Source organism: Polyangiaceae bacterium (assembly GCA_020633235.1).
Taxonomy (GTDB): Bacteria; Myxococcota_A; Polyangia; order Polyangiales; family Polyangiaceae; genus JACKEA01.
Window position 1 is genome coordinate 2287960 of sequence record JACKEA010000001.1, and the last position, 57671, is coordinate 2345630.

The 57671-nt window shown below is 67.3% G+C and carries 47 protein-coding genes, 2 tRNA genes and 1 pseudogene (1 of these 50 running past the window's edge); 23 read left to right on the forward strand and 27 right to left on the reverse strand.

Annotated features, from left to right (window positions below):
• Positions 1–38 precede the first annotated feature (38 nt).
• The 3 genes from H6717_10140 (at position 39) to bioB (ending at position 2799) form a co-directional block, all read left to right on the forward strand.
• Positions 39–578 carry a hypothetical protein gene (locus H6717_10140; GenBank protein MCB9577371.1) on the forward strand — a complete coding sequence of 180 codons (540 nt, stop codon included), beginning with the start codon at positions 39–41 and terminating at the stop codon, positions 576–578.
• Between the two features lie 43 nt (positions 579–621).
• Complete coding sequence (locus H6717_10145; GenBank protein MCB9577372.1) at positions 622–1692, forward strand: PilT/PilU family type 4a pilus ATPase; 1071 nt, start codon at positions 622–624, stop codon at positions 1690–1692.
• 141 nt (positions 1693–1833) lie between these two features.
• Complete coding sequence (bioB, locus tag H6717_10150; GenBank protein ID MCB9577373.1) at positions 1834–2799, forward strand: biotin synthase BioB; 966 nt, start codon at positions 1834–1836, stop codon at positions 2797–2799.
• On the opposite strand, the gene H6717_10155 is transcribed toward bioB, so the two are convergent.
• From H6717_10155 to H6717_10170, 4 genes are read right to left on the reverse strand one after another with little or no spacing between them, the layout of a single operon-like run.
• The gene (locus tag H6717_10155) at positions 2697–4271 is read right to left on the reverse strand and encodes a glycosyltransferase family 39 protein (protein ID MCB9577374.1); all 1575 of its coding nucleotides are present in this window, start codon (positions 4269–4271) and stop codon (positions 2697–2699) included. The genes bioB and H6717_10155 overlap by 103 nt on opposite strands.
• On the reverse strand, positions 4259–5335 hold the full coding sequence (lpxB, locus tag H6717_10160) for a lipid-A-disaccharide synthase (protein ID MCB9577375.1): 1077 nt from the start codon (positions 5333–5335) through the stop codon (positions 4259–4261). The genes H6717_10155 and lpxB overlap by 13 nt, the downstream gene beginning before the upstream one ends.
• 58 nt (positions 5336–5393) lie before the next feature.
• Complete coding sequence (locus H6717_10165) at positions 5394–6272, reverse strand: matrixin family metalloprotease (GenBank protein MCB9577376.1); 879 nt, start codon at positions 6270–6272, stop codon at positions 5394–5396.
• Positions 6262–6807, reverse strand: a complete 546-nt coding sequence (locus H6717_10170) for a hypothetical protein (protein ID MCB9577377.1) — start codon at positions 6805–6807, stop codon at positions 6262–6264. Before H6717_10170 ends, H6717_10165 begins: the two co-directional genes overlap by 11 nt.
• Positions 6808–6920: 113 nt before the next feature.
• Between H6717_10170 and glnD the strand changes: the two genes are divergently transcribed.
• Both glnD and H6717_10180 read left to right on the forward strand, forming a co-directional pair.
• Entirely contained in the window at positions 6921–9611 is a 2691-nt protein-coding gene (glnD, locus tag H6717_10175) for a [protein-PII] uridylyltransferase (GenBank protein MCB9577378.1), read from the forward strand.
• Positions 9608–10603 (forward strand): tetratricopeptide repeat protein, encoded by a 996-nt coding sequence (locus tag H6717_10180; protein ID MCB9577379.1) that lies wholly within the window; start codon positions 9608–9610, stop codon positions 10601–10603. Before glnD ends, H6717_10180 begins: the two co-directional genes overlap by 4 nt.
• A gap of 1 nt (position 10604) precedes the next feature.
• Here H6717_10180 and H6717_10185 read toward each other — a convergent pair whose 3' ends face one another.
• Positions 10605–11489, reverse strand: coding sequence for a ParB/RepB/Spo0J family partition protein (locus tag H6717_10185; protein MCB9577380.1), 885 nt, complete (start codon positions 11487–11489; stop codon positions 10605–10607).
• On the reverse strand, positions 11486–12253 hold the full coding sequence (locus H6717_10190) for a ParA family protein (GenBank protein ID MCB9577381.1): 768 nt from the start codon (positions 12251–12253) through the stop codon (positions 11486–11488). Before H6717_10190 ends, H6717_10185 begins: the two co-directional genes overlap by 4 nt.
• Before the next feature lie 372 nt (positions 12254–12625).
• Here H6717_10190 and H6717_10195 point away from each other — a divergent pair, with 372 nt between their 5' ends.
• From H6717_10195 to lon, 5 genes are all read left to right on the forward strand, one after another.
• Positions 12626–12820 (forward strand): transcriptional regulator, encoded by a 195-nt coding sequence (locus H6717_10195; GenBank protein ID MCB9577382.1) that lies wholly within the window; start codon positions 12626–12628, stop codon positions 12818–12820.
• 224 nt (positions 12821–13044) lie between these two features.
• The gene (tig, locus tag H6717_10200) at positions 13045–14319 is read left to right on the forward strand and encodes a trigger factor (GenBank protein ID MCB9577383.1); all 1275 of its coding nucleotides are present in this window, start codon (positions 13045–13047) and stop codon (positions 14317–14319) included.
• Between the two features lie 100 nt (positions 14320–14419).
• Complete coding sequence (gene clpP / locus H6717_10205; GenBank protein ID MCB9577384.1) at positions 14420–15079, forward strand: ATP-dependent Clp endopeptidase proteolytic subunit ClpP; 660 nt, start codon at positions 14420–14422, stop codon at positions 15077–15079.
• Positions 15080–15267: 188 nt separating this feature from the next.
• Positions 15268–16527 carry an ATP-dependent Clp protease ATP-binding subunit ClpX gene (gene clpX, locus H6717_10210; protein MCB9577385.1) on the forward strand — a complete coding sequence of 420 codons (1260 nt, stop codon included), beginning with the start codon at positions 15268–15270 and terminating at the stop codon, positions 16525–16527.
• Between the two features lie 34 nt (positions 16528–16561).
• Positions 16562–19075, forward strand: a complete 2514-nt coding sequence (gene lon / locus H6717_10215) for an endopeptidase La (GenBank protein MCB9577386.1) — start codon at positions 16562–16564, stop codon at positions 19073–19075.
• 1 nt (position 19076) lies between these two features.
• Here lon and H6717_10220 read toward each other — a convergent pair whose 3' ends face one another.
• The 4 genes from H6717_10220 to H6717_10235 all read right to left on the reverse strand — a co-directional run bounded on the left by H6717_10220 (position 19077) and on the right by H6717_10235 (position 24891).
• Positions 19077–20747, reverse strand: coding sequence for a hypothetical protein (locus H6717_10220; GenBank protein ID MCB9577387.1), 1671 nt, complete (start codon positions 20745–20747; stop codon positions 19077–19079).
• Complete coding sequence (locus H6717_10225) at positions 20747–21064, reverse strand: YtxH domain-containing protein (protein MCB9577388.1); 318 nt, start codon at positions 21062–21064, stop codon at positions 20747–20749. The genes H6717_10220 and H6717_10225 overlap by 1 nt, the downstream gene beginning before the upstream one ends.
• Before the next feature lie 120 nt (positions 21065–21184).
• Entirely contained in the window at positions 21185–22822 is a 1638-nt protein-coding gene (locus tag H6717_10230) for a DUF4114 domain-containing protein (GenBank protein ID MCB9577389.1), read from the reverse strand.
• 11 nt (positions 22823–22833) lie between these two features.
• On the reverse strand, positions 22834–24891 hold the full coding sequence (locus tag H6717_10235; protein MCB9577390.1) for a S9 family peptidase: 2058 nt from the start codon (positions 24889–24891) through the stop codon (positions 22834–22836).
• 63 nt (positions 24892–24954) lie between these two features.
• Between H6717_10235 and H6717_10240 the strand changes: the two genes are divergently transcribed.
• Positions 24955–26208: a metal-dependent hydrolase gene (locus H6717_10240; GenBank protein ID MCB9577391.1), complete on the forward strand. Its 1254-nt coding sequence runs from the start codon at positions 24955–24957 to the stop codon at positions 26206–26208.
• Between the two features lie 183 nt (positions 26209–26391).
• Here H6717_10240 and H6717_10245 read toward each other — a convergent pair whose 3' ends face one another.
• The 4 genes from H6717_10245 to H6717_10260 form a co-directional block, all read right to left on the reverse strand.
• Positions 26392–27450, reverse strand: coding sequence for a hypothetical protein (locus H6717_10245; GenBank protein ID MCB9577392.1), 1059 nt, complete (start codon positions 27448–27450; stop codon positions 26392–26394).
• A complete protein-coding gene (locus H6717_10250; GenBank protein ID MCB9577393.1) occupies positions 27447–28421 on the reverse strand; it encodes a hypothetical protein in 975 nt (324 codons plus the stop codon). The genes H6717_10245 and H6717_10250 overlap by 4 nt, the downstream gene beginning before the upstream one ends.
• Before the next feature lie 192 nt (positions 28422–28613).
• Complete coding sequence (locus H6717_10255; protein ID MCB9577394.1) at positions 28614–29753, reverse strand: C40 family peptidase; 1140 nt, start codon at positions 29751–29753, stop codon at positions 28614–28616.
• The gene (locus tag H6717_10260) at positions 29750–30721 is read right to left on the reverse strand and encodes a hypothetical protein (protein ID MCB9577395.1); all 972 of its coding nucleotides are present in this window, start codon (positions 30719–30721) and stop codon (positions 29750–29752) included. Before H6717_10260 ends, H6717_10255 begins: the two co-directional genes overlap by 4 nt.
• Before the next feature lie 195 nt (positions 30722–30916).
• Between H6717_10260 and H6717_10265 the strand changes: the two genes are divergently transcribed.
• A tRNA-Val gene (locus H6717_10265) sits at positions 30917–30988 on the forward strand.
• Between the two features lie 1447 nt (positions 30989–32435).
• On the opposite strand, the gene H6717_10270 is transcribed toward H6717_10265, so the two are convergent.
• On the reverse strand, positions 32436–32696 hold the full coding sequence (locus tag H6717_10270) for a hypothetical protein (protein MCB9577396.1): 261 nt from the start codon (positions 32694–32696) through the stop codon (positions 32436–32438).
• Positions 32697–33567: 871 nt separating this feature from the next.
• Positions 33568–33912, reverse strand: a complete 345-nt coding sequence (locus H6717_10275; protein MCB9577397.1) for a hypothetical protein — start codon at positions 33910–33912, stop codon at positions 33568–33570.
• Positions 33913–34318: 406 nt separating this feature from the next.
• Between H6717_10275 and H6717_10280 the strand changes: the two genes are divergently transcribed.
• Genes H6717_10280 through ald form a run of 3 tightly spaced genes read left to right on the forward strand, consistent with a single transcriptional unit; the run spans position 34319 to position 37458 of the window.
• Positions 34319–35695, forward strand: a complete 1377-nt coding sequence (locus H6717_10280; GenBank protein MCB9577398.1) for a wax ester/triacylglycerol synthase family O-acyltransferase — start codon at positions 34319–34321, stop codon at positions 35693–35695.
• Complete coding sequence (locus H6717_10285) at positions 35682–36335, forward strand: phosphatase PAP2 family protein (GenBank protein MCB9577399.1); 654 nt, start codon at positions 35682–35684, stop codon at positions 36333–36335. Before H6717_10280 ends, H6717_10285 begins: the two co-directional genes overlap by 14 nt.
• 13 nt (positions 36336–36348) lie before the next feature.
• A complete protein-coding gene (gene ald, locus H6717_10290; GenBank protein ID MCB9577400.1) occupies positions 36349–37458 on the forward strand; it encodes an alanine dehydrogenase in 1110 nt (369 codons plus the stop codon).
• On the opposite strand, the gene H6717_10295 is transcribed toward ald, so the two are convergent.
• From H6717_10295 to H6717_10320, 6 genes are all read right to left on the reverse strand, one after another.
• Positions 37440–38114 (reverse strand): TIGR04283 family arsenosugar biosynthesis glycosyltransferase, encoded by a 675-nt coding sequence (locus H6717_10295; protein ID MCB9577401.1) that lies wholly within the window; start codon positions 38112–38114, stop codon positions 37440–37442. The genes ald and H6717_10295 overlap by 19 nt on opposite strands.
• Positions 38111–38722, reverse strand: a complete 612-nt coding sequence (locus tag H6717_10300) for a TIGR04282 family arsenosugar biosynthesis glycosyltransferase (GenBank protein MCB9577402.1) — start codon at positions 38720–38722, stop codon at positions 38111–38113. Before H6717_10300 ends, H6717_10295 begins: the two co-directional genes overlap by 4 nt.
• Positions 38719–39420, reverse strand: a complete 702-nt coding sequence (locus H6717_10305) for a TVP38/TMEM64 family protein (GenBank protein MCB9577403.1) — start codon at positions 39418–39420, stop codon at positions 38719–38721. The genes H6717_10300 and H6717_10305 overlap by 4 nt, the downstream gene beginning before the upstream one ends.
• 36 nt (positions 39421–39456) lie before the next feature.
• The gene (locus tag H6717_10310) at positions 39457–40860 is read right to left on the reverse strand and encodes an MBL fold metallo-hydrolase (GenBank protein ID MCB9577404.1); all 1404 of its coding nucleotides are present in this window, start codon (positions 40858–40860) and stop codon (positions 39457–39459) included.
• Positions 40861–40948: 88 nt separating this feature from the next.
• A complete protein-coding gene (locus H6717_10315; protein MCB9577405.1) occupies positions 40949–41494 on the reverse strand; it encodes a DUF3592 domain-containing protein in 546 nt (181 codons plus the stop codon).
• A gap of 42 nt (positions 41495–41536) precedes the next feature.
• The gene (locus H6717_10320) at positions 41537–42256 is read right to left on the reverse strand and encodes a hypothetical protein (GenBank protein MCB9577406.1); all 720 of its coding nucleotides are present in this window, start codon (positions 42254–42256) and stop codon (positions 41537–41539) included.
• 83 nt (positions 42257–42339) lie between these two features.
• On the opposite strand from H6717_10320, the gene H6717_10325 reads away from it, so the two are divergent.
• Positions 42340–43491: a hypothetical protein gene (locus tag H6717_10325; GenBank protein ID MCB9577407.1), complete on the forward strand. Its 1152-nt coding sequence runs from the start codon at positions 42340–42342 to the stop codon at positions 43489–43491.
• Positions 43488–44081, forward strand: a complete 594-nt coding sequence (locus H6717_10330) for a hypothetical protein (GenBank protein MCB9577408.1) — start codon at positions 43488–43490, stop codon at positions 44079–44081. The genes H6717_10325 and H6717_10330 overlap by 4 nt, the downstream gene beginning before the upstream one ends.
• A gap of 1 nt (position 44082) precedes the next feature.
• Here H6717_10330 and H6717_10335 read toward each other — a convergent pair whose 3' ends face one another.
• Positions 44083–44715, reverse strand: a complete 633-nt coding sequence (locus H6717_10335) for a hypothetical protein (protein ID MCB9577409.1) — start codon at positions 44713–44715, stop codon at positions 44083–44085.
• A gap of 15 nt (positions 44716–44730) precedes the next feature.
• Complete coding sequence (locus tag H6717_10340) at positions 44731–45186, reverse strand: hypothetical protein (GenBank protein ID MCB9577410.1); 456 nt, start codon at positions 45184–45186, stop codon at positions 44731–44733.
• Positions 45187–45329: 143 nt separating this feature from the next.
• On the opposite strand from H6717_10340, the gene H6717_10345 reads away from it, so the two are divergent.
• Positions 45330–45403, forward strand: a tRNA-Asp gene (locus tag H6717_10345).
• Positions 45404–45585: 182 nt separating this feature from the next.
• Here H6717_10345 and H6717_10350 read toward each other — a convergent pair.
• The 3 genes and pseudogenes from H6717_10350 to H6717_10360 all read right to left on the reverse strand — a co-directional run bounded on the left by H6717_10350 (position 45586) and on the right by H6717_10360 (position 48166).
• Positions 45586–46947: pseudogene (locus H6717_10350) on the reverse strand (tyrosine-type recombinase/integrase).
• A gap of 96 nt (positions 46948–47043) precedes the next feature.
• A complete protein-coding gene (locus H6717_10355; protein ID MCB9577411.1) occupies positions 47044–47937 on the reverse strand; it encodes a hypothetical protein in 894 nt (297 codons plus the stop codon).
• Positions 47870–48166 carry a hypothetical protein gene (locus tag H6717_10360; protein ID MCB9577412.1) on the reverse strand — a complete coding sequence of 99 codons (297 nt, stop codon included), beginning with the start codon at positions 48164–48166 and terminating at the stop codon, positions 47870–47872. The genes H6717_10355 and H6717_10360 overlap by 68 nt, the downstream gene beginning before the upstream one ends.
• 265 nt (positions 48167–48431) lie before the next feature.
• Here H6717_10360 and H6717_10365 point away from each other — a divergent pair, with 265 nt between their 5' ends.
• From H6717_10365 to pglX, 5 genes are all read left to right on the forward strand, one after another.
• Positions 48432–48776: a hypothetical protein gene (locus H6717_10365; GenBank protein MCB9577413.1), complete on the forward strand. Its 345-nt coding sequence runs from the start codon at positions 48432–48434 to the stop codon at positions 48774–48776.
• Positions 48777–48839: 63 nt separating this feature from the next.
• On the forward strand, positions 48840–50423 hold the full coding sequence (locus tag H6717_10370; protein MCB9577414.1) for a hypothetical protein: 1584 nt from the start codon (positions 48840–48842) through the stop codon (positions 50421–50423).
• Between the two features lie 422 nt (positions 50424–50845).
• Positions 50846–51418 (forward strand): hypothetical protein, encoded by a 573-nt coding sequence (locus tag H6717_10375; GenBank protein ID MCB9577415.1) that lies wholly within the window; start codon positions 50846–50848, stop codon positions 51416–51418.
• A gap of 16 nt (positions 51419–51434) precedes the next feature.
• Positions 51435–55547 (forward strand): protein kinase, encoded by a 4113-nt coding sequence (locus H6717_10380; protein ID MCB9577416.1) that lies wholly within the window; start codon positions 51435–51437, stop codon positions 55545–55547.
• Positions 55548–57671, forward strand: partial view of a BREX-2 system adenine-specific DNA-methyltransferase PglX gene (gene pglX, locus H6717_10385; protein ID MCB9577417.1) — the 5' portion only. Its footprint extends 1524 nt past the window's final position; only the first 2124 of its 3648 coding nucleotides appear in the window; the start codon lies at positions 55548–55550; its stop codon lies off the right edge, out of view. It abuts the gene before it with no gap.

Consider the following 57671-nt stretch of genomic DNA (forward strand, 5'->3'; position numbering starts at 1 on the left):
ATGGCCAGCGCCGTGGGGCTTTGCTACTGGGCTCGACGATGCGACGCCTCTTGCTCGCGCTCTGGCTATCGTCGTGTGCGGTCTCGCCACCGCCTCCGGAGGTCCGTGCAGCGCCTGCGTCGCCCATGGCAGCACAAACGCCCGCCCCCAACTTCACGGACGACTCCCCCGGGCCGCCGGACGATCCGCTTTGGCAGCGCGCGGGCCGCGCGGACGCCATCGATCTGGCGGCGTTGGCGGAGCGTGAGGGCGCGACCGGCCTCGAGGCCCAGCTCGGGCGCGGTGGGAGTGCCGGGCGCACGGCCCTCTTGGCGTTGCCCTTTGCACCGGACGCCGAGCTCGCGGCCGGCCGGCTGTGCCGGCTGGCCTCGGAGGTGGACTCGCCCTCGCGACCGCTGGTGCTTTTGGCGCTCCACGGGGTGCTCTCCCGACCGCCGCCCGGAGAGCGGCTGGACGCCGCGGGGCTCCGCAGGTGCCAAGAGTTGCTCCGCGATCTCGCCGCGCGGCCGGCGCTGCCGCCGAGCGATCGCGACCACGTCGCTGCCGCCCGCGCGCTCCTCGAGCAGCAGCTCCAGTGACGGAAAGCGGCGGACTTCGGTATGCTCCGGAGTCGTGGTCAGCATGCAGCCCGGCTCGGGCACCAATCCGTACTCTTCGGAGGCGTACCTTCACCAGCTCCTGAGCAAGGCCATCAACGCCGGAGCCCGGGACGTGCATCTCAAAGTGGGTCAGCCGCCGGGGGCTCGAGTGCGCGGCTCCATCGTGTACTTCCGCGTGGACAAGCTCCGCCCCGAGGACACCGAGGCGGTCGCTCGGCATCTGATCAAGGAGCAGGAGCTCCGGAACAACCTCAGCGGCTTCAACGAGTACGACACTTCTTACGCCGCGCCCGGCATCGGTCGCTTCCGCGTGAACGTGTATCACCAGCGCGGGACCCTCGCGATCGTGATGCGCGCCATCCCCTTCGACGTGCCGCGGCTCGACGACCTGGGCGTGCCGGGTGCAGTGCGAGAGCTGGCGGAGCGGGACCGGGGCCTGGTGCTGTGCGTGGGCGCTGCCGGCAACGGCAAGAGCACCACGCTGGCCGCGATGATCGCGCACATGAACGAGAACATGTCGCGTCACGTGGTCACCATCGAAGACCCCATCGAGTACCTGCACAAGGACGGCCGTTGTTCCATCAGCCAGCGCGAGATCGGGATCGACACGGCGAGCTTCGCGGACGCGCTGCGGGCTTCCCTGCGACAAGATCCGGACGTGATCCAGGTGGGTGAGATCCGCGACTCCGAGACCATGGAGATTGCCCTCAAGGCCGCCGAGACGGGCCACTTGGTGCTGTCCACGCTGCACACTCCGGACGTCGCTCGTACGGTGAATCGCGTGGTGGCGCTCACCCGCGGGGATCCCGAGGACGTGCGCGAGCGCCTGGGGGACGCGCTGCAGGGCGTGATTGCCCAGCGGCTTTTGCCCCGGGCGGATGGTCAGGGCATGGTGCTCGCAGCGGAGCTGCTCAGCATCACCGGCTCCGTGCGCGAGTCGGTCAAGCGCCCTCTCGGCAACCCGCCGCTCAAGGAGCTGATGGAGGCGGGGCAGGGCATGTACGGCATGCAGACCTTCGAGATGAGCGTGAAGGCGCTGCTCCGCGAAGGGCTGATCGAGCGCGAAACCGCGCGCGCGGCCATCGGCTTTTGACGCGTCGCTGCGCGAGTCCGCCACGCGTGGTTCCGCGCCGGGCCAACATCCATGGCATCAGGGGGTTGGTCCGCCGCGGAACCACGCGGAAGTCCGGTACGGCAGTTCCATCCCGCGGGGGAATGCTCTAGATACCTCCGCATGTCTGCACCGATTCGCCACGATTGGACTCGCGCCGAGGTGCGCGCCCTTCACGACCTGCCGCTGTTCGAGCTGATCGACAAGGCGCGCGCCGTGCACCTGGCGATGCATCCCGAGGGCGAGGTGCAGCTGTGCACGCTGCTCAGCGTGAAGACCGGTGGCTGCCCGGAAGACTGCGCCTACTGTCCGCAGTCCGCCCACTACAAGACCGACGTGGAGCGCGAGTCGCTGATGAGCGTGGACGAGGTGGTGGCGGCCGCGGAGCGCGCGGTGTCGGTGGGTGCCACGCGCTTCTGCATGGGCGCGGCCTGGCGCGAGGTGAAGGAGGGGGAGGCCTTCGAGCAGGTGCTGGAGATGGTGCGGCGGGTCAAGGGCATGGGCCTCGAGACGTGCGTCACTCTCGGCATGCTCAGCGCGGAGCAGGCGGCGCGGCTCAAGGAAGCGGGGCTCGACGCCTACAACCACAACATCGATACCTCCCGCGAGCACTACAAGTCGATCATCTCGACCCGCGGCTTCGAGGACCGCTTGGCCACGCTGCGGAACGTGCGCAGCGCGGGCATCACCGTGTGCACCGGCGGCATCATCGGCATGGGCGAGGGGATCGACGACCGCTGCGCCATGCTGGTGGAGCTGGCGCGGCTCTCGCCGCATCCCGAGAGCGTCCCCATCAACGCGCTGGTTCGCGTGCCGGGCACGCCGCTCGAGAGCCTGCCGCCGGTGGAGCCGCTGGAGCTCGTGCGCATGATCGCGACGGCGCGCATCATGATGCCGAGCTCTCGCGTGCGGCTGAGCGCGGGGCGCTCGGAGCTGCCCAAGGAGGCGCAGCTCTTGTGTCTGTACGCGGGGGCGAACAGCATTTTCTACGGCGACACGTTGCTCACCACGCCGAACCCGGATCCCTCCGCGGACGACGATCTGGTGCGCACCGCGGGGCTTCGCCCCCAGGTGTCGGCGCCGAGCTGACCGACGCCTTCGGTCTTGTCCAGCCGCGTGACCCAGATGGTGCGCACCACGCGGCCGCCGCGGCGCACCTCCACCTTGCTGCGGCTCTTCACCGTGCGGCCGGGCAGCTCGAGCTTCGGATCGAGGGGGAAGCGGCTGTCGTAGACGAGCAGCACCACGGGTGCGTCGAGCCAACGGCTGCGCGGGTACCAGCGGTCGAAGTCGTCCCGCTGGGGCGTGTTGCAGCCCACCGGCGCGCGGTTGCCGAGGGCGGCTTGGGCTTGGGCGCACACCACCCAGTGCGGCCCCACGACGACCGGCAGGCGATGGGTCTCGAGGGCGGTGCGCGTCACGGCGTCGTCGAGCAGTCGACCGCCCGGTCCCCAGGCGACCAAGTCGTTCGCCAGATCGTACTTCGGTTGATACAGACCTCCGAGCAGCCGCGGCGGCAGCTCGGTGGCGACCCACAGCCACGTGAGCAGCGTGAGCGCCGCACCCGTGACCAGGGAGGCGACCGCGAGCTTCGGGCCCACGCGCTCGGAGCGTGCGGCGTGGATCGCGAGGGGCAAGTACGCCGGTGCGAGCCAGTGCGGCTCGGCGACCTTGGACCACAGACACAAGGCCGCCAGCACCACGCCGGGGACCACCGTGCACAGCCACAGCAGGCGGCTTGCGGCGTCTTCGGCGCGGCGGCGATACAGATCCACGGCGACGAAGCCGCTGGCGACGAGCAAGACCGGCGAGACGTACACCAGCTGTCCGCCGAGGAGCGCGCCCAGGTTGCGGAACGAGAGCCCGGCCTGGCTCTGTGTCGTGATCAGGCGATGGCGCAGCATGGGACTGCCGTTCTGGACTTCCCACAGCACCACCGGCGCCAGCAGCAGGAGCACCAGCAGGGCCGCGGCCCAGGGCGCGAAGGTTCGAAGCCGCGGGCGGAGCGCGCGAAAGCCGAGGCTCGCGGCCAGGGCGAGGGCGAGCAACAGCGCGCTCACCTTGCTGAGGGTGGCGATGCCGACGAGGGCGCCCACGCCCAGCGTGGCAGCGAACGCGGCGAAGCTCGACGGCGGGCGGGAAAGGGCGAACAGCGCGAGGGTGAGGGCGCCGAGCCAGGCCGTGGCCATCAATAGATCCGGCGTCAGGCCGAAGAGCCCCACGGCCATCTCCGGTGCCAGCGCAAGGGCCAGCACGGTGCGCGCGGCGCGAGACCAGGGCGCGCCGGTGGCCCGCGCCGCGAGGCCGCCGATCCAGGGCACGGCCGTGGCCAGCACGGCGGTGAGCAGGTGGGTCTTCAGGGGAGACGGAGCGCCCAGCCAGCGGGCGACCTGCCCGACGAAGCCGGGATGATCGAGATAGGCCGGCTGCGGATGCAGTCCGTAGCAGATGTAAAGCGCCTCGGCGTCACCGAAGCCCACGTGACCGGCGAGCTGAAGGCGCAGCGCGAAGAGCGCGATGCTGACGAACACGGCCCAGCGCAGCGGCGTCACGAAAGCCACGGCTTCATGTGCTCGGCGACGCGCTCCGAGGGCATCTCCGTGTCCTCTTCCAGCGGCTCTTCCAGGCTGGCGCGGACCGCGCGGCAGCGGGAAAGCCACGCCTCCCGCTCGTCCAGGAGACGACCGGCTTCATCCGCCAGGGCATCGGCGGTGAGTGCGCTCTGCAGCAGCTCCGGAAATACACCTCTGCCCAACACGATGTTCGGCAGCCCGACGTGGTCGATGCTCAGGTAGCGGCGCGCCATCGCTTCGCTGAGGGCGCCCGTGCGGTAGCCAATCACCGGCGGCACTTCCGACAGCACGCACTCCATGGTGACGGTGCCGCTCGCCGCGAGGGCCACGTCGAAGGCCGGCAGCACCGGGGGCGCGTTGGAAGAGATCACGCTGACGCCGGCCTGCGCGGCGCGGCGCGCGACGCCGTCGGCAACTCGTCGCGGCAAGGTGGGGGTGAGCACGATGCGCGCGTCGAGGGCGCCCCGCTCGGCGCGCAGCAGGGCGACGGCTTCCAGCATTGCGGGCAGGTGCGCGCTCACTTCGTGCGGGCGGCTGCCGGGCAACACCGCGACGTACTCCGCGTAGGGTGTCATGCCGAAACGCTCGCGGGCCGCGTCACGGCTCACGCTGGGTGCCTCCAACGCGGGATGGCCGACGTAGGTCGCGCTCACGCCGTGACTCCGCCACAGTCGCTGCTCGAAGGGCAGGATCACGGCCATGCGATCGCAGGCGTGCTTGAGCGTCGGCGCTCGCTCGCCGCGCCAGGCCCACACCTGCGGCGGCGCGTACCACAGCACGCGCGTGCCGAGCTCCCGCAGACGCGGACCGAGCCAGCCGTTGAACTCCGAATAGCCGACCAGAAGCGCGGCGCGCGGTCGCAGCTGTTTGGCGCGCGCCAGGAGCTTGCGCGCCGCGCTCGCGATCCGCGGCGCGCGGGCCAGCACGCTGCCGATGCCCATGGCGCTGATGCTGCTGGCGTCGGTGAGCAGCTCCACCCCCGCAGCGCGGAGCTCGGCGCCGCCGAGACCGAACGCGTCCACGCCGAGGCGGCGCACGACGGGCGCCGCCATTGCGTCTCCCGAGCCTTCGCCGGCGGAGACGAGGAGCACGTTTTCTCCACGCACGCGACTAGGAGCGGCGGCGGCGCGCCGTGAGCAGCGCCAGGCCGAGCAGCCCGGCGAACACCGCAAGGGATCCGGAGCCCGAGGGACGGCCGGGAGCGGTCGTGCAGCAGCCCTTGTCCTCGGGCGTCTTGCACTTGGTGGAAAACCCGTGGCGTGGCGTCGCGTCGCAGGCGCGGGACGTGTCTCCCGGCGGGTAGATGCTGCAGATGCCCGCGATGTCGTCGGCTTCCAGCGAGCGCATGCTGGTGTCCCCGGTGGCGTAGTAGCTGAACATCGTGGCGCTCTGATCGCACGAGTGCGACAGACCCAGGAAGTGACCGGCCTCGTGGGTCGCGATCGAAAGCAGGTCGTACTGAGTGCTGACGTCGCCCACGGTGATGGCGTTCTCCGCCGAGTTGATTTCCACGTCGGCGTCGAAGATCTGTCCCGTCTTCACGTTGAAAGTGATGGTGGTCAGCGCCAGCGTGGAGTTGGATCCGACGTACGGCCAGTAGTCGTCGCGAAACATCCAGATGTTCGCGTTGGGCGCGTCCTGGTTGTACTCCTGACGGTCGCAGGTGACGGCGCCGAAGTCGTTCAGGTTGATGCTCGGCGTGCCGCCCACGGCACAGGGCGCGGACTGCCACTGGACGAAACCGGTGGCCACGGCGTTCCTCAGCGTCTCGAAGTCGATGCCGCGCAAGGGCGAGCCGTCCACCTGGGTGCTGAAGGAGACGCAGGAGCTCGGCCAGTACAGCGGCAGCCCGCCATCGAGGCACTGATCGCAGCTGGGGCTGGTGGAGCACGTCTTGGAGGTACAGGTGGTGGTGCGGCAATAGGCGGACGCCGCGGACGAAAGCCCGAAGACGAAGAGCCCTGCCGCCAAGGCAATCTCAGCGCGCACGCCACGCTCCTTGGATACGACGGCGGGCTTCGGACAGCGACTGACCCACCAGATCCTGGACCGCCGAACCGGCGACGCCGCGCAGCTCCGATAGGCGAGGGCTCGGGCGCAGCGTGCCGCGGATCGGATAGTGCCCCTGGGCCATGGCGCTGACCGCGTGCTCGCCGCCACCGATGTCCGCGAGGAACAACACGGAGTCCTCGCCGATCAGCAGCAAGGCCTCGCCGTGGACGACCTGTCCCACGTCCCCCACCTGTCCGCCCAACGTGCGGACCAAGAGCTCGGCCCCGGGAGCGCTTCCGGCGATGGTCTCGTTCACGCGCAAGCGCGTGGTGGTGACGATGCGCTTTCTGCCGGCCACGGTCTCCCAGCGGCTCTGCGCATCCAGTGCGGTACCGACGACCGAGATCTGGCTGTCGGCCGACAGCTCCTTCAAGGTCACCGCCCGCGCAATGCTGGCCTGAGCTCGGCGCGGGAGAGCCACCGCCGCGGCCGCCCCCATGAGCGAAAGAAGGGCGCTTCGCCGCGAAATCATCGAGGTGGAGCCTAGCGCGACCGACTGATGGCGGCCAGCGGCTTCGGTTTGCACCTGGGCCCCGAGCGCTATAAAGCTCTGGCTTGTCGGCCGGTCCGACTCCCCCCAACCCAATGACGTCGACGACGACGGCCAATGCGCCGCTCTTGGAGGCAGTCTCACCGACCCTCGCGGGTGAGCTTCGCCGCTACCTGGATCGCCACAAGAAGGAAGTGGAGGCGATGATCCGGCGGGGCGATGCCGCCGCGGGGCTACCAGCAGGGCAACGCCACGCGCGGATCTTCGATGGCTTGCTCTCGTCGCTGTTTCACGCCGTGCACGCCGCCCTCGTGCACCACGACAAATGGCGTCCCGTGACCCTGGCGGCCGTGGGCAGCTACGGCCGCGGAGCGCTGTGCTTCTCCAGCGATCTGGACGTGCGGCTGTTGACCGCGGGCTCGGATGCAGAGAGCGCCCAGCCCATCGCCGAGGCCCTGCTCTACCCACTGTGGGACTCGGGTCTTGCGATTGGTCATCAGGTGGTGACCGCCGACGACATGGTCGAGCTGGCGCGCACGGACTTGCCCACCGCGACCACGCTCCTCGACTGGCGCATCATCGCGGGGGACCCAGAGCCGAGTCAGGCGCTGCTCGCCCGCGTGTTCGAAGGTGTCTTTGGAGTGGGGCAGATCCGTGAGTTCCTCGAGCGCCTCCAGGAGCGCGCCCAGGCGCGCCACGAGCGCTACGGCGGCTCGGTGTACCTGCTCGAGCCGGACGTGAAGAACGGTCCAGGCGGCCTCCGGGACCTGGACATCGCTCATTGGGCTGCCCGCGCCCGCTGGCGCTCGTCCGAGCTGTCGGAGCTCGTTCGCCTCGGAGTACTGGTCACGCGCGAGTGGCAGACCATCTCCGAAGCCCAGAGCCTGATGTGGCGCGTGCGGAATCTGCTGCACGTGTACGCTGGTCGCCGTTCGGACCGCTTGAGCTACGACCGGCAGGAGCAGCTGGCGGAGGACTTGGGGTACGGCGCCGGTGGGGCGGCGGTGGAGCACTTCATGCGGGACTACTACCGGTCCGCCCGCGAGGTGCTCCGAGCGCGGGACATGCTTCTTGCCCGCGCCGCACCACCACCCACGCGCAGACCGCACGAAGTGAGCATCGGCAAAGGGCTCAAGATCATCAACGCTGCGGTGACCCTGGCGCACCCGTCGGCGTTGGACGCCGAGCCGGCGCTGGCCCTGCGTCTGTACGACGAAGCGGTGCGGCGAGGCCTGCCGGTGTACGAGTTCGCCCGCGACACGGTGGCGCGCGCGGTCACGCGCCCCGAATTCTGCGAGCGCCTGCGCGAGAGTCGCGAGGCCGCCAAGCTCTTCGTGCGCCTGGTCACCACCGCGCAGCGCACGCGCTTCAAGAACGGCAGCGTCCTCGGGGAGCTGCACGACGTCGGCCTGCTGTTGGCGATGATCCCGGAGTTTTCTCCGGTCGTCGGTCGCGTGCACCACGACGTCTATCACGTGTACACGGTCGACGCGCATTCGATCGCCGCCGTGGATCGCCTGCGCGCGCTGTCCCGCGGTGATCTCGGCCACGAGTACCCGTTGGCCTCTCGACTGGCAGCGGAGATCTCCCGGCCCGCGGTGCTCTACTTCGCGACCTTGCTGCACGACGTGGGCAAGGACATCGGCGGCAAGAATCACTCGGAGCGCGGCGCGCGGTTGGTGAAGGACATATTGCGGCGCCTCCCGTTTTCCGAGGCCAGCATCACCGCCGTGGCGCAGCTCGTGGAAAAGCACCTGCGCATGTACCACGTGGCCACGCGCCGGGACATCGACGACCCGGAGACGCTCAGCGGTTTCTGCGCCGAGGTGCGTAACCACGAAAAGCTCCGCGAGCTGTATCTGCTCACCGTGTGTGACGTCAGCACCACCAGCCCCACGGCGATGACCGCCTGGAAGGCGCGCATGCTCGACGAGCTGTACCACGCCGCGGATCGGACGTTGGGGGAGGGCCGGGAAACGCTGAGCGAGGTGCTCACGGAGAAACGCAAGGCGGTGCAGGAGCTGTGGGGCCAGCCCGAGGACGAGAAGGAAGCGCAGTTCCTGCAGCACGTGCTCGAGGCCGTGCCGGAGCGCTACCTCTACGCCAACGATGCGGAGCACATTCTCCGCCACCTCCGATTCGCGTGGGCCGCACGGCTGGAGTCCGCCACCGTGGACGTCTTGGCTCGGGACGAGGAGTACGCCGAGCTCTGCTTCGTGGCGGACGATCGGCCGGGGCTCTTGGCGCTGGTCACGGCGGCGTTGGCGGCGGCGCGCCTCGGCGTCGTGGGAGCGCAGATCTACTCCTGGCTGGACGAGAGCGGTCGCGTGCGTGCCCTCGACCTGTTCTGGGTGAAGGGCAGCAGCAACGCCGACGCGATCCGCTCCGCCATTCCCCGGATCCAGCGGGATCTGGGCCGGCTCCTCAGCGGCGAGCTCGATCCCGAGGCGCTGGTGGCGGGGGCCGGCTCCTCGCGAGTCTGGTCCGAGCGGCATGCGCCTGCGGTGCCCACGGAGGTGAGCCTCGACGACCACGCCACCGCTCACACCGTTCTCGAGGTGATGACCGAGGATCGCCCGGGCCTTTTGTTCTGGCTGGCGCACACCCTGCAAGAAGCCGGGCTCACCATCGCTCTGGCCAAGATCAACACCGAAGGCAACAGCGTGGCCGACGTCTTCTACGTAGTGGATGCGGCCGGAACCAAGATCAGCGACTCTAGCCGCGTCGAAGACATCAAGGGACGCATCCTTCGCACCATCGCGAAGCTACAAGGGACGGACACATGACGGGTCGGTTTGCCATTGGGGGTGTGTGCGTGGCGCTGCTGCTTGCCGGTTGCGGGGGTGGCAGCCCTCCGCCCAACACACAGGACACCCCGCCTCCGCTGGACGACCCGGGGCAGCCCGCCGTGGCGCCGGCCTCCAGCGCGAAGGTGAAGGAGGGCCGCGACGCGATCCAGGCGGGTGACTTCGAGAAGGCGAAGCAGGTGCTGACCGCGGCACAGGCCGAGACGCCGGACGATCCGCAGGCAGCGTTCTTTCTCGGCGTGGCTCTCGAGAACCTGAACGATGCCCCCGGCGCGACGGCCCAGTACGAAAAGGCCCTGAGCCTGGATCCGAAGCTGGTGGAAGCGTCCATCAACCTGTCGGCGCTGTTGCTCGACGCGGGCGACGGTAAGCACGCCCTCGAGATCATCGACAAGGGTTTGCAGGCGAAGCCGGGGGAGCCGGACCTGCTGATGAATCGCGCGCTGGCCCTGGAAGCCGGCGGCGACAAGGCCGCGGCGCTGGACGCTTACAAGAAGGCTGTCGACGCCAAGCCCGACAAGCTCGACCTCCGGTACGCCTACGCGGAGCTTCTGGCGGGCGCTGGCAAGAGCGAGGAGGCCCAGGCCGAGCTCGAGAAGGTGACCGCCAGCGACGATCCGAAGGTGCTCGCTGCCGCTGCGAACCTGTACGGAAAGCTCGGCGTTTTCGCCAAGTGCGTCGGTGCCCTCGACAAGGCCATCGAGAAGCAGTCCGCGCCCGCGCTACTGGTGCGCCGGGGCGTCTGTCGTCATGGATTGAAGGACGACGCCGGCGCCAAGAAGGACTACGAGGCCGCCATCGCGAGCGACGACAAGTTCGCCCCGGCACACTTCTACTTGGGCCAGCACCTCAAGGCTGCCGGCAAGAAGAAGGAAGCGATCGCGGAGCTCAAGAAAGCCGCCGAGCTTGGCGGCGATCAGGGCGTGGGAGCCGCCGCCAAGAAGGCCCTCGCCGAGCTGGGCGTGAAGTAGCTCACAAGAGCGTTTCCAGGATGCGGTCGAGCTCGTCCCAGGACGAGTAGCGCACCAGGATCTCGCCCTTTCCGTCGCGGTCGCGCACCTCACAGCGGGTGCCGAGCTTGCGCTCGAGCCGGGTTTCCAGGTCCCGCACGCTTGGGCTCTTGCCCTTCTTGCCCTTGGCGCCGGCGCCCTTCTCGGCCTTGGCTCGCCGCACCAGGGCTTCCGTCTGGCGCACGCTCAATTTGCCCTTCACCACTCGGTCGGCGAGCGTCGCCAAGGACAGCTCGTCGGGCGAGCCGAGCAGCGCCCGGGCGTGCCCTTCGGACAGCTGGCCGCCGACCACCAGGGTGCGCACGCGTCCCGGCAGCTTGAGCAGGCGCAGCGCGTTGGCGATGGTGGAGCGGTCCTTGCCCACGCGCTCGCCAAGGGATTCCTGCGTGTAGCCGTGCTCCTTCATCAGGCGATCGAGCGCTTCGGCAAACTCGATGGCATCGAGATCCTCGCGCTGGATGTTCTCGATCAGCGCGAGCTCGAAGGCGTCCTTGGCGCTGACCTCGCGCACGACCACCAGCACTTCGCGCAGGCCCGCCCGTTGAGCCGCGCGCCAGCGCCGCTCGCCGGCGATCAGCTCGAACTCGTCGAGGTTTCCGCGCCGGCGAACGACCAGCGGCTCGATGATGCCGTGCTCGCGAATGCTCTCTGCAAGCTCGCTGAGCGCTTGATCGTCGAAGTGCTGCCGCGGCTGCCCCGCTTGCGGGCGGATCTTCTCCACCGCGCACAGGAACACGTTGCCTTCTCCGTAGCTCTTTTCCGGCGCGCGTGCGGGGGCCGGTGCGCGCGCCGGCAGCAGCGCATCCAGCCCGCGGCCCAGGCCGCGCGGTGGCTTGCCGGGTGTCACGCTCGCGCCTCGATCACTTCTCGCGCCAGGCTCAAATAACCCTGCGCGCCCTTGCAGGACACGTCGTAGAGCAACGCCGGCAGCCCATGAGAGGGCGCTTCGGACAGGCGCACGTTCCGGGGAATCACGGCCTCGAACACGTGAAAGTGCTTCTTTACCTGTTCCGCCACCTGATGCGCGAGGCGATTGCGCGGATCCCACATCGTGAGCACGATGCCTTCCACCTCGAGCGTGGGGTTCAGGGAACCGCGCACCCGGTCGATGGTCGCCATCAGATAGGTGATGCCTTCCAGCGCGTAGTACTCGGGCTGCAGCGGAACGATCACGCGGTCTGCCGCCACCAGCACGTTGAGCGTGAGCACGCCGAGGCTCGGTGGCGAGTCGATGATCACGTACTCGTAGCGCTCGAGATCCGAGCTCTCGAGCAAGCGCCGCAGGTGCATGCCCCGCGCCTCGTCGTCGAACAGCTCGTACTCCACCGCCGTCAGGTCTTGGCTCGACGGCGCGATGTCGAGGGTGCCGAGCGGTGTGGTGCGCACGATGTCCGCCAAGGTGGCGTTGCCGATCAGCGCGTCGTAGATCGTCCGCTCCACCGTGCCTGGAGCTTGACCGACGCCGCTCGATGCGTTCGCCTGCGGATCCAGATCGAGCAGCAGGGTGGGGCGTTCCGCAGCGGCGAGGCTCGCTGCGAGGTTCACCGCGGTGGTGGTCTTGCCCACGCCACCCTTCTGGTTGGCGATGGCGATCACGTTGGGGCGCGTCATGACAGGCGGAGGGGGTTATCGCATCGCTGGGTCGCGAATGCGTCGGGTCCGTAGGCTCTTATCGAAATAGCGACGGCGTTTCTCGTTTTCTTGGTCACCCCCAACGGGTGTCGTACTGTGTGCGCAGATGTAGGTGCGGGTAGGTAAAGGTGAGTAAGCGACGACGTCAAGGGGGGCTCGGGCTCGCGAGGATTCTGGCGGATGCGGAACCTCGCGACCAGAGGGCGCGCGATCGGGTGCTCCACCAGGCCTTCTACGCGCCCCGGGACCCCGGTCCCGGCAGCTGTGACCTCTTCGTCCTCACCCCCGTGGGGGCGTTTCCGAGCGCTCTCAAACCCGAAGAACCGTAGCTCTCGAGGAGAAAGACGACCCATGTCCCGCAACCGAGCTTATCGCAGCTTTGCTGACTTCGAACGCGAGGAGATCCGTCCCGGCCTCCGCATTGGATGGTCCGTCGACGAGCTGGAGGAGCCGAGCCGGAACGAGCTCGACTTCGACGTCGATCCTTGGGAAGCGGCCCTCGATTCCGCGGAATACGAGGACGACGACGATTCCGACGACGAATAGTCGTGACTTGACTTGTCCCGCCTCCCGGGACTCCTTGGCCTCCGCGGACTGCCTCCCGCGGGGGCCGACTTCTTTTGTTGGTCCGCCGCGGAACCACCCGGCTCGTCCCCCCAGCGAAACCCCGGTTCGGCGCCGCCGCTGTTCCATGGCCTAAAAAACGCTGCGTGCGCGATTTCCTGTGCTTGACCCGTGTCGCGCAGCGTGGAATGTGTCGGCGCCTAACGATGCAGGTCACCGTACAAAAGCTCAGTCCCGTCCTCGTGGAGTTCGACGTGCAGGTCGCTGCCGACCGCGTGAAGAAGGAGCTCGACAAGGCGTACACTTCGGTCTCCAAGAGCGCCCGCGTGCGCGGCTTCCGACCGGGCAAGGCGCCTCGCCGCGTGCTCGCCCACATGTTCGGTGCGCGCATCGCCGCGGACGTGGCACAGCGGCTGGTGGACGAAACGTTTCCCCAGGCGGTGAGCAAGGAGAACCTGCAACCGGTGAACTCTCCGGCCATCGAGCCGCAAGAGGTGTTGGACAACCAACCCTTCTCCTACAAGGCGCGCTTCGAGGTGGTGCCGGAGATCGAATCGGTGAGCTACGAAGGGCTCACGGCCAAGCGCCCGCCCGTCAAGGTGGAGGACAAGCAGATAGACGAAGCGCTCGAAGCGCTTCGTCATGAGCACTCCACGTTGGAGGAGCCGAAAGAGGCGCGTCCTGCGAAATCCGGTGACGTCGTCATCATCGATTTCCAGGTGCTGGTCGGAGACAAGGCCGTGGAGGACGCGGGCGCATCGGACTTCCAGGTGGAGCTCGGTGGCGGCACGTTGCTCGGTCCGATCGAGGAGGCACTGGTCGGAAAGAAGGCGGGAGAGACTGCCGAGGCCAACGTGGAGATGCCCGCCACGCATCCGCACCCGAAGCTCAAGGGAAAGACCGCGACCTTCGCCCTCACTCTGAAGGCACTGAAGGAGCGCGTGCTGCCCGCGGTGGACGACGAGCTGGCCAAGGACCTGGGGGAGTTCGACTCCCTGGAGGAGCTCAAGAAGGACATCCGGGAGCGGCTCGAGAAGCAGGCCAAGGAAGCGTCGGAGAACGCCGTCGCGGAACAGCTGGTGGTGGAGCTGGTGAAGGCCAACCCCATTCCCATTCCGCCCAGCCTGGTGGAGCGGCAGATGCGCCTCACCGAACAAGAGGTGCTGAGTCAGGCGCGCCGCCAGGGTCAGACCGGCAATCTGGGGGACGAGCTCCGCACGAAGATCCGCGAGGACAGCGAGGTCAAGGTTCGGGCCGGCCTGCTGATGGCGGAGATCGCCAAGAAGCAGGAGATCAAGATCGGTGACCCCGAGATCGAGGAAGGCTTGAAGGAGCTCGCGGATCAGAGCGGAAAGAACGTCGCTCGGCTGCGCGCGGAATATTCCGACCCTCGGCGTCGAGAAATGCTCGTTGGCATGATCTTGGAGAACAAGGTGCTCGACATCATCGAGTCGAAGGCCAAGATCGAAGACGAGAAGTGAAGGCCGGGGGCAGGGGGGCCTGGTCCTTGCAGCGATCGAGACTTATCAAGATGACTTCCGGCGGCGAGGCGCCGCCGGAGTTCCCGAGGAGGAGCCGAGGATGACGAAGCGACCCGAGACCCGCCAGCAAGCCCTGGAGCTGCTGGAATCCACCGCCCCCGTCGGGAGCATCATCTACCCCCACGTGGTGGAGACCACTCATCGGGGCGAGCGGACCTGGGACATCTTCAGCCGTTTGCTGAAGGACCGGATCGTGTTCTTGGGCAGCGCCGTGGACGACGACGTCGCCAACATCATCATCGCCCAGTTTCTCTTTCTGGAAAGCGAAGATCCGGACAAGGACATCCAGCTCTACGTGAACTCTCCCGGGGGCGTCGTGACGGCGGGCCTCGCCATCTACGACACCATGCAGTACGTGCGCTGCCCGGTGAGCACCATTTGCATCGGCCAAGCGGCCAGCATGGGCGCGCTGCTCCTGGGCGCAGGGGCAAAGGGGCGTCGCTACGCCCTGCCGCACTCCCGCATCATGATCCACCAGCCCCTCGGTGGCGCCCGGGGTCAGGCCACGGACATCGAGATCCAGGCCCGGGAAATCCGCCACATGAAGGACGTGGTGACGGACATCTTGGTGCGGTCCACGGGCCGCTCCCGGGACGACATCGTCAAGGACATCGAGCGCGACTTCTACATGGGCGCGGCTCAGGCCAAGGAATACGGCCTGATCGACGAGGTCTTCGAGCCCAAGAAGAAGGGCGAGTGAGGCGGCTCCGGGCCCCCGCGGCTCGGCCCCCCGCGGCCCGGCCCCAGCGGCCGATTTGCGGCGGATTGCCGCTTGCTTGCGGGGTTTGGAGCAAGGCTCTAGAATTCTCGCGATTTTCCGTAAGAGTAGGCGAGAGCGACCTGTGGACGTCGGGCATCGAAGGCCCGGCACGGCGACGTGGGTAACAAGTGGAGCGACGGCGAGACGATTCGAATGGCAATCTTTGCTGCTCCTTCTGTGGCAAGTCGCAGAAGGAAGTGAAGAAGCTCATCGCGGGACCTACGGTCTACATCTGCGACGAGTGCATCGCCCTGTGTAACGACATCATTGCGGAGGAAGTCGAGAAGGACGAGCCCACGGGCGGTTCTGATCCGATTCCGAAGCCGTCGGAGATCAAGGCGATCCTCGACGAGTACGTGGTCGGCCAGGAGCGCGCGAAGAAGACGCTCTCCGTGGCGGTGCACAACCACTACAAGCGGATCGACAGCAAGGTGTCCACGGACGACGTGGAGCTCAGCAAGAGCAACATCTTGCTGCTCGGACCCACGGGCAGCGGCAAGACGCTCTTGGCGCAGACGCTGGCGAAGATCCTCAAGGTGCCCTTCGCCATCGCGGACGCCACCACGCTCACGGAAGCCGGCTACGTCGGCGAGGACGTGGAGAACATCATCGTCCAGCTGCTCCAGAACGCCGACCACGACGTCGAGCGGGCGCAGCGCGGCATCGTCTACATCGACGAAATCGACAAGATCAGCCGCAAGAGCGATAACCCCTCGATCACCCGGGACGTCTCCGGGGAAGGCGTGCAGCAAGCGCTGCTCAAGATCATCGAGGGAACGGTGGCCAACGTCCCTCCCAAGGGCGGCCGAAAGCATCCGCAGCAGGATTTCCTGCAGGTGGACACCACCAACATCCTGTTCATCTGTGGCGGCGCCTTCGTGGGGCTCGACCAGATCATCCAACGCCGGTTGGGGCAAACGCGCTTGGGCTTCGGCGCCGACATCAAGGGCAAGCACGACTTCCGGCTCGGCGAGCTGTTGTATCAAGTGCAGCCGGAGGACTTGCTCAAGTTCGGTCTCATCCCGGAGTTCATCGGTCGCTTGCCCGTGATCGCCACCTTGCACGAGCTCACCGACGAAGCGCTGATCGACATCCTCACCAAGCCCAAGAACAGCTTGGTGAAGCAGTTCCAGAAGCTCTTCGAGATGGATGGCGTGAAGCTGAAGTTCACCAAGGGTGCGCTTCAAGCGGTCGCCAAGAAGGCTCTCGAACGCGAGAGCGGCGCGCGCGGTCTGCGCGCCATCCTCGAGGAAGCCATGCTGGACAGCATGTACGACATTCCCAGCAAGTCCGGCATCAAGGAAGTGGTGGTCAACGAGGACGTGATCACCAAAGGCGACGCCCCGCTCATCGTCTACCAGAAAGACGAACAGGCGGGCGTCGGCTGAACGTTTCGACGCCTGGGGGCGTCCCTAAATGACGATGTTCTTCAAGAACGACAACGACAAGCCCGCGGCGGTCGAACGCCGGCCGCTGCCCGCCCTGCCGCTACGGGACATCATCGTGTTCCCGCACATGGTCTCTCAGCTCTTCGTGGGCCGGGAGAAGAGCATCGCCGCCTTGGACGAAGCGATGGCTCGGGACAAGGAGATCTTCCTCGCCGCGCAGAAGAGCGCCAAGACGAACGATCCCACGCCCGAGGACATCTTTCAGACGGGCACCATCGGCACCATCGTGCAGCTGCTCCGGCTGGCGGATGGCACCGTGAAGGTGCTGGTGGAGGGCCGCCAGCGGGCCAAGGTCACCCGTTGGGTGGACAGCTCGGAGTACTTCCTGGTCGAGACGGAAGTGCTCGACGAGCTGGTCTCTTCCGACGTGGAGCTGGAAGCGTTGATCCGGAGCGTGCAGAGCACCTTCGAGGTCTACGTCAAGCTGAACAAGAAGGTTCAGCCGGAAGTGCTGATGCAGGTCCAGAGCATCGACGAGCCGTCGAAGCTCGCGGACACCATCGCCGCCAACCTACCCACCATCAAGCTCGCGGATCGGCAGAGCTTGCTCGAGACGGTGGACGCCAAGGTTCGTCTCGAACGCCTGTACGAGCTCATGCAGGCGGAGATCGAGATCCTTCAGGTAGAAAAGAAGATCCGCTCCCGCGTCAAGAAGCAGATGGAGAAGACGCAGAAGGAGTACTACCTGAACGAGCAGATGCAGGCCATCCAGAAGGAGCTGGGTGGCGGCGAGCGCGACGAGTTCAAGAGCGAGATCCAGGAGATCGAGGACAAGCTCAAGAACAAGAAGATGAGCGAGGAAGCTCATCAGAAGGTCAAGAAGGAGCTCAAGAAGCTGAAGATGATGCACCCGACGAGCGCGGAAGCGACCGTCGTGCGCAACTACATCGACTGGATCCTGAGCTTGCCTTGGTACGAAAAGACCGAGGAGCGTTTCGACATCGTGGAGGCGGAGAAGATCCTGGAAGAGGATCACTACGGCCTCAAGAAGTGCAAGGAGCGCATCGTGGAGTATCTGGCCGTGCAGGCCCTCACGAAGCAGCTCAAGGGACCCATCCTGTGCTTCGTGGGTCCGCCCGGCGTGGGCAAGACCAGCATTGCCAAGAGCATCGCGCGGGCGACGGGTAGGAAGTTCGTGCGCCTGTCCCTGGGTGGCGTTCGGGACGAAGCGGAGATCCGCGGCCATCGGCGCACGTACATCGGCGCTCTTCCCGGCAAGATCGTGCAGAACCTCAAGAAGGTGGGCACCGCCAATCCCGTGTTCTTGCTCGACGAGATCGACAAGATGAGCACGGATTTTCGTGGGGATCCCGCGGCGGCGCTGCTCGAGGTGCTGGATCCGGAGCAGAACCACAACTTCAACGACCACTACCTGGACCTGGACTACGACCTGTCCCAGGTGATGTTCCTGACTACGGCCAACACCCTGGGGGGCATCCCGTTGCCGCTCCAGGATCGCATGGAGATCATCCAGCTCTCCTCCTACACGGAGTTCGAGAAGCTCAACATCGCCATGCGCTACCTGATCCCGCGGCAGAAGCAGGAGTGTGGGCTCGGTGAGGTGGATCTGGACATCAGCGAGAACGCGATCCGCACCATCATTCACCACTACACGAAGGAAGCCGGCGTCCGAAATCTGGAGCGAGAGGTCGCCAGTGTGTGCCGCAAGGTCGCGCTGCAGGTGGTGAAGGAAGGCAAGGAGGCCAAGGTCGGCATCCGCGGCAGCGAGGTGCCGAAGTACCTCGGCGTGCCGAAGTACCGCCTCGGCAAGAAGGAAGAGGACGACGCCATCGGCCTCACCCACGGCCTGTCCGTGTCGGAGTACGGCGGCGACATCCTCGACTGCGAGGTGAGCGTCGTCCCCGGCAAAGGGAAGCTGGTGATCACCGGCCTGCTCGAGAAGGGCATGGAAGAGAGCGCGCAGGCGGCGATGAGCTACATCCGCTCACGCTCGAACGCGCTCGATCTCGAGACGGATTTCTATCAGAAGATAGACGTTCACGTTCACTTCCCCGACTTCGTCCGTAAGGACGGTCCGAGCGCCGGCGTGACCATGGCGACCAGCATCGCCAGCGCGCTCACGCGCATCGCTGTGCGCAACGAGGTGGCCATGACGGGGGAGATCACCCTGCGGGGTCGTGTGATGCCCATCGGCGGACTGAAGGAAAAGCTCCTCGCCGCGCACCGGAACGGCATCAAAACAGTGCTGATCCCGAAGGACAACCGCAAGGACCTGCGCGAGATCCCGCGACGCGTTCTCCGCGCCATGCGCATCGTGCTGGTGGACCACATGGACGACGTGTTGCGCGAAGCGCTAGCGGTTTCAGAACCGGAGAAGATGTTCGGCCCGCGGCGCCTGATGCTCGAGTACGTGGGCGGTCAGCTCGTGCAAGGGGACGATGCGGACGACGATCGCGAACCGCCGAGCACCCCGCCCACCCCGGCTCCGCCGGGCTCCCCCCCGGGCGAGCAGCCCGGCATGGCGTGAGTCAGGCTCCCAGCTGAATACCCACGGTAAAGCGATACTGCGGATACACGAAGGGCACTCCGCTAGTCTGAGGGATCGGTAAGGCCACGTCTGCGGGGTCGATCACCAAGTAGAGCGAACGGCTGATCTCCCAGTCCAACCCGAGGAGATTGAAGCCGACGTAGGGACCGATGGTGCCCTTCGGCACGCCGTAGAGGGCGAAGTTGATACGGGAGATGCCCAGATGGAGCGTGCTCCGAAGATTGATGCGTTCGTAGGAGAGGGGGATGCGGTGCACCAGGGTCGCGTACGCATTGGTGACGCCCGAGCGGATTTCCTTCTTCTGACGTGAGATCCAGGGATTGAGCTCTCCGTCCAAGCCAACGATCCATTCGGGGCTCAGCCGGTAGCGCCCGCCCAGGGAAACCGCGAAGGCGGCTCGCGTGACGGAGATGCCGCCTGCAGCGTACACGCCAAAGGGGAAAGGCTCGGGACCCTGCTTGGAATCCGGCGTGACGTCCACGGGCTTGATCCCTGCTTCCGGGCACACGGCGTTGGGCTCGGGAGGCGGATCCGATGGCTCCGCGGCGCGCGCGGGCAGAGCCGCCAAGCTCAGCAGGGCGAACGCGCCCACAGCCGAAAGTGTTCGACGTGCGCGCTTCCTCCGCAAGAGGGCGAGCCCTGCCAGGAGCAACAGCGGAACCAGACCCGCGCTTCGCCGGGTGCTTCCCGCGCCCGGAGCAGTGCAGCCGCAGCCCGGGTTGTCGCGATACTCGTTCTCCCGCGCGTCGCACCAGTCGTTGTCGTAAGTGCAGCCGGACTGGTAGCTCAGGTACTGATCGACCACGCCTTGGGCCGCGGCCAAGCGTTCGGCATCAGTGGTCAAGGTAGGGTCCAGCACGGCCCGCAGCAGCGCGGCAGACGCGTCCGTTGCCAGACTCAGGCGCTTCTTGCGAAAGGCGTCGAGACCGCTGCATTCGTCCAGGGCCGCCGAGTGGGGAGGCCCGTCCTTGGCCTCGTCGTAGCTCTGGTTGACGACCTCGGAGTAGTTGAGCACCACCGTGATGTGCTGTTGGTCTTCGCTGCGCCAGGTGTGGCTGAAGCCGTCTTGCACGGCGTGTAGGGCTCGGCCCATCTCCAGGTAGAAGGTCGGTAGAGACACATCCACGGCGCCGCGGAGATCGAGCGAGATCTTCATGGTGGTTCGCCGCGAGGGGTCGACCTTGCCGCTCTCGTCCAAGCCGGCGAGAGCCGCCTTCACGCGTGCGAGGATCAGGTCCTGACAGGCCTGTACGGCGTCGGCGGAGCCGTTCGGCTCGTCGTCCCCCGGTCGTCTCAAGCAGTGTTGAGGCTGATTCTTGGGATCCCCATGCACTGGTGCCAGCTGGTCCAGGTCGTCGGGTGCGTTGCCGTGCAAGTCGACGTTGCGATCACCGAGCACGAGGGACACGGCGCCGAGATCTGCCATGTCGCCGTCCACGTCGTAGGGGGCGTCGTCGATCAGGGCGGCGTCGTCACCTGTGACGGGCGCGATGGCTGCAGCGAGCCCCTCGGCGCGAACCGCGCGAAGGGCGTTTTGCGTGATGCTCTCATGGCAGCCGTCCGTGATGCTGCTCGCGATGGTGTAGGCGTGAGCGACGGCGGGCGCGAGCAAGCACGCCGCGAGCGCCGCCACCGGCGCAGAGCGGTGCATCAGGACAGGACCGCCGACGTCTCGTGGCTCTTCTCCACGTTCGGCTTTGCGCCGGTCGGCAGGGCGTCCTTCACGCGGTTCATGCCGCTGCGAGCCTTCTGTACCAGCTCGGCGCGGAGCTCCGCGCCGCTCTTGGGTGCCAGCAGCATGCCCGCAGCCACGCCGCACACGAGACCTGCGCCGAATCCGATTGGAGTGGCAAGGGTTCCGAGCGTGCCGCCGGTCTTGGCGAGTCCTGCTTTGGTCAAAACGTCCTTCTGTGCCAGCTCGCGCACGACGGAGATGGCTTGGGTGACGATCGATGCGATCGGGCTCATGGGTCCTCCTTCGGTCGCAAGGAGGAACAGCAAGGCGCATGCCGCCGCGATCCAGCGGTCTCCCCCGCGTTCACCGTCAGGAATGGTCCGAGGCAATCCGCCCCGGGGGGTCGCTTCGCCTCAACGTCGGCGGCGTCGCAACATCCAGGCGAGGGCGGATCCGGCGCCGGCCGCGAACAGCCACAGCATGTTCCCACTGCGATCACCCGCGACGCGGCAGCCGCAACCGCTATCGCTGCCGGCGTCCGTTCCGCCCTTGCTCGGGAAGCCTCCGCTGGCGGCGCCGCCGGCGCCGGTGCCGCCGCTGGACGTGCCGCCGGTGATGATGCCGCCATCGAAGCCAGTGCCGCCGCCGGTGCCGGCGCCGCCGTCGGGATCGTCGGTGCATTGCCCGGCCTTGCAGCTCTCTCCGGCCGGGCACTGGGCGCCCTCGCAGTCGTCCACGCACTGCCCCGCGGCGCAGTGCTGACCCGCGCTGCAGGGATCCGGCGAGCAGCCCGTATCCACGCACTTCTCCGACGTCGTGTCGCACACCTTGCCGCTGTCGCAGCCCTTGCACGAGCACTTCAGCGTGCACACGCCGAGCTCGCACACGTAGTCGGCATCGCAGGTCAGGCCGTCGCACGGATCCTTGCACGCGCCTTGCCGACATACCTGCCCATAGGGGCATGTAACGCCGTCGCAAGGAGCTTGGCACTTGCCTCCGACGCAGATCTCGCCGGCGTTGCAGTTCACTGTCTCGCAGGCCGGGTCGACGCACAGGCCGGCGGAGTTGCACACCAGCGACGCGGGACATTCGAACTCGCCGGTGCCGCACTTCGGCACGCAGGTGCCCTTGTCGCAGACCTTGCCCGTGGGACACAGATCGCCTTCGTCCACCTGGCCGTTGCAGTCGTCGTCGAGGGCGTTGCAGGTCTCGGTGCCGGGCTGTTGATTCTGGATGCAAGTGAGGGCGCCGTCCTTGCACTGCAAGGTGCCTTCGGCGCAAATGCCTTGCTGGCCGGTGTCACACGCGGCTCCGCCTCCGGAACAGGTGATGCCGTCCACGCGGGTGAGTAGATCGTCGAAGTCGTTGTCGCCGCCGCTCAGCAAGTCCTCCCAGCCGAAGTAGAAGGCGTCCTTGTGGGTGACGCTGTTCCAGATGATCAGGTGGATGTAGCTGTTGGAGCCGATGGCGTCGGGGTTGTACTTGCGCTCGGAGTAGTAGATGTGGCCGACCCCCGCGGCGGGCCCTCCACCGGGGTTGAACTGCGGGCAGTTGCCGCTGGCGCCTTCCGGCGTGGCCATGAAAAAGCCGATCTCGCCGCCCTGGTAGGCGGGGTCGTTCTTGATGTTCAGGACCTTGGTGGTGCCCGGCGCGTCGTTGCACTCGAGGAAGGAATGCAGATCCGAGTCCGGCGGCTTGCCGCTGGTGACGTTGTACCAGCCGAAGGTGTTCAGGTAGCCGGCGCCGCGGGCGATGACCTTGAAGGTGAGGCCGCAGGTGGGATTGAACGTTTCCGGTGTGACGGCGGCGGACGAGAGGGCGTTGATGGTGTTGCCGCCCTCTTCCTGGTCCAGGCACACCTGTACGTTCTTGTCGCTGCAGGTGGTGACCCCGCCGTTGATCACCGGAATCACCGTGTTGTCGGGCTGCGACAGCGCGGAAGCGAGGGACGAGAGCGACAGGACGGCGCCCGCCGCACAAAGACCGGCGATGCGAGAGGCGAGAAAGCGGCGCATGGCCCAAATGATGAGCTTCGCGGCCGGATTGCTCAAGGAAAACCGAGCTATCGCTGAAGGGCCGGGGCGAGTCCTTCGATGTCGTCGGCGCCCTCCACGACTTCGAGACTGGCCCCTTCGAACGCCTTGCCAAACGGCTCGCGCCGGCCGCCGAGACACTGCTTCAAGAACGCCTCGGCGATGGCGTTGAAGCTGTCGCGATTCTCCGGGCGGGCGAAGCCGTGCCCCTCGTCGGGATAGACGACGTAGGTGACGGGCACGCCGCGGCCCTTCATGGCGCCGACGATTTGCTCGGATTCCGCGGGTTTTACTCGCGGATCGTTCCTACCCTGGCCGATGAGCAAGGGTCGCACGATGGCGTCGGCGCGGCTCAGGGGCGAGCGCTCGCGGAGGAGCCTTCGCCCTTCCTCCGTGCGCGGGTCACCGATCCGTCGTGAGAACGTCGCGCGATAGCTCGCCCAGTAGGGCGGGATGGATTCCAAAAGGGTGACGAGATTGCTGGGCCCGACGATGTCCACGCCACAGGCGAAGGTGGACGGCGTGAAGCTGAGCCCCACGAGCGTGGCGTAGCCGCCGTAGCTCCCGCCCATGATCGCGACCTGTCCCGGGCGCGTGATGCGCCGCTCCACTGCCCAGCTCACGGCGTCGAGCAGGTCGTCGTGCATCTTCGCAGCCCACTGCTTGTCGCCGGCGTTCACGAACGCCTTGCCGAAGCCCGTGGAGCCTCGATAGTTCACGCTGAGCACGACGTAGCCGCGGTTGGCGAGCCACTGGTGCCACGGGTTCAGGCCCCAGTGGTCGCGGGACCACGGGCCGCCGTGCACGAACAGCACCATGGGGTAGGGCTGCGCGGGCTTTGCGTCCGGGCCCGCGCCGGCGCCTCGCGGAAAGGTCACGTAGCTCACGAGCTCGAGGCCGTCGCGAGCTCGGATCGTGACCGGCACCATGGGCGCGAGCTCGTACTTTGCGAGCTCGGGGCGATCCACGAACAGCGGCGTGACGGCGTGAGTCGTTCGATCGTAGTGGGCCGTCCTCTTGGGGCCCGTGTCGAGGGAGTAGCTCACGAGCCAGTGGCGGTTGTCGTCGCTCTGGCTCACCACGTCGAGCTCGCCGGGGAACGCCTTTGCCAAGCGCGTGAAGTCGTCCGTGAGCTTCGGATCCAGCACCAGCCAGCTCTTCTGCGCGTAGACCGCCGCGGCGGCCTCCGGCTCGTGGGTCGCTGGGTTCGTGAGCACTTCGACGACGTCCGCCTTCTGATCTTCCGCGAGCACTTCCTCCTTGCCCGTGTCGAGCTCCAAGCGAGCCAAGACAGCGCGATCGCGTCCGCGGCTGTCGAGGAGGAACAGGTTCTTGCCGTCCCGGGACAGCACCTGCGGCTCCGTCGTGAGCGCGTCGTCCGGGGGCACGGCCAAGATGGACACCCAGCCCTTCTTGGGAACCTTGCGGAAGATCTCACTGCCGCCGTCGTCGGTGTTCTTCACCGCGAGGACGAGCTCGAGGTCGTCGTTGGCCAGGTAGCTCGCGAATCCTTCGTTTTTCTCCAGCAACGTGCGGTTGCCCGTGGTCACGTCCACGGCGAAGACGTCGTGCCACTTCTTGTCGCGCTCGTTCAAGCCTACCAGCACCGTGGTCGGCTTCTTCGGGCTGCGATGCACGAGCCGCGCTTGCACTCCCTTCACCGGCGTCAGATCCAGGCTCTTTCCCCCTTCCACGCCCACGCTGAACAGCCGCCAGTTTTCGTCGCCGCCGTCGTCTTGCACGTAGAGCACGTGCTGGCTGTCGTAGGCCCATTCCGCGCCCCGCACGCCACGCCCGGTATCGTGCGTCAGCGCCCGCGCCTTGGAAGGATCCGCAAGTGGAGCCACCCACAAGTTCAGCACGCCCTTTTCCGGCGCTAGGTAGCTCAGCCACTTGCCGTCCGGCGACAGCCGCGGCTCGGTCTTGTCGGGATTGCCGAACAGCACCGTGCGTGGGATGAGCGGCAAGACCGGAGGCTTGTCGGCGGCTTGCGGCGTTGGCTTCGGCGTCGGCGTGACCGCGGGCGGCTCGCCGTGGCAGCTCGAGAGGGCGAGGGCCAGCAAGAAGGGGATCCCAATGCGCGACATGGGCCGAGGCTACGGCGCCCTGTCGAGCCAATCAATTCACGGCCTTTCCTTCGCCGCCGCGCCGTGCTCGAAACCAAGAGCGTGGACAACCTCACCCACACCCTGGCCGGGATCCTGGTGGCCGAGGCGGTCTGCCAGCTGCGCGCCCGGCGCGCGCTGCCGTCGGCGCGCTTTCGCCGGCTGGCCTGGGCCGCGAGCGTGATCGGCAACAACCTTCCGGATGCCGATTTCGCCTACGTGGCCATCACGCCGGGCAAGCTCGGCTACCTGCTGCACCACCGCGGCCACACGCACACGGTGGTGGTCGGCCTGCTCCTGGCGGCGCTGACGTTCTGGGTGATGCGCCTCTTCGTTCGTCGCAAGGGCGGACTCTCGTCGATGGATCTTCGCTGGCTCGGCGCGCTCACGCTGTTCGGCCCGCTGTTGCACATGGCCATGGACGCCTCGAACGTCTATGGCGTGCATCCCTTCTGGCCGCTGTACGACGGCTGGGTCTACGGCGATTCCATCTTCATCATCGAGCCTCTATTTTGGTGCTTCGCGGTGCCGGCGGTGCTGTTCGCTGCGCGTTCGCTCTGGCTCCGCATTCCCCTGGCGCTGCTCGCCGGCGCGACGCTGGTGCTGCCCTGGGTCACCGGGCTCGTCGCGCGGCCCATGCGGTTCGTAATCGCGACGCTCTTGGTCGCGACCTTTGCCGTGCTGTGGCGGCGAGGCGCGACGGCACGCGTCGTCGTGGGCATTGGCGGCAGTGCCGTCGTGTTCGCGACGTTCGTGGCTGGCGGCGCGCTGGCGCGCCGCCAGCTCGCGACGGCCGTGACGCAGCGGTTTGGCGACGAAACGGTCCGGGACCTGGTGCTCTCGCCGTTCCCGGGCAGCCCCGAGTGTTGGACGGCGATCGCGGTGACCACGACGCCGAGGGACGTGATGGTGCTGCGGCGCGCCGTCGTCGCGGCGCTGCCCGGCGTGCACGCGGCGAACGCGTGCCCGAGCCTACCCGACGCGATCACCGCGCCGCTCTCGCGGGTGGAGGCGGCGGACAGCGCTGCCGTCGCGTGGCGCGGGGAATTCCGAGCGCGCCGCGAAGCGCTCGCGGCCCTCGACGAAACGAGCTGCCACGCCGCGGCGTTCTTCCGTTTCGCGCGGGTGCCGTTCTGGATCTCCGAGCCGGGGCGGCTCATCGTCGGGGACCTGCGCTTCGACAATCAGCGCGGTATGGGCTTTGCCGAGCTGCAAGTGCCGCAGCCGGAAGCTGCGTGCCCGCCCCATGTGCCGCCGTGGACGCCGCCGCGCAGCGACTTGCTCGCGCCGGCGAAGTGACGCCGACGTGCTCGCGCCGGCGAAGTGACGCCGACGTGCTCGCGCCGCGAGAGTGACGCCGCCGTGCTCGCGCCGCGAGAGTGACGCCGACGCGCGGCGACGTGCGCGCGCCGGCGAAGTGACGGAGACGTTGCCGCGACGCGCGGCCACGTCCGTGCGGGACGTGGCCGCGGCGGACCAACATCAATCGTCCAAGCAGGCGGGGGAGGCGCACACGAAGGGCGAGCCTTCGCCGTTTTCGGGCATGCACACCTGGCCCGCGGGGCACTGGGAGGTGTCGAAGCACTTCTGTCCGCTCTTGCCCTTGGCCTGGCAGCACTTCTTGAAGCCGTCGTACGCGCACATCTGGCCGGAGCCGCACTGGCTGTCCATCACGCAGGTGCTGCCGCAGCAAACGTCGCAGTCCGGCGTCTTGATGCCCTTGCCGCCGCACGCGTTGTTGCCGTCCTTTTCGCACTGTTTGCTCTTCCAACCCATGGATTGATAGAGCTCGGTACAAGGCAGGTTCGAGACCGGCGGCTTGGGCTTGGGCAGCGGTACGCTGCCGTCCTGCGTGGGAGTGCTGCCGGAATCTTCTGCGGTGCCGGCGTCGGTGCCCGCGTCGTCTTCCTTCTCGAGCCCGTTGCGACGGATGGCGATGTACTTCTTGCCGATGCTGCGGGCGCGATGGACGCAACCGGTCTTGCAGCCAGCGCATTCGTACACGATGGCCTTGCCGGCCTTGGTCCAGCTCTCGAACAGGACGATGTGGCCCTTGCCGCCGGAGTTGTACACCAGGGCGTCGCCAGGCTTCAGCTCGCTGCGCTTGATGGGCTTCCAGTGGATCTTCTTCCAGCGGAAGTCTCCGGTGCCGTAGGGATGGCGATCCGTGGACACGTTGCCCTTGGTCGGGACCTGCCACGCTTGCGCCACGAAGCCGGAGCAATCGGCGCCGTACTCGGGGCCGCCCTTGGTGGCGGAATGGGAGCACTTGCCGCAGCTGCCGGAACACTTGCCAGGGAACTTCTTGCTGGCCGTGTCCCAGGCGCCGTGGCCCCACCAGTAGGAGTAGCCGGGAACGCTGGCGGCGAGGCCGAGGATCTGACCGCGGGTCATGGGCGGGGTGGACGTCACCGTCTGATCCACCTCGCCGAGGTCGTCCTCGGAGGGCGCTTCGGTGGAGGCGACGCAGCCTTGGGCCAGGACCAGGGCCGCGGCGGCGGCCGTGAACAGCGCGACGGCCCGGAGCAGTGCGCGGCTCACGGCGTCACCTTCACGATCGTGGCGGAGGTGTCGGAGGTGGTGAGGGCGTAGACGTTGCCGTCGGCGCCCACGCGCACGGGTCGGTAGCTGCGGACGAGGCCGGGGAGCGGTGGCAACACGCTGCGCCACTGCTCCTTGCCGCTCGGATCCAAGGACACGAGCACCTGCGTCTCGTCCAGGTCTTGCTCCGGATCCGCCTGCTCGGCGTCCAGCCGGGCGACGACCAACACCCGGCCGTTCGGGCCCGAAGCGAGCAACGTGCACTCCGCGACGCGCTCGGGGAAGGTGAGGTGAGCGAAGGTCTTCGCCGTTTCGCCCGCGGCGGCACTCTCGGTGATGTCGAGGGTGGCGTCACCGTTGACCTTCACGCCGAGTGTCGCGCCGTCACGGAGCAGCTTGCCGTCGGCTACCTCGGGCTCCGCCAAAGTACCCGCGAGTGTCGCGACCTTCACCAGTCGTTCGTCTTCGACCTCCACCCACAGAGCGCCATCGATACGCGTGAGGGCGGTGACGAGCGAGGGCTCGGGAACGAGCGCGGGATCGAGCTGAACCAGTGCGGTGATCTTTCCCGAAGCCGTGACGAACGTGATGCCCGGTTCGGAGTGCAGATCGAGCAGGGCGTAGCTGCCGTCGTCGAGCAGCTCCAGATCGTCGAAGGGGCGAGAAGGCAGCGCCACGGACGCGACCTGTTGCTTTCCTTCGAACACCTTGATCGCATCGCTCACGCCGTCGAGCACATGGATGCGACCTGAGGCATCCACCACGAACGCCGTCGGGCCTTCGGGGGATCCCTCTTCGGGAATGTCGCGACCGAGCGCCGTGGACCCTTCGCCGAAGGGAACGCTGAGCTCGGGTGTTGCCGTCGGTCCGGCGGTATGGGCTTTCTGACCTGCGTCGGAATCGCTCTTGCTACACGCCGAGAGCAGCAGCGCGATGGCGACGGGGAGCATGCGGGGCAGAAGAGGGCTCATCGTAGGTAGGATGCACGAGGGCCCATATGTACGTAAATAGGAAACTCTGTAAGTGCTTAGATTACTGGGCCGCACAAGTAGGGCGCTGTCGCACTATCGGAACTTTGCAGCTTTGCTGCGCTTTCGGGCGCGGGCGGATCCCTCCCGCGTCGCGGCGCAGGGCCGCGAGCGGGAGGCGAGCGCCGCGGTGGATCAGCGCGATGGGCGGCGGCGCGAGATGAACAGCAGCGCCGCGGCCAGAGCGAACAGCCAGTTGAGCTGGCCGCTGTGGCCGCCCGCGGGGGAGTAGCTGCACTTGCCGCCGGCGGAGCCGGGTGAGGCGCCACCGCCGGTGGACGTACCGGTGCCGGTGTTGGTTCCGCTCGCGCCCGGTGAGTCCAGGCATTGCGGGACGGCGCACACGAAGGACGAACCCTTGCCGTTGCTCCACATGCACACCTGCCCCTTGGGACATTGCGAGGTGTCCACGCACTTCTGCCCGGTCTTGCCCTTGGCTTGGCAGCAGTACGTCTTGCCGCGACCGGAAGGCGTGCACATGCGACCGGAACCGCACTCCGCGTCGTCCACGCAGGTGCTGCCGCAGCAGGTGCTGCAGTCCGACGTCTTCATGCCCTTGCCGCCGCACTCAGCGGTGCTGCCGTTGTTGTCGCAGCCCTTGCTCTTCCAGTCGAACTGGTCGACGAGCTCTTTGCAGGTGGAGTCCTGCAAGCCGTTCCGCCGGATGGCGACGTACGCTTTGCCGATGGTGCGCGGGTGGTGGCCACAGAGCGAAGAGCAGCCGGCGCATTCGTACACGACGGCCTGGCCGCCGGCCGTCCAGCGCTCGAAGATCACGATGTGCCCGTGGGTGCCGGAGCGGTAGACCAACGCATCCCCGGGCTGGAGCTCGCTGCGCTTGATGCGTTTCCAGTGGATCTCGCTGTAGCGGAAGTCCGCCGTGGTGTACGGGTGGTGGTCCTGAGAGACGTCGCTCTCGGTGGGCACCTGCCACGCCTGGGCCACGAAGCCGGAGCAATCCGCTCCGTACTCGGGGCCGCCGGCGGTGGCGGAGTGACTGCAGCTCTTGCCGCAGCTCCCTGAGCATTTGCCAGGGTACGCGGGGCCGCTCGGATCCCAAGCGCCGTGGCCCCACCAGTAGGAGTAGCCTTCTACCGATGCGGCGATGCCGAGGATCTGGGCGCGGCTCATGGGCGGGGTGGACGCCGCTTGCTCGACCTCGCCGAGATCGTCTTCGGTCGGCGGTTCCGTCGATACGATGCAGCCTTGGGCGAGGACGACGACGGCCATCGCGAGCGTGACGCCGGTGACGGCTCGGAGCCAGCGGCGGGTCACGGCGTCACCTTCACGATCGTGACGCCGGTGTCGGAGCTGGTGAGGGCGTACACGTTTCCGTCGGCGCCCACACGCACGCCGCGGAACACGCGGGCCGCATCCGGGAAGGGCGGGAGCTCGCTACGCCACTGCTCCTTTCCGTTCGGGGTGAGGGACACCAGAACGTGCGTCTCCACGGCTTCTTGGTCTGGATCGTCGGGTTCGGTCAACAGGCGCGCGGCGACCAGCACGCGATCGTCCGGACCGTTGGCGAGCAAGGAGCACTGGGACACGTCCTCGGGGAAGCTCAGATGGGCGAAGGTCTTCGCCGGTTCTCCCGGGACCGGATCCAGGGTCACGTCGAGGCTCTTGCCGCTGAGCTTCACGCCCAAGGTGGAGCCGTTCCGCGGCAGCTTGCCGAGCAGTACGTCGCCTTGCGCCAGACCTCCGTCGAAGGTGGCGATGCGCACCAGGCGTTCCTCTTCGATCTCGACCCACAGGGAGCTGTCGTAGCGGACCAGCGCGGTGATCATCGCGGGATCGCCGACGAGCTCGGGATCGAGCGGAACCAGGGAGGTGATCTTGCCGTCAGGCTGCACGAAGGTGATGCCCGGTGCCGTGAACCGATCGAGGAGCGCATAGGTGCCGTCGTCGAGCACCTCGAGATCGTCGAAGGCGCGCGCCGGCAGATCCACCTTCGCGACCTGCTTGCCGCCTTCGAACACCAGAACGGCGGCGTTGATGTTGTCGAGCACGTGGATACGACCGGCGGCATCCACCACGAAGGATGTCGGGCCTTCGGGAGATCCCTCATCCGGAATGTCTGCCTTGAGCTCTCCCGGCCCCCCGCCGATAGGAACGCTGAGCGCGGGTGTGGCCTCGGGTCCGGGACGCGGACCGCTCTGGCTGACGGTGGTGTCGCTCTTGCTGCACGCGGACAGCAGCAGCAGAAGCGCGATCGGAACGATGCGGGATGGACGGGGGCTCATCGTAGGTAGAATGCAGTACTCGGCCCATGTACGTAAATAGGAAGGTCTGTAAGTACCTGACCTACATGCCAAGGGTTGTCGTGTGCTCGGAACTTTTCAGTGAGGGCACTAGGCGAGCCCCGGTTTTGCGGAGGAAACGGCTCGGCGCCTCGCCTTGACAGGCGTCAGGGGGTAGACGATGAACCACCATCTACCGGGCGGGTAGCTCAGCGGTAGAGCGCTGGCCTTACAAGCCGGATGTCGCAGGTTCGAAACCTGTCCCGCCCACTGGCCTTTCGGTTGAATCGTGTTTGGCGCCGTCCCTTTTTTGGACGCCGCGAGCATGTGGTCGCGGCGCGCGGACCAGGGCGAGGACTACGGCAGGTGGGCTACTGCTGTGCCACGCCTGCAAGCCAGGGTTCTCCGTTGATGTACTTGCCGTCGATGCACCCCAAAGCGTCCTTGTCACACTGAAGGGAGAAGCACTCGCGTATCGAGTTCCTGGTACTCAGGTTGTAGCGGTAGAAGCCCATGAAGCAGAAGTCGCGATGGCCATTGGTTGATAGCTGCGGCGGGCCCCAGCGCTCCGTGTACTTGTCAATGCACTCGTCGAGCACCGCGGGCTCGGCGAGCTGATCGATATTCGCGATGTCCAGCGTCCAATGCTGCCACGCAACCTGGTGCTTCGTGTAGTTGCAGGCCGGGTCGCTGCCAGCGGCAACTCTACCGCGTTCGCGCCCGTTGATGGCGTCCTCGATGAGAAAAGTGCGAGCGACATCGCCGGACTGAGCTGCTTCTCACGGGAGCTGAATCGGCGGCACTCGTGGATGAGGTCGAAGCTCAGGCGAGGAAGCGCGCTCCGGGGCAAGCGGTGAGGCTTTCCTGGCGTGCCTGGTGTGCAGGCGCTCCGACGGTGAGTGGCACGCTCGGTTCGTGCGGCTCGACCGAGCGGGCGTCTGTATCGCTGCCAGGATGAGTGGGGCGACTGGGACTACGTGCGTGGCGCGGTGCTGGCGTTGCTCGGCTGAGGTCCGACGTCCGCCGCACGAGCTCGCCGCCCGACCCTTGATCCGTGGAGGTCATTGGCATGCAAGGGCCACTCCGTTCAGCCACCGAACCAGATCGTTCGCGTCCGTGGAACCACGAATCTGCCAAGAGGTGTAGGTGCTCTTGTCCAAAGGACCCCGCCCTCCCTCCCATCAGACCATTGGGACGCGGAGCCCCGCGTGCCAACGCGGCTGTACACCTCTGTCGCGCCTGAAGCTAAAGGTCTCCCTGGGACGAAAGCTCCGCCCTTGCCGCAACGTCTCGCTTGTCCAACATCCGATTCATCACAGGAGGCGCTGATCCGGCGACAAGGTGCTCGTCCATCCACACCAGCGGTCTTCGTCGATGGTCAGCTCCCATCCTCCCCTCGCACCGACCCTGTCGTGTAGAGAGAAGACTGACCCGCGACCCTGCTGCCGGCGGTCTTTGCCATCCGTGCGCAGGTGATCCTTCAGGCATCGGTGGCGATCCACAGTCTCTTGCGGAGTTCGTTGCACGTTTCCGCGAGCGGACGACGCTTCTGGGAGCACGCCTCGCGGCGCATCGACTGGTCGCAAAGCCCGCACGTGTGCTGGAGAGCAGTGGCGCTCACGGCCAGAATGAGGTGAACTGACGAGAATAGCGCGGCAGCGCAGGAAACTGGGCTGCAGCGTCTCAGCGTGGATGTATGCACGGACTGCCTTGCACCTCACCTCAAGCGGCGTTGCGGGGCGCAATCTTCCGGGATCGCGCGGACGGCTTGCTTGGCGGAAGCAGCGCAGATCAGGGCGCTCCGCTGCGCGCGGACGCGAAGCGCAGCCCGGCGACCAAAGCGTTCACCAGAGAGGTCGCCGTGAGCACCCGCCTGGGTTTCCGGGTCCGCCAAGCCCGCTGCGCCAGTGAAGATCACGGCCAGCGCGACGCCGAGCGCTGCGCTCACGGCTTTCACGGCGCATGAAGAGCTGGGCATGTTCCATCCTCCCCGCGGCGACCCTCGCCGACAGATTCCGTTCCTTCGAGTGTTCTGTCTTGCCTCTTGTCGGTCAAGCACGCTGCCCTCGAGTCCATGCGCCGTTGACTGCCGTCATCCCGGTCTCGTCCCAGTGCAACCGTGGGGCTGGTTTGTTGGTTCGCCGCGGAAGCGGGGCGCGACGGACGCCGCGCGCCGGAGCTTTGAGCTGGGCTGCTCGCGTCAACGCGGCGCGCGCAGTTCAGAGCCGGAAGATGCAGCCTTCGGGGGCAGTTCCGGGAACTTGACGCTCCCAGCGATCGCGGTTCGACACCGGGCACCCAGAAGACATGTGCCGGAGGCGCATTCATCGTCTCGGCTGCAGAGTTTTCGTCGCTCCGGAACGCACGGGCCCGGCGTGCATTGTGCTGTTCGTCCAACGACACAACACACTTCGGAGGGTGGGCAGTCGTCGCTTTCGTCACACTCGTACTCGTTGGAGTACAACGGGCAGGGCTTGCCAAGCGTCAGGCAGAACGTCCCTTCATCGCCGGCGCAGCAGCGCTCCTGCCGTTTGAGACACATCGAGTCGCCGCAGCGAACGCGGTCCGGACCGGACTGCGGGAACCTGGGCGGAACGTAGAACGCAGAAAATGCGTCCTCGGCAGCGTCGAAGCCCGCGTCAGCTTGCGTCGCCGCTTGCGCGTTCGGATGCATGGCTGCAGGACGGCGAGGTCTCGGCGCAGTCGGTTGCGGGTCTCGACTCGTGTCCATGACATCGCTGGACGGAGCAGCCGCAATCCACACGTAGCCCACTACGAGAAGTGCCACCGCGCCAACAAGGCCGATTTGGCGTGAGGCCATGATCGTGTCAGCCCCGCTCTCTAGGCTTTCAGAAACACTTATCGAGGCCGCCCAGATCGAGCGCGCCGTCGGCGTAGGTGACGGGTTGGCAGCTGCCGTCCTTGTGGCAGAGCTCCAGCGGGGTGCAGGTGATGCGGACGGGCGCGCCTTGGATCCTGCCGGCGCATCCGGTTTCGTCCCGGGAATCGATCGTGAAGTCGAGTGCCTCCTGCAGGTTGCTGAACGAGCACGTCGAGTAGGCCTTCCGACATGCTTCGCACGTTTGATTGGGGCTCTCGCTCGACGAGCAGCCCGCTGCGCCAGTGAAGATCACGGCCAGCGCGACGCCGAGCGCTGCGCTCACGGCTTTCACGGCGCATGAAGAGCTGGGCATGTTCCATCCTCCCCGCGGCGACCCTCGCCGACAGATTCCGTTCCTTCGAGTGTTCTGTCTTGCCTCCTGTCGGTCAAGCACGCTGCCCTCGAGTCCAGGCGCCGTTGGTTGACTGCCGTCATCCCGGTCTCGTCCCAGTGCGACCGTGGGGCTGGTTTGTTGGCTCGCCGCGGAAGCGGGGCGCGACGGACGCCGAGTGCCGGAGCCTTGGCGGGGCGCGACGGCCGTCGCGCGCTGGAGCCTTGGCGGGGCGCGACGGACGCGGCGCGCCGGAGCTTTGGCGGGGCGCGACGGCCGTTCGCGCCGGGGTTCGCGGCGGACCGGCATGAAGCGGGAAAAACCGGCCAGGAACGCGGCATTTCCGGAAAGCCTTTTCTGCGCGTGGGACGGTGGCACTCTGGCGGCCATGAGCCACCACGAACGCCTGTCCGCTCTCGATTGCGGCTTCCTGTACGCCGAGAGCCCGACGGCGCAGATGCACGTGGGCTCGCTGACGTTCTTCAAGGATCCGGGGCTGACGGAGAAGGACGTGTTCGAGCACATCGAGAGCCGGCTGCACCTGGTGCCGCGCTTTCGACAGAAGGTGCGCTGGGTGCCCGGCAGCTTGCACCGGCCGGTGTGGGTGGATGATCCGCATTTCGATCTGCGCTTCCACGTGCGCTGGACGGGGCTGCCCAGGCCGGCGGGGGAACGCGAAGCGCTGGCGCTGATGGGACGGGTGCAGAGTCGTCATCTCGATCGCAGAAAGCCACTGTGGGAGATGTGGATCTTCGAGATGCCCAACGGACGCTTGGGTCTGATCCAGAAGACGCACCACTGCATGATCGACGGCGTGAGCGGCGTGGACCTGGGCACCGTGCTCTTGGACCTTTCGGCGGATGCGCCCAAGACGGAGCCGGCGCCCTGGAACCCCGATCCCGAGCCGACGGACGCGGAGCTGGCGGGGGACGCGCTCCGCGATCTGGGGCAGCGACCGTCACAGATCCGGGATCTGGTGCGGCGCGTGCGCGATCAGCCGGAAAAGATCTTGGATCGCGCGTCCGAGGTGGTGAAGAGCATGGCCGCCTTCGGCAAGAGCGCGGCGGAGCTGGCGCCGCGCACGCTGCTCAACGCGCCCATCGGTCCGCATCGCCGCTTCGAGGTGGTGCGCATGGCCTTGAGCGACGTGAAGCGCATCAAGAACGCCCACGGCTGCACCGTGAACGACGTGGTGCTGGCGCTGGTGAGCGGCGGGCTCCGGCGTCTGTTGCTGTCGCGCAGCGAGGACGTGGACGGCCTGTCGCTGAAGGCGATGGTGCCGGTGAGCGTGCGCGATCCTTCGGCGCGCGGCACCTGGGGCAACCAGGTGAGCATGATGGCAGCGGAGCTGCCGGTGGGAGAGGCGGATCCCGTGGTGCGGCTGGCCCAACTGCGCGAAGCGATGCGCGACCTGAAGGAGAAGGGCCAAGCGGTGGGGGCGGACTTCTGGGTGAAGCTCGGAGAGTTCGCGCCGCCCACGCTGCTGAGCCTGGCGGGGCGCGGCGTGGCGCTGCAGCGCATGGTGAACGTGGTGGTGACCAACGTTCCCGGGCCGCAGTTCCCGCTGTACCTGCGCGGCGGGCAGCTGTTGGAAGCGTTTCCGTACGTGCCCATTTTCGCCAATAACCCCGTGGGCGTGGCGGTGCTGTCCTACAACGGGCAGCTGAACTTCGGCCTGACCGGAGACTGGGATCTGGTGCCGGACTTGAACGAGCTGGCGGAGGGGATCGCCGAGGGGCTCGCGGAGCTCGATGGGGCGAGCTGAGCGGCTGTATCCCTTCGGCGTCATTGCTCTGCGCTGGCTGAGCTTGTCGGCCGGAGCGGTGGTGTTCGCGACCCTGGCGGTGGAGCTGCACACGCCGTGGGTGGGCGCGCTGGACGAGAGGGCTCGCGCGGTGGCGATGGGCTTTCGGAGCGATGGCCTGACGGACGTGATGCAAGTCATCACGTTCCTCGGCAACGGCTGGAGCCTCGGCGTGGTGGCGGCCCTCGTGGCCGGCTTCGAGTTTTTCGATCGACACCGGAAGGTCGCGCTGTTCGTGGTGACGGCGTCGGTGGGGGCGGGGCTCCTGAACGCCCTGCTCAAGCTCTTGTTCGCGCGGCCGCGGCCAGATGTCGCGCTGCGCTTGGCCGCCGCGGGGGGCTACTCCTTTCCGAGCGGTCACTCGATGGCGTCCGCGGCCATCGTCACCACGCTCATGCTCGTGGTCATCGCGCGGAGACCCCGGCTGCGCGCCCTTGCCATCGTGGTCGGCAGCGCGTTGATCGTCGCCATCGGCATCTCCCGCGTGTATCTGGGCGTGCATTATGCTTCCGACGTGATCGCCGGCTGGGCGCTGGGGGCGTCGTGGCCGCTGTGGCTGCGCCCGTTGCTGCTCGTCACTTCCCAGAGTCGGGGGCGGTGATTATGTCAGCCCCATGATCGTCGGCGTTCCCAAAGAGGTGAAATCCCACGAGTACCGCGTTGCCTTGCTGCCCGTGGGGGCGGAGGAGATGCGGCGGGCGGGGCACACGGTGTTGCTCCAGAAGGGAGCCGGCGCCGGCAGCGGCCTTGCGGACGACGCCTACCGCGCCGCGGGCGCGGAGATCGTGGACAGCCGCGAGGAGATCTGGAAGCGCGCCGATCTGATCTTGAAGGTGAAGGAGCCGCAGCCGGACGAGATCCCGTTGATGCGCTCGGGGCAAGTGCTGTTCACGTACTTCCACTTCGCCGCCAGCGAGGAGCTGACGAAGGGCTGTGTGGCGTCCGGTGCCACCTGCGTGGCCTACGAAACGCTGCGAGACGAGCACGGACGCTTGCCGCTGCTCACCCCCATGAGCGAGGTGGCCGGGCGCATGAGCATCCAGGAAGGCGCCAAGTACCTGGAGCGGCCGCAGGAGGGGCGCGGCATCTTGCTGGGCGGCGTGCCCGGCGTGCACCCGGCGCACATCTGCGTGCTGGGCGGCGGCGTGGTGGGCACCAACGCGGCGAAGGTGGCGGCGGGCTTCGGCGCCAGCGTCACGATCCTGGACGTGAACGTGGATCGCCTGCGCTATCTGGACGACATCATGCCCAAGAACGTGACCACGGTGTTCTCCGACCGGCACACCATCCGGGAGCAGCTCGAGATGGCGGACTTGGTGGTGGGCGCCGTGCTGATCGAGGGCGCGCGGGCGCCGCGGCTGGTGGAACGCGCGGATCTCCGCACCATGAAGCCCGGCGCGGTGATCGTGGACGTGGCGGTGGACCAGGGCGGGTGCGTGGAAACGACGCGGCCGACCACCCACGGGGATCCGACGTTCATCGTGGACGACGTGGTGCACTACTGCGTGGCGAACATGCCCGGAGCCGTGGGGCGTACCAGCACGTACGCCCTCTGCAATGTGACGCTGCCGTTCGCGCTGACCCTGGCGAAGCATGGCATTGACGGCGCCGTGGCGGCGGATCCGCGCATTGAAAGTGCCGTGAACGTGCACCGCGGGCAAGTGACGAACCAAGCCGTGGCCGACACCTTCGGGATGCCGCTCGGTCAACGGACGTCGTCGTAGAAACGTTTCAGGGTCTCGGGCGCGACGCCCAGGCGATACAGCGCCGGGAACAGATTGACGTACACGGTGTCGCGCAGTGGGTGCGCGAGGAAGCGACGTCCGGAGACGTGCACGCGCGCGGGCGCCGTGCGGATCTTGCCCACGCGCCGCAGGCGGAGCGCGAGCTCCAGGTCCTCCATCAGCGGCAGCTCCGGATAGCCGCCCACGGCCTCGAACGTAGTCTTGTGCAGGAAGAGCGCCTGGTCGCCGTAGGGCAGGCGGGTGTACCGCGAGCGCAGATCCGCCAGGTGGAGCCAGGGCGCCCGCCGGGGTGGGACGCGGTCGTCGACGGTCCAGGTCCGGAACGCGCCCGCGGCGGTGTTCCGGAGCGCGAGGATCTTGGTGATCCAGTGGGCAGCGTCGGGGGGCAAACGGACGTCGGCGTGGAGGAACACGACGATGTCGCCCCGCGCCGCGCGGGCGCCGGCGTTCATCTGCCGGGCCCTGCCTCGCGGCGCGACGACGAGCTTCGCCCCGCGCTGCGCGCGCACGATGTCCGGAGTTCCGTCGCTGCTGCCGCCGTCGGCCACGACGACCTCGCCGATGCCGTCGAGCGCGTCGAGCTGCCCCCCGATGCGCGCGGCCTCGTTCAGCGTGGGGATCACGACGCTGATCACCGGCGCTCCCAGCCCGCGAGCACCGCACGGGCGTGCGCACCGCCGTGCTGCCGGACGCGCTCGAGATCTTTGGCCTCGTCCACGTCGAACCATTGCTCCAGGCGCAGCGGCGGCATCCCGAGCTCGGTGAGCCGCGCTTCCGTCGCCTCGCAAGTGCTCGGCGTGCTCCAAGGCAATCCGGAGAGGGCTCCCGGCGGGCAGCGCGAGAGCCCGATCAGGTAGAAGCCGCCGTCTTCCGCGGGGCCGAGCACCGAGGCCGCGCGCCCGCTCTGCAGCGCGTCCGCAGCCTGCCGAAGCCGCGCCGCGGGCAGCCCCGGCAGATCCGTACCGATGGCGATGGCGAAGCCCGCCGCCTCGATGCCGCGGCGGAGCGCCCGTTCCATGCGCGCACCGAGGTCGCCGTCGCCTTGCGGCCACACCTCCGCCGGGAAGGGCGTCGCGCCGTCGAGCACCAGCACCGGGGAAAGCCCCGGCATGCTCGCCACGAGCTCCCAAGTGTCTCGCAGGAACGCCACCGCGAGCTCGGCCGCGCGCTCGGGACCGATGCGCTGGGCGAGCCGTGTCTTCACCGTACCGGGCGCCGGCTCCTTGGCGAACACCAGGATCATTCGCCGTCCGGCAGCGCGCGGGCGAGGGCGCGGCGCGCCACGCGGGTGACGAAAATCGTCGCGACCACGGTGGCCACGAGGCCGCCCCAGTACAGCGCCTGCTGCGCCGTGCCACCCTTGGGCGCGCCCTGGGTCAGCCGCGAAGCGCTGGTGATCAGCGATCCCAGGTACACGTACATGGCGGTGCCGGGCAGCATGCCAATGAACGATGCCAGCACGTAGGGCCAGAAGCGAATGCGGCTGAGGCCCAGCGCGTAGTTGAGGAAATTGAAGGGAAACAGCGGGGAGAGCCGCAGCAGGAGCACGATCTTGAAGCCCTGCTCGCCCACGGCCTCGTCCACCGCGGAGAACTTGGGGTGCGCCTCCACGCGCTGGCTGATGGCTCCGCGGGCGACGAAGCGGCCGACCAGGAAGGCGAGGGCCGCGGCAACCGTGGCCGTCGGCCACACCAACAGCGTGCCCCACAGCGGCCCGTAGGCGAAGCCGGCGCCGAGGGTGAGCACCGACCCCGGAAGGAACAGCAGCGTGCCGATCACGTACACCGCCGCGAACACCGCCGCTCCGGGCGCCCCCGCGCCGCGCACCCACTCCGCCAGCCACAGGAGCCAGCGCCGTGTGGGCAGCAGGAAGAACGCGGCGATCGCGATCAGCAGCACGACGCCGAGGAGCAGGCGCCGCTGGGTTCGCGCTCTCTCCATCGTGCTCAGGCTACGCGCCGGCCGCCGCCAGGTTTCTCAAAAGTCGATCCGGTCTCCCGGGCCGGGCATCGCGACGCGATCGAACCCCTCATCTTGGAGCAGGCCCTTCAAGACCTTTTGCGGCTTCGGATCCCCGTGCACCAGGACCACGTCCTTGACCTGACCCTTGTCGCGCACGTCCCGAGCGTACTCGATGAGATCCTTCTGGTCCGCGTGGGCCGAAAAGCCGTTCAGCACCACGACTTCCGCACGCCGCGGCACCTCCACGCCGAAGATCTTCACCTCCCGGCGCCCCTCCACCAAGCGGCGCCCGAGGGTGTGCGGCGCCTGGTAGCCGACGATGAGCACGGCGTTCTTGTCGTCGCTCACGGTGGCGCGCAGGTGATGCAGGATGCGGCCCGCCTCGCACATGCCGCTGGCGCTGATCACGATGGCTGGCTCGTTCGAGGCGCTGATCTCCTTGCTGTCCTCCCGCTGCGAGATGTACCGCAGCTCGTCGAACTCGAAGGGAGAGCTCCGTCCCTGAATCAGCTCCGTGGCCTCGTCGTCCATGCACTCCGGGTGCAGCTTGAACACGTCGGTGATCTTCACCGTGAGGGGAGAGTCCACGTACACGGGGATCTTGGGCAAGCGGCCCTGGTTCTTCAAGTTCTTCAGCGCGTAGACGATCTCCTGAGCGCGCTCCAGGGCGAAGCTCGGGATCACGATCTTGCCGCCGCGCTCGTACACGCGCTTGATCACCGCGGCGAGCTCGTCGTCCACCTCTTCTATTGGTGTGTGCAGGCGATCCCCGTAGGTGCTCTCGGTGATCAGCAGATCCGCGTTCAGCGGGATCTCGGGGTCTTCGAGGATGGGCATCTTCTTGCGCCCGAGGTCTCCCGTGAACACCAGCCGTCGCGTCTTGCCGCCTTCCTCCACATCCAGGCAGGTGATGGCGCTGCCGAGCACGTGTCCGGCGTCCATCAAGGTGACCTTGATGCCGTTCGCCACCGGCAGCGGGCGGTTGTACGGAATGGTGACCATGTGATCGAGCACCCGCACCACGTCGTGCTCGTCGAACAGTGGCTCCACCCGCTCCATGTCGCTGTCGCCGCGGTCGATGAGCTTGTTGATGTAGCGCGCGTCGGACGCCTGGATCATCGCGGCGTCCACCAGCATGGCCGCGCACAGGTCGCGCGTGGCGCTGGTGGTGTAGATCGGCCCGTCGAAGCCGCGCTTCACCAGGATCGGTAACGCACCGGAGTGATCGATGTGCGCGTGCGACAGGATCACCGCGTCTACCTTTTGCGGATTCAGCCCGAGAGACTGATTCCTCTCGATCGACTCCCGGCGGCGGCCTTGCCACATGCCGCAATCGAGGAGCACGGTGGCGTGCTCGGTGTGCACCAGATGCTTGGAACCCGTCACCGTCTGGGCCGCGCCCACGAATTCGAGCTGCATGCCGCGAGGCTAACACGCCGCTGGCGCCCCCGACCTGACAGGCGCTATCCCGATTTTCTTGTTGGTCCGGCGCGAATCCCGTCGCGCCTCACCCTGCGCGTTCGAGCTCGAGAAGTCGCCGGTACGTCCGGCGGCGCGACACGTGGGCCGCGAACAAGAGCAGCCCGAGCAGGAGGGCAACACCGCCGAGGCCGACCACGGCCAACGCCGGCGTGGCTTCGCGGCGCGCCAGCGCGCTGCGGGCCGGAGCGTCGGGATCGTAGAGCACCTCGAGCGCGCCTTGTTGACCGACCTTCCGGGTGAGCACTGCGGCGCGGGCCTGGGCATCCGACCGCTGGCTGAATTTCTCCTGGGGCTCGTCGAAGGCGTAGCGACTGTTCTCGTAGCTCCGGCCGGCGACGGCGTAGCGATAGGTCACCAGCACCACGTGCCAGAAGGGATCTTGGGCGCCCGTCCGGGAGTCCTTACGCTGTCTGGAGAGGTCGACCTTGAGCACGGTGCCTCTGGTGCTTTCGAGGGCGCGGTCCGCAAGCGCACCGCGATAGCCCCACAGGCCGTAGCCGCCGAGGCCCAGTCCGCCGAGCAGACAGACCAAGCCCAGGAGCAGCAGCACGGCGCTCGGTCGGCGGAGCATGGGATCACCTTGCCCCGCGCCGCGCCCCCTTCGCAACCCCAGCTACACGGGGCCGAAGCCGTTGTCGACGCAGTGGCCGTTGGTGCCCGGGCCCACGCACTGCGCACTTTGCACTGCCGGACAGAGCACTGCCGGACAGATCACGCCCACGTTGCAGCCCTGCTTGGTCCACTGCGTCTGCAGCTTCTGCAACGTGGTCGCCGCCGTGGCATTCGCCGGGTTCATGAACGTAGGGCAGGGGCAGGACAGCTCGTCGTTCACCTTCGAAGTGCACTGCAGCATCTTGATGGTGGGGTCGCAGACCTTGGCGTCCGCCAAGGTCTGTTTGTACTGGACCTCGAGCTGCGCGCAGGTCGCACCGCCCGTGCCGCCGCTTCCCGCTGCGCCGCCGGTGCCGCCGCTTCCCGCCGCTCCACCGGTGCCGCCGCCCCCGCCGCGCCGCCGCTTCCCGCCGCGCCGCCGGTCGCGCCCGCTTCCCGCCGCGCCGCCGCTTCCCGCCGCGCCGCCCGTGCCGCCGCTTCCCGCCGCGCCTGCGCCCGCAGCGCCGCCCGTCGCGCCTGCGCCCGCCGCGCCGCCGGTCGCGCCTGCGCCTGCCGCGCCACCCGTCGCGCCCGATCCCGCCGCGCCGCCGCCGGTGCCCCTGGTCGAGCCGCCGCCGCTGCCGGCATCCGGATTGCCGCCGCCCAGACCGTCGTCGCTGCTGCCACCGCAAGCCACGACCAAGAACGCCGAAGCCAAACCGAGTGCGATGCGTGTGCGCATGAGCTCCCTCCAGTAGAAGAAAAGTATGGCCGGAGTATAGCAGCAGGCCTTCGGATCGCTGCCTCGGGAGCTATGCTGTGCGGATGAGGGCGGCGTGGATGGTGGTGCTCTTCGCGGCAGTGGCCTGCGATCGCGCCGATGGCGGGGCGCCGGCGCCGTCGGCGTCGATACCTGCCGCAGCGTCGCCTTCGGCGCCACTCGCCGCGCTTCCGCCGCCGCGCGCCGTGGCCGCGGAAGTGGCGTTCGATCTCGTGAGCGCCGGAGAGCGAGTGCTGCTCGTGTGGGCGACGCCCTCGGGCGCCCTCAGGGTGGCGCCCCTCGACGCCGGGGGAGCGCCGGCGGGGGACGCGCGCGACGTGGGCCGCGCGGAACCGACAAACAAGAAGGCTGAAGCCAAGGTCTTGGAGGTCGCGGCGGCGGCTACGGATGACGCCGTTGCAGTGACGTGGGTGCAGGAGGAGGGGCGCGAGCTCAGCGCGTGGGAGAGCTTCGGGTCCCGCGCGGAGCTTCGATTTCTTCCGCCCGTAGCGCTCGGCGGCATGAGCGCGGGTGATCGCGCACGGCGCGGGCACCTCGCGATGACGACAGAGGGCGAGCGGCTGCTCGTGATGCATCGCGGGATGACCACTCCTTGCAGCGACGGCGATCAACACTGCACGGCCTTCGCGACCCACGAGCTTTCGGCGCGCGGCGCTCGGGAGCGCGGGTTGCCACTGAGCGTTCCGGCTGCCTGTGGCGTGGGCGTTGCCGGCTACGGCGCGGTGAAGGGACGCTGGCACTACGCGGTGTGCTCGACGGCGTCGGGGACTGCCGAGACCACGCTGTTCAACGTGCAGCAGGAACCGAACTACGCTGAAGCGAAGACGGTGCTGTCGGGCTGTACGCCGCGGGGTGCGTTGATGCTCGACGGCGACGTGATCCTCGGCGGCGATTGTCCGGGCGGGCCCCACGCCGTGCGCGCGGGAGCCATGGAAACGCCGCTCACCGACATCGAGCTCGCGGAAGCGAAGATGACCTGCGAGCTCGGCCATCCAAAGATCGAGGCGCCCGCGTTCTCGCTGGTGTTGCGCGATCCGATGGGCGAGCTCTCGCCGCTGTTGCCTGCGGAAGTCGCGCCGCGCGGCGCGCGCGCGGTGTGGACGGGGGTGGCGCTGCTGGTCGCGCGCTGGGTGGCGGGCAAGGTGACGCTACGTCGCTACGAATGTCGCGCGGGGCGCTTCACCCGCGCGGGGTGAGCTACACTGGGTGCCGCATGGAGGGCACGGCGTTCAGGGGCAAGTTGGGCATTGCCGTGCGCAAGGCTCTCGGCGAGCTCGACCCCGCTGCCGTGGCGCGCGCGCGAAAGCGGCTCTCTCCCACGGCGCTCGCGCTGGTGACCCAGCGCTTCGTGGCGAGCGACTGGTACGGCGTGGAGGGCATCGAAGAAGTCATCACGGTGTTGGCCGACGAGCTCGGCTGGGAGCAGGAGCGCATGGCGCGGACCTTCGGCCAGAAGGTGGGGTTCACGGGCGCTGGGCCCGTCGGTCGCGCGATGGTCTCGGTGTTCGGTACGCCGGAGCGCTTCGAGAAGTATCTGCCCACCACTTGGAGGCAGCTCTACGACTCGGGCACCATGCACGCGCGCTTCGATCCCATCGACGGCGTGCTCAGCGTGCGCGTGTACGGGTGGAAGGGTCACTCCCGGCTGCATTGCTTCGCGCCCTTGGGCGCGGTGGAGGCTCTCGCGTCGCACGTCCGGCGACCGCGGCTGCTCTCGGCCGAGCGCGTGGAGTGCGTGGCCGAAGGCGCCAAGCGCTGCAGCTACGAGCTCACCTTCGAGCGCTAACCTACGGCAGCGTGCCCGTGAAGGTGTCGGCGGAGGGGAAGTCGAAGGGCACCTCCACGCACTCTTCGGGGCCGGACGGCGTGCACACCTGGACGCCGGCGGTGTGATCCTGGGTGAGCGCGCCGGGGGTGGCGCACATCACGGCGGTGTACTTGCCGGGCGCCGCGTACAGGTGGTCGACGCACTGGCTGCCGCTGCCGCAGGTGTTGCTCGGGTAGTAGCTGCCGTCCCAGGTCACGCTCTCGCCCGTCACCGGCTCGCCTTGCTCGAGGCACGCGGCGCCGGGGCAGGGTTGGGGTTCGCAGGTGTCGCACGGCGTGTAGCACCAACCCGGCGACCGGCTCAGCACCGCGCCGGTTGCATCCTTGATCACGATGCTGGTCGCGGTGGAGCAGCCGTCCGTGGTGCGGCAGTAGCTCTTGGCCGCATTGGTCTGGAACACGAGCTTGGCCACGCCAGGAGAGGTGCCGCCGGCGGCTCCGCTGCCGCCCGTGGCGCCGGAACCGCTTCCTCCACCGGTGCCCTGACCGGCGGCGCCGCCGGAGCCCGAGCTGCTCAAGTCGCTACCGCCGCAGCCGACCATGGCGGCCAACGTCAGCGCGCCGACCCAGAGCCCCATCGTGGACCATCGCATCTGCTCACTCCTCTCCTACGGACGCATCGCGAGGGCCGCGATGACGCCCGCCATCAAGGCCACCACGGCCAGTGCGATGGCCAGGAATCGCTGCGGTGGCTCGTGTGCGGCGGCAACGGCGTCGGACTGCTCCGGCGCCAGTGGTGCCGACGACAGGTCCGCTCCGCAGCCCAGGCAGAATTTGTAGTGGGCGTCGTTCACGCGCTCGCACGCGGTGCACCGGCGCTTGCCATCGCCCGCCGGCGTTGGCGGCGGCACCCGGGCGCGGAGCTCTGCCAGCTCCGCGTCCTTGGCGAGGAGCTCTGCGTTCCTCTCCGCCAGCTCGTGCTCCCGACGCTGGAGCTCCGCCTCGCGCTCCGCGAGCTCCTCCTCCAGGACCGCGTTCTGCTCCCGAAGTGCAGCCCGACCATCGCGATAGTCCTGCCCCGACACGACCCCGAGGATACCGCCCTTCGAGGGCTGTCCGATCATGGGGTTGGTCCGGCGCGATCCCCGTCGCGGCCCCCACGCACTTCCAGCATGATTTCCGCCACTCCCAGCGCTCCACACGAGCGCACTTTTGTCTTGTGGACCGGCGGGTTGCCTGTGCTATAGAGCGCGTCCTTACCGCTTACGGGGCGGTAGTTAAGTTGGTTATAACGCCGGCCTGTCACGCCGGAGGCCGCGGGTTCGAGTCCCGTCCGCCCCGCTACGTTGGGAAGAGCCTGTAACCGCAGGCTCTTTTCTTTTTTGTCCATGGCCGCGACGGGCGCCGGAGCGCCCCGCCGTGGGACGAGCGTGGGACGGATTCGTAGACGGCTGCAGGGCGACGGTGCTGCTCGCCGTGGGCACGATGTTGTTGGTCTTGGCGGCGAGCTCGTTGACCACCGCGTCATCGACATGCGCGTAGCGCTCGGTGACCTTCACCGACGAGTGCCCCATCACTTTCGCGACCTCCTGGAGGGACCACTTCGGCCCCCAGAAGCCGTTGACCAGCGAAGTGCCGAACGTGTGGCGTAAGTCGTGCCAGCGAACGTCGCGGCTGATGTCCGCGAGCGCCAGGTGCTCGGGGAAACCATAGGTTTCGGAGCGCTGTCGGCGCGCTCCGGAAGGCGTCGGCCACATCAAGCCCAGCGGGTTCTTGGGGGCGTAAGCGGGCAGAAGCTCGAGCCAGCGGCGGGCGGCGTCCAGGCCCATTCCGAAGAGCGGGACCTTGCGCACCTTGCCGCTCTTGGTGGCCTTTCTACCCGTGGAGTAGCGCACGACGACGTGCGGCGCGTCGCCGTCGACGTGTACGTCGGCGAGCTCCAGGTGCCACTGCTCCGCCTGGCGCAGGCCGGTCCCGACCGCAAAGATGATGCGCAACAGGTCCGGCTCAGGGATGTCCGGACACGTCATCAGCCCTTGCTGCTCTTCGAGCATCAGGTAGGTCCACGGCTCGTGGGTGCGCTCGTTGCGGGGCGACTTGAGCACATCGCAAGGGTTCGAGGTCAGCAGTCCGTCCTCGACGGCCTCGTCCAAGATGAGCTTGAGCACGAGCTGGATCTTCTTGACGGTCTCCGCAGAAAGCCGCTTGCCGGTGCTACGCACGGTGCCGTTCTGGACGGCGCCGCGCCACGAGATCTTCCCGCGCTTTTGCTGTACGTCGCGGCTCCAAGCCTTGATCACCGAGCGACTGAGCGAGTTGTCCGTGACGGGCAGACCCGCAATTCGATGGCTCAGGATGTGCTCCTTCACGCGGTAGCGTTCGTTTTGAACGTCGCGGACGCCGTCGAGCTCGCGTCGATCGAGCACCTTGGTTGCGAAATCGCGGAGCTTGATCCCGGTGTTGGCTTCCCGCATGACCTCGCCCATGGTCTCGAGCGCGGCGTCGAGCGCTTCCTTGGCTTCTTGCTCGGTCTCGTAGACGCCGAGGGTCCTTCCGGCGCCAACCCCGCGCGGCAGACGGGCACGGTGTCGCCCGGACGGGAGCTGCTCGATGGAGCCAGCGCCTTGGCGCCGGGTGGCATTTCTCGTGATTCTTCGTTCTTGGCTCATCGCGTTCTCCGAGGTTGTTTCAGCGTGCAGGCGGCGTCCAGCCACAGCGCTTGAGCGCCGCTTTGGCTGCCGCCCGCGCGATGTCCGAGACCGGGCCGTCAGGGCGTGCCAGGCGTGGCCCAGGTTGTCGCCGGTGCCGCACCCTGACGGGCTCGGCACCGGTCGGGCCGGCCCCGAGCGCCAAGCAGATCGCGTCAGCGACCAGGTGGGCGGCATCGACTAGCTTTTGACGGATTTCGGCGTCTCGTGACATCGCCCCGCTAGCGTGAGGCGCCACGCATTCAACGCACGCGCGATAAAGCCCTGGCCCCTTTATCGTGCACGGGCGCGTTCACGGAGCTCGGACGCGAGGGTGTCGATTGCCGACTTGGGAACTTCCAACACGTCGGGGTCCGGTGGAGCTCGGCCCACCACCCCGTCGTATTCCTTGTCGTAGGGCGCGGGAGCCGCCAACCAGATCACCACCGCCGCCAACAGCGAGAATCCCAAGGGCGCGCTGCGATACTGCCCGGTCCAATGCTCAATCTCGTGGTGCGGAGGGACAACCGCCTTGCCTGCGAGCACGCCCCGATACGCTTTCGACGAAACGTAGGGCACGAGCGCGGCTTCCACCCACAGGATGGCGAGCTCGCGCCGAGGAACGCCGGGACGTCCAGATGGCCGAGATGGGTGGCGCAGCCACGCGGCCGCGCCGAGCAGGCCGATGAGCATTCGGGACGGGAGCGCGCCTTTGTCGTTCAGGAACTTGAACCACTCATCGTGACCCGGGATAGCACCCTGGCGGACCGGCGTGTACGGCTCCGCGCCCGGATGCTCTGCCCGTAGGTCGGGGCGCGGCGTCTCCAGGGCGAACGGACGGAAGGCCTGCTCGGCGTGCTGCAGACCGATCGCGTCGATCCATTCGACCAGGAAGGGCTCCAGGTCTCTACAAACCTGTTCTGCCGAGCGCAGACCGGCACGCTCGTAGTGCTGTTGTCGGCCCTGCTCGGCCGTGTTCCAGAGCCAAGCGTCCCATCCGGGTAGCTCGGCGCACAAGTGGCGGAATAGCGCATCCCGGCTGCGAAGGAGCGGCAGTACGGAACGCGGTTTTCGGCCCGGCATGGCCGGATCGTAGCGCGGGCCGCACTGCCCGTCCGGCTCAGTCTTCGTCGTCGCGGTCGTCGTCTTCCGGGTCATCGCGGTCGTCGTCATGGTCGTCGGCGCCATCGAGCATTTGATCCGACTCGTCACCTTGGTCGTCCTCGCTGTCTTCGAGGCTTTGCTCCAGCGCCGCCAGGTCGTTCGTTCCAAAGACGCGCACCCCGTCGACCTGGGGCAGCCCGACCTCGTCCGCCCATTCCGCGACATCTTCGGGCTCGAGCTCGAGCGCTTCCGCCACGGTCAGATGTCCGACGATTCCCCGGTTCTGCTTCATTACGCTTTTCAAGGTCGGCATGCCGCACCTCCTTCGAATCGAGACTGCGTCCAGAGGGTACTGTTGGCAATGGCGCGGGCAGCGATTGGCGACGGGCGTGCACTGTCGCGACGGCTGCACGCGAAGCAGCCACGGAAGAGCCGATCGCGACCAGCGTAACCAAGACCATTCGTGGTCGGCTGGCGCTCGTCTTCTCCTAATTACTGTTTCAATTTCGCGACCGCTGCGACCTTGCGCGACGCCTGTGCGTCTGCCCGTTCGCCACCTCCATCTTCATGCTGCCGACATGGCCAACAAGAGCACCAACGAAGACCGAGAGTGGCGTGTGAGCGTCTACGAAACCCTGATCGCCGACCGACGGGTCCAAGCGATCGCGATGCAGATCGCCGAAGCTAGCCGTGAGCCCGGGGATCCCGAAGTCAACGTGGGCGACACAGCAGCTGCGCGGAGGTACCTGCTCAAGTGTGTGATGCGCATGACCATCACGGAGTTGGCCAACATCGACATCGCCACCGCGGGCGGGCTCTGGGGCCGGGGCGCGATCGGGGCGGCCAGGTGGCGAGCGCGCGCCAAGGCTCCGCGCCAAGTGCCGGCTACTAGCGAACCTCTCCGACGCAAGCCGCGCGCGTAGCGCGCGGTACCCGCTGGACTGCGCGCTTGTGCGCTGCTTGCCAGCGAACTAACCAGTGTCGGCATGGCTGGTTCGCACGCGGATTACCTTTTGGAGCGCATCGATCGGATTCGTTCCGCCCGTACGGATGCCACGAGGCTGTGGGACGACGAGGACGTGCAGGACGTGGTGCTCGAGGCAGCCGAGTACGTTCGCGACGCCCTCGACCTGCCAGGAATGGAGCAGGAGTTGACCGCGGGCGCCCGAGTTGACACGGGCGCTCTGGCGCAGGTCCTGGCCCTGCTCCAAGCCGCGGCGAAGGAGCCGTCGCCCCCTTTCGGCATGCGGTTTCCCGACGGGCAGGAGTTTGACTGGCGAGTCCGCCTGAGACGCTTGACGTCACTCGTCACGGGGCTTCAAAAGGCAGAGCAGCTCGAAGAGCTCGAGGTTGCACTGCGCGTTAGCTTCGTCGGCGATCTGGCGCTCGAGGGTCTGCTCATGGCGCTGGCGCCTCACTCGGAGATCCGGAAGCAAGTGGCGACCCTGCTTCAGCAGAAGCTCGAGCTCCTAACTGCGGAGCAGGTCGAGGAATTCTGGGCGAAGCTGCGGCGAGAGATCGACCCATCTGCAGAGGTGCACCTCGAGCTCGACTCGGCGGTCGTGAAGTCGAGCTTCTTCGACTTTCCCAAGCCGAAGGCCGCGCGAAAACGGATCGCGGAGTACGTCTCACGCGTTCGTCCGCTTCTTGCTCGCCGCGCGCTCGAGCGCGACGGCACAGCTTCGCTTCCGACCGGGACAGCGGGGCCCGCAACGATTCTGTGCTGGACCTCGACCCCATCGACACGGACATGGTCCGCCACGGACCGGGTCATCACCCGGAGCGTTGGGCGCTTGGCTGCGTGCTGGGCCGATCCAGAAAGGGAAGAGCTCGCCCGGGCATTGGGGCTGCAACCGGCGGGATACTTCTTCGACGGGCGTGCCCATCGCGAGAGCCGACGCTCCCTCGGTTCGCGCGAGACCGTGCCCTCGGAGCGAGCGCTGGAAGAAATGGCGAAGCTCGTGCAGATCGCGGCTCAACGCCGGATTCGGCCGGAAGGCGCGGTTGAGCGGGCCCTTCGCGCGTACAAGCTCGGACTGGAAGTCGTCGGCGACAGCGTTCGGGCAGACATGCTCAGCAAGGGGGAGCTGGCGCTCCAGCGCGACCTCTGTCGCTTTCTGGTCGAACGCGACATCCCCGCGTTCGGGACGAAGTTCGGCTCGAGTGAAGTGGACCTGCTGGTGGAGGACGACCTTGGCCCGCTTGTCGTTGAGGTGAAGAAGCTGCAGAAGCTTCCAACGGAGCGAAGGCTTGGTGACTGGCTTACCCAGCTCGGCAGCTACATGGATCAGCAGCACAGTGCGGTGAGGGCCGCCCTGGTCTTCTTCAACTTCGCTGACGGCCCCGTGATGGCGCCGGTCGTGCCCGTCGTCTTCAGGTACCTGATCGTGAGCATCAACTTGTGCGGGGTCACTCCGAGTCGTCGGCGAAGCCACGTCGAGATTCGGCCGAGCGCATCGTCCCCAGGCTTCGAGCTGATCTCTATCGGGCAACCGTCGGTGGCGCGGCCGACGAGTCGCAGAAGGCGGCCAGCGGCGAGCACCAAGGCCAGACGCCAGCGGCAGCGTTAGCGCGGCCACAACGCGCGGATCCGAGCGCGAGCCTCGAGAGGCACCTCGCGATTGAGCGATTTCGCGCTCAGCGCGCGGCGCGCATGGGGCAGGTTGAGGCCCAAGTGACCGCTGCTGCGACCGGCCCGGTCGCTGGAGCGCGATCTGCGCGTCCGGCGGGCGCATTCCGACCTCGAAACTCCCTCCGATCTCGCTGAAATCAAAGTAGTATCCCACCCGCCAAGCCGCCAGTCGGGATCGGCCGGCGGAGCGCGGCGAGGATGCCCATGGGAGAGCCAAATCTCGTTTCATCAGGAGCTGGACCGACTGCCATCTGGGCTGCGGTGATTGCGGAAGCGTTGCTTCGAGAGGAGCACCTAGGTCACCGGCCGCCGCGGCTGCGTGAGCCCGGACTTGCGACGTGGCGGCAGTTTCGTGGCCGTATGGGCGCTAAAGATCTTCTGGAGCTGCTGCGAGAAGACGCCGCGGTCACGCAACCGCTCGCATTCAGCCCTCCGTCGGCGGTCGAACTGATGCCATTTGCCAGACTGGATGGAGGCGCGCTGGACGGGTGGCTTGAGCAGATTGGTGCACGTCCCAGCGGTGAGAACGGAGACGACTACCTCACGGCGCAGGCGAAGCGTCTCGACCTGCCCACGCGCATGGCGAAGGCGGATCTCCACAAGATGAAACCCCACCACAAGGCTCTCGAGTTGCCGGGGACCGGCGGGCAGCTGGCCCATCATGTCGTGACGACGCAGGAAGGGATCTACTTTCAGGACGTGTTTACGGTCGCTTGTCGAGACTGGCGCGACTTCACCCTGGCGACCTTGGTTGCCGTCGAGCTCGGGTTGGCCGGGCAGCCGCCCGTCGTGATCGATCCCGAGCTTTCGCGGATGCGATCGCGGGGCGAGCAGTTCGACTACGTTCTGGGTGTCGCGCAGGAAAAGGGCGGGCTGTACGAGGAAGCCGACCTGAAGCGCTTCTTCCCGCGCGCCAAGGTCGTCCTGGTCTGAGCCGCACGGGACTTCCATGCCTGCGAAGTTCATCAAGGTTGGCGAGCCGGCACACGACGCCGAGCGACAAGCCATCAAGTTCCTGGTCGATGGGCTGGACGAGCGTTGCACGGTTTACGGCAATCCCTGGATCGTCGAGCGCAGCGGAGGGATCTACGAGCTGGACGCCGTTGTGGTCGCCCCCCACGCGCTCTTCGTGGTGGAGATCAAGGCCTACCGGGGAAGGATCCGAGGCACGGACTTCGACTGGTACGTGCCGGCGCCCGTCCGCAGCCCGCTCCGGTTGAATCGGAAGACCGCGCAGGTGTTGGCGTCCGAGCTGCGGCGCCGAAGCTTTGATGCGGGTCGACCATGGGTCGACTTTCTCGTGTTCCTGTCGCATGCGGCCGGCGTCGAGCTCCAGGGGCCACTCAGTCGGCTGCACGTCCACACCAAGCGCTCCGTTCTGGACGCAATCAGCGATCCGCATTCGGTCTACCAGCGGGCGCGCTCGGGTCCGGCGTCGCCGCCGGTCGACGACCACTGCGCCCGCACGCTGCACGAGCTGCTCACAGGCGTAGACAAGACCCTCGCTCCGCCACGACGGATCCGCGAGTACGAGCTCGAGAACGTCCTCGACACCACCGACGACTACACCGAGTACGCCGCTCGCAACACGCTGCACGACACGACTCGCACATTGCGAGTCTACACGCTCGATCCGCTGGCCGACCCGGCCCATCGGGAGCGCTTTTTGCAGCGGCGGCGCTGGGAGGCGCAGGTGCTGGCTCGCGTTGGCACGCACCCGAACGTCCTGGGTGCCGACTTGTTCTTCGAGGGCGACGACGGCGTTCGAGTCTGCGTGCCCTTCGAACACTTCGCGGGCATTTCTCTCAGATCCTGGATCCCTCAGAACGAGCGAGCGAACCGCGGAGGCGATGGCGTGCGCCGCTTGGTCTGGCTTTGGCAGAAGCTCGCCGGCGCCGTCGGCTATGCGCACGAGCAGGGCGTGGTCCATCGGATGCTGCGCCCCGACGTCGTCCTCGTCACGCCCGACGCTACCGAGCCGGATCTCCGGGTCGCCGGATTCGATTTTGCAAAACAACTCAGAGCGGGCACGTCCTTGCACCTCAGCACACCAGTCGACGACGAACGACTTCGTTGGGCTGCGCCCGAGGTCGTGCATTCGTTCTCGGACGCGGACGCTCATTCGGACCAGTTCGGTCTCGGCGCGGTTCTGGGATATATGGTCACGAACGGCCGCCCGCTGTTCGAAAGCACCTCGGCGCTGCTCAGGAGAAACGGCGTTGCGACTCGCGCCCGTGACCTGAACGCCGCCGTGCCGAGCGCGCTGGACGCTGCCATACAGCGGATGATTGGGCTGCGGCCGACGGACCGTTTCCCGACCCTGGCTGGAGCCATCGAGGCCGTTGAGGCTGCGGTGGGTTCGTCAAGACGCGCGAGCCCGGCGCCGGCGCCACGCCTCGATCCGGAAAACCTCGAGCCGGGGCAGCGGCTGGGCCCCGACTACGAGGTGCGCGAGAAGCTCGGTACCGGCGGCCTGGCCACGGTTTACTCGGCCAGGCACTTGGTGAGCGGTGCCGCACGAGCGCTCAAGGTGGCGCGCCCTGCGGAGGGCGCGGAGGATGCGCTTCGTGGTGAGCACCGCGCCCTCCTCGGCTTGGGAGAGCATCCGAACGTCGTTCGCGCGGTGGACCTGTCCTACGTGGTGCCCGAGCGGCTCACTTTGGTCATGGAGCGAGTCGAGGGCATGCCGCTCTCTCGGTGGCTGGCGGAGCATCGCGAACCGGCGCCGTCGATCTTGAGGAAGTACGCTGAGGATCTGTTGTCTGCGCTGGCGTTCCTCGAGAAGAGTGACGTCACTCACAAGGACATCAAGCCGGATAACCTGATGGTGGGTGACCGGGGATTGACGCTCATCGACTTCTCGCTGGCCGGACACTCCAACGATGCGCCCTTCATCGGCACCGCGCTCTACAAAGATCCGAGCTTCGAGCGTTGGAGCCATGTCTCGGACCGATACGCTGCGGCGCTGTGTCTGTTCGAGATCTACACGGGTCGACATCCCTTCAACGGACGCGCGCCCATGCCCGGCGAGCAACCCGACATTGCCGACGACGAGCTCGACGCTCCAGCACTGGCCGCCTTCTTCCGCAAGGCGTTGGACCCGATCCCCGAGCGTCGCCACCCCTCGGCGGTCGCGATGCGAGCCGCGTTGCTGGAAGCGCTTGGAAAGCCAACGTCCACACCGCCAGCGGCCGCCGAGCCGGTTCGTTCCGCGGCGGCGGCCGCGCCCTTGACCACCACCGCGCTGAGCTCGACGAGCTCTGCCATCCTTCGCAGAGCCGGCGTGCGCACGCAGGGCGAGCTGGTCGCCCTCAGCGAGTCCCAGGTCATGTCGTTGCGCGGGCTCGGGAAGAAGAAGCTGCGCGAGGTGCTAGCTGTCCGACAGTCGCTGCTGGACGCGGGCGTGCCGCCCGAGCAGTCCGTAGTGGGCGAACGTCGAGCGTTGTGGCCGACGTTGAATGGTGACCCAACGGACATCCATCGACTGCCGCTGCCCAGCGGACTCAGGGATTCCTTGGCGCAGGCCGGGTATAGAACCGTCGGGCAGCTCGCGGACGCCACTCGGGAGGAGCTCTCTGCGCTGGAGGGTGTGAGCGCTGGCCGAATCAGCCAGGTCGTTCAAGTTCTGCACGACTTCTCAGAGGGTGGCTCGGGAGGAGGACCGCCTCCGGCGACGCTGACGGAACTCTGGGCACGCGCCTCGCAGCCGCTCAGCGCACGTGAGCGCGAAGTGGTCGAGGGGCTGTTCGGTTTTCATGCTGCGCCACTGGTGCAGACGGAGCTCGCGGAGAGCCTGGGTGTGCTGCAGAGCGAAGTCAGTCGCACCAAGGATCGAGCCCTCGATCGTTTGGAGATGCGCGAGCTCGAGGAAGCGCTCGACAACATCGAACGGCACCTCAGCGCCGACGGTGGCGTGCTGACTCTTGGCGACGCCGCGCGTGCGCTGACTGAAAACATGATCGAGCTTCTTCCGGAGGACGATGCGCTGGCGCGCGGCTTGACCCGCCTTCTCGTCAGCTTGCAGCAGGTCCGAATGCGTTGGATCGCTGATCTCGATGACGGAAGTTTAGAGCTGGTGGTCCGGCCCGCGTTCGATCGGGAGGTGCTCAAGTCCTTCTTGGAGACAGCGCGGCAGATAGCCGCGTGGCCACCGGCGCAGCCAGATGCCGCCCGGCGCTCGCTTCGGCCGCTCTTGCCTGAGTACGAGCACGACGTGGTGGCGCTGGTGGCGCGCCTGCTGTTCGACGTGGCGCTGACGGATGGGGGCGAACTGTTTGAGGCTCCCGTCGCTGGCGCCGAGGCCATCGCCTACGTGCTGACGCGTCGGCGCCTGCCCATGACCGTCACCGAGCTGGAGGAGCACGTGCGTCAGAGCTTCGGCGAGCACGTCGTATTCCCGATGGCAGACGAGCTCGCCAGGATCATCGCGGCACTCGGCGACTACCGGCTCGAGGGAGAGTCCCTGCTGCCCGCTGCGGCGCATGCGATCGAGGCCCCGGAAGCCGCGCGCGATCCGGTTCCGGACGACCTGCGCGCTCCGGATCGAACCCCCGAGCAAGTCCTGGTCGCCCGACTGAGGGATGCGGCCGAACGACGGGAATGGCGCCTGCTCGTCACGCCCCCTGAGCATCACGCGGACTACGGGTGCAGCGTGGCTGCCGCCATTCCCAATGCGGAGTACATCAGCTTTGAGCAGCGGCTGCTCGAGCGCATGGAGCCGAGTTTCGCCGACTTCGAAAGCGCGCTTCGTATGAAGGCGCGCCGCCGGAAACTGACGCGGGCGGCGGAAGCGTTGCTCGAGGAGTTGCTGCGCGAAAGAGGGCGACCCGACTGCCGCACCGTTCTTGGCGACACGGCGCTGCTCCAGATGTGCGACGCGGCGCACCTGGTGCGCGCGCTGTACGACGAAACACAGGGTGGGCAGCGCGGTTTCTGGGCGTTCGTGATCCCTGGGGTGATCCAGGAACGGCAGCCGCTGCTGAACGAGAAGGATCCGGTGTTTCATCTTCCCGGTGCGACGCTGCCGCTCTCGGGCCCACTTCCGCCGCTGAGTGAGGGCTGAATGGAACCAGCGAAACGCACCGAGTTGACCCAAGGACTGGCCGCGCTCGTGGCCGAGATGGCGGCGGCTATCCGCCCGCGCATGGTCGAGCGCGGCGGCGTGCGGGAGCGGGCTCTGAAGCTTCATGCGGACGAGCACGTGGGTGAGGACTTCGAGGTCTGGACGGATCTGCTGGCGCGTCGCGCGGCTGTGCTTTGGGTCCTCAAGAGCGTGTACGTGAGAGTGCTCGAAGACCGCGGACTGCTTCGACCGCGGCGGATCGTCGACTCCGATTCGCCCGAGCTCTTCGCTCGGCTCGCTCCGAACCTGGGCGACACGGCGTACCTCGGCTGGGTGTATCGCGACTTGGCGGCGGAGGAGGGCGGCCTGCCGGAGCTGTTCGCACCCCAGGCCGCCGAAGTCGCGGCGATTCCGGATGCGCTCTCGCGAAAGCTATTGGAGTTTTGGCGTGCGAGAGACCCGGAAACCGGCGACCTTCACTACCGATTTGACGAGGAGCTTTTCGATGGGCGGTTGATGGGCGACCTCTACGAAGATCTCGACCCCGTGGTGAAAGCGCGTTTCGCACTGCGGCAGACGCCGGACTTCATCTTGGACTTCATTCTCGACCAGACGCTCACGCCGGCGATCGAAGAGTTCGGGATCGAGACCGTTCGCGTCCTCGATCCAGCGTGTGGCTCGGGGCACTTCCTGTTGGCCGCCTTCAAGCGGATGGTCGCTGGAATGCAGACGAAGCATCCCGAGCGGACGCTTCCTGAAGTCGTGGGTGATTGTCTGGCGCGGGTCGTGGGCATCGATCTCAACGACTACGCCTGCGCCCTGGCGCGCGCGCGGTTGGTGATGACGGCCCTGGAGCTGCTTGGCGAGAAAGACTTTGCGGTGGCAAGTCGGCTGCACCCGCAAGTGTTCTGGGCGGATGCGCTGGAGCAAATCGAGCTGGATGACGCGCAAGGGCAGATGTTTGCCGCCGGCAAGCCGTTTGCTGCTCTCACGCAAAGCGAGGTACGGGCGAAGCTGCGACCTCTGTTGGAGGACAAGTTCCACGCCATCGTAGCCAACCCACCGTTCATCACGGAGAAGGACGCGGCACGGAAGGCGTACCACCGAGAAAAGGTCGGCCATGGGAAAAAGAAGCGCCAGCGATACGTGTCGGCGTATCGAACGTACTCTCTGGGCGCTCCGTTCACCGAGCGCATGCTCGATCTGACTATCGAAAACGGTTTCGTGGGCGAGATCACAGCGAACTCGTTCATGAAGCGGGAGTTTGGAAAGGCACTGGTGCACGATGTCCTGCCTCGACATCGCCTGACGAAAGTAGTGGATACGGCAGGCGCTCACATCCCGGGGCATGCAACGCCGACGGTCATTCTGTTCGCCCGCCGACAGCCGTCTGGCACGGACCCGGTGCCCGTGGTGATGGGAAAGCGAGGTGAACCCGGGAAACCCGCCGTACCCGCTGAAGGCAACGTCTGGCGTTCCATCCTTGCCGGGCACGATAGGCTCGGTTTCGAGAACGAATTTGTTTCGGTCGCCCCGGTTGAACGCTCCGTCCTTGCCAAACACTCGTGGAGCATCGGTGGCGGCGGTGCAGCGGAGCTGAAGGAAGCAATCCGCGACAATCGCGTCACAGTGATTTCCGTGGCGGAACCGCCCATCGGTCGAGGGGCGAGAACAGGAAACGACGACGTCTTCTCGCTCCCTGCGTTCGTTGCGTGCCGGTATCACGCCCCGGACTGGAGGTGGTTGTTGAAGGGTGAGGATGTACGAGACTGGGCTGCCCACCCGCTGGACAAGGTGTGGTTCCCGTATGATCCTGCCGCCGATTTCGCCAGGCTGCCCCCCTCCAGGGTAGTGCAGGGACTGCTGAGACTGTGGCCATTCCGTACGACGCTTGCCGCGCGGGCGACATTTCAAGGTGTCATGCTGGATGCTGGACTGGAGTGGTACGAGTACATGCAGTACACCGCAGCGGCCAACCGAACCCCACTCTCCATCGCGTTCGCGTTCAAGGCAACGCACAACCACTTTGTTCTGGACCGCGGCGGCAGGGTGTTCAATAGGCACGCGCCCGTCATCAAGCTGACTCGGGGGGCGACCGAAATCGAGCACCTATGCCTTCTCGCC

Coding starts and splice junctions, on each gene's coding strand:
- H6717_10140 (MCB9577371.1), top strand. CDS start 39: ATGCGACGCCTCTTGCTCGCGCTCTGGCTATCGTCGTGTGCGGTCTCG.
- H6717_10145 (MCB9577372.1), top strand. CDS start 622: ATGCAGCCCGGCTCGGGCACCAATCCGTACTCTTCGGAGGCGTACCTT.
- bioB (MCB9577373.1), top strand. CDS start 1,834: ATGTCTGCACCGATTCGCCACGATTGGACTCGCGCCGAGGTGCGCGCC.
- lpxB (MCB9577375.1), bottom strand. CDS start 5,335: ATGGCGGCGCCCGTCGTGCGCCGCCTCGGCGTGGACGCGTTCGGTCTC.
- H6717_10170 (MCB9577377.1), bottom strand. CDS start 6,807: ATGATTTCGCGGCGAAGCGCCCTTCTTTCGCTCATGGGGGCGGCCGCG.
- glnD (MCB9577378.1), top strand. CDS start 6,921: ATGACGTCGACGACGACGGCCAATGCGCCGCTCTTGGAGGCAGTCTCA.
- H6717_10180 (MCB9577379.1), top strand. CDS start 9,608: ATGACGGGTCGGTTTGCCATTGGGGGTGTGTGCGTGGCGCTGCTGCTT.
- H6717_10190 (MCB9577381.1), bottom strand. CDS start 12,253: ATGACGCGCCCCAACGTGATCGCCATCGCCAACCAGAAGGGTGGCGTG.
- H6717_10195 (MCB9577382.1), top strand. CDS start 12,626: ATGTCCCGCAACCGAGCTTATCGCAGCTTTGCTGACTTCGAACGCGAG.
- tig (MCB9577383.1), top strand. CDS start 13,045: ATGCAGGTCACCGTACAAAAGCTCAGTCCCGTCCTCGTGGAGTTCGAC.
- clpP (MCB9577384.1), top strand. CDS start 14,420: ATGACGAAGCGACCCGAGACCCGCCAGCAAGCCCTGGAGCTGCTGGAA.
- lon (MCB9577386.1), top strand. CDS start 16,562: ATGTTCTTCAAGAACGACAACGACAAGCCCGCGGCGGTCGAACGCCGG.
- H6717_10220 (MCB9577387.1), bottom strand. CDS start 20,747: ATGCACCGCTCTGCGCCGGTGGCGGCGCTCGCGGCGTGCTTGCTCGCG.
- H6717_10225 (MCB9577388.1), bottom strand. CDS start 21,064: ATGAGCCCGATCGCATCGATCGTCACCCAAGCCATCTCCGTCGTGCGC.
- H6717_10235 (MCB9577390.1), bottom strand. CDS start 24,891: ATGTCGCGCATTGGGATCCCCTTCTTGCTGGCCCTCGCCCTCTCGAGC.
- H6717_10250 (MCB9577393.1), bottom strand. CDS start 28,421: ATGAGCCCTCTTCTGCCCCGCATGCTCCCCGTCGCCATCGCGCTGCTG.
- H6717_10260 (MCB9577395.1), bottom strand. CDS start 30,721: ATGAGCCCCCGTCCATCCCGCATCGTTCCGATCGCGCTTCTGCTGCTG.
- H6717_10270 (MCB9577396.1), bottom strand. CDS start 32,696: ATGCCCAGCTCTTCATGCGCCGTGAAAGCCGTGAGCGCAGCGCTCGGC.
- H6717_10275 (MCB9577397.1), bottom strand. CDS start 33,912: ATGCCCAGCTCTTCATGCGCCGTGAAAGCCGTGAGCGCAGCGCTCGGC.
- H6717_10280 (MCB9577398.1), top strand. CDS start 34,319: ATGAGCCACCACGAACGCCTGTCCGCTCTCGATTGCGGCTTCCTGTAC.
- H6717_10285 (MCB9577399.1), top strand. CDS start 35,682: ATGGGGCGAGCTGAGCGGCTGTATCCCTTCGGCGTCATTGCTCTGCGC.
- ald (MCB9577400.1), top strand. CDS start 36,349: ATGATCGTCGGCGTTCCCAAAGAGGTGAAATCCCACGAGTACCGCGTT.
- H6717_10300 (MCB9577402.1), bottom strand. CDS start 38,722: ATGATCCTGGTGTTCGCCAAGGAGCCGGCGCCCGGTACGGTGAAGACA.
- H6717_10305 (MCB9577403.1), bottom strand. CDS start 39,420: ATGGAGAGAGCGCGAACCCAGCGGCGCCTGCTCCTCGGCGTCGTGCTG.
- H6717_10310 (MCB9577404.1), bottom strand. CDS start 40,860: ATGCAGCTCGAATTCGTGGGCGCGGCCCAGACGGTGACGGGTTCCAAG.
- H6717_10315 (MCB9577405.1), bottom strand. CDS start 41,494: ATGCTCCGCCGACCGAGCGCCGTGCTGCTGCTCCTGGGCTTGGTCTGT.
- H6717_10320 (MCB9577406.1), bottom strand. CDS start 42,256: ATGCGCACACGCATCGCACTCGGTTTGGCTTCGGCGTTCTTGGTCGTG.
- H6717_10325 (MCB9577407.1), top strand. CDS start 42,340: ATGAGGGCGGCGTGGATGGTGGTGCTCTTCGCGGCAGTGGCCTGCGAT.
- H6717_10335 (MCB9577409.1), bottom strand. CDS start 44,715: ATGCGATGGTCCACGATGGGGCTCTGGGTCGGCGCGCTGACGTTGGCC.
- H6717_10340 (MCB9577410.1), bottom strand. CDS start 45,186: ATGATCGGACAGCCCTCGAAGGGCGGTATCCTCGGGGTCGTGTCGGGG.
- H6717_10355 (MCB9577411.1), bottom strand. CDS start 47,937: ATGGCGCCGACGACCATGACGACGACCGCGATGACCCGGAAGACGACG.
- H6717_10360 (MCB9577412.1), bottom strand. CDS start 48,166: ATGCCGACCTTGAAAAGCGTAATGAAGCAGAACCGGGGAATCGTCGGA.
- H6717_10365 (MCB9577413.1), top strand. CDS start 48,432: ATGGCCAACAAGAGCACCAACGAAGACCGAGAGTGGCGTGTGAGCGTC.
- H6717_10370 (MCB9577414.1), top strand. CDS start 48,840: ATGGCTGGTTCGCACGCGGATTACCTTTTGGAGCGCATCGATCGGATT.
- H6717_10375 (MCB9577415.1), top strand. CDS start 50,846: ATGGGCGCTAAAGATCTTCTGGAGCTGCTGCGAGAAGACGCCGCGGTC.
- H6717_10380 (MCB9577416.1), top strand. CDS start 51,435: ATGCCTGCGAAGTTCATCAAGGTTGGCGAGCCGGCACACGACGCCGAG.